This window comes from Streptomyces sp. NBC_00237 (assembly GCF_026342435.1).
Taxonomy (GTDB): Bacteria; Actinomycetota; Actinomycetes; order Streptomycetales; family Streptomycetaceae; genus Streptomyces.
The window spans coordinates 1554092-1611762 of sequence record NZ_JAPEMT010000002.1 but is presented as its reverse complement, the minus strand read 5'-3'; the positions used below and the strand labels follow the sequence as shown (position 1 = coordinate 1611762).

The 57671-nt window shown below is 70.0% G+C and carries 54 protein-coding genes, 1 pseudogene and 1 riboswitch (2 of these 56 running past the window's edge); of the genes and pseudogenes, 37 read left to right on the top strand and 18 right to left on the bottom strand.

Features of this window, described 5'->3' with window-relative positions:
• The 6 genes from frr to OG897_RS20930 all read left to right on the top strand — a co-directional run.
• Positions 1–132, top strand: partial view of a ribosome recycling factor gene (frr, locus tag OG897_RS20955; protein ID WP_266658734.1) — the final stretch only. It extends 426 nt beyond the left edge of the window; only the last 132 of its 558 coding nucleotides appear in the window; the start codon falls outside the window, past its left edge; it ends in the stop codon at positions 130–132.
• Positions 132–1244: a phosphatidate cytidylyltransferase gene (locus OG897_RS20950; RefSeq protein WP_266658733.1), complete on the top strand. Its 1113-nt coding sequence runs from the start codon at positions 132–134 to the stop codon at positions 1242–1244. The genes frr and OG897_RS20950 overlap by 1 nt, the downstream gene beginning before the upstream one ends.
• 114 nt (positions 1245–1358) lie before the next feature.
• Positions 1359–2465 (top strand): 23S rRNA (adenine(2503)-C(2))-methyltransferase RlmN, encoded by a 1107-nt coding sequence (gene rlmN, locus OG897_RS20945; RefSeq protein ID WP_266658732.1) that lies wholly within the window; start codon positions 1359–1361, stop codon positions 2463–2465.
• Between the two features lie 38 nt (positions 2466–2503).
• Positions 2504–2629, top strand: a riboswitch (TPP riboswitch).
• 81 nt (positions 2630–2710) lie between these two features.
• On the top strand, positions 2711–3811 hold the full coding sequence (locus OG897_RS20940; protein ID WP_266658731.1) for a thiamine ABC transporter substrate binding subunit: 1101 nt from the start codon (positions 2711–2713) through the stop codon (positions 3809–3811).
• Between the two features lie 62 nt (positions 3812–3873).
• Complete coding sequence (locus OG897_RS20935; protein ID WP_266660365.1) at positions 3874–5493, top strand: iron ABC transporter permease; 1620 nt, start codon at positions 3874–3876, stop codon at positions 5491–5493.
• 18 nt (positions 5494–5511) lie between these two features.
• On the top strand, positions 5512–6552 hold the full coding sequence (locus tag OG897_RS20930) for an ABC transporter ATP-binding protein (protein ID WP_266658730.1): 1041 nt from the start codon (positions 5512–5514) through the stop codon (positions 6550–6552).
• A gap of 10 nt (positions 6553–6562) precedes the next feature.
• On the opposite strand, the gene OG897_RS20925 is transcribed toward OG897_RS20930, so the two are convergent.
• Positions 6563–7489 carry a hypothetical protein gene (locus tag OG897_RS20925; protein ID WP_266658729.1) on the bottom strand — a complete coding sequence of 309 codons (927 nt, stop codon included), beginning with the start codon at positions 7487–7489 and terminating at the stop codon, positions 6563–6565.
• A gap of 283 nt (positions 7490–7772) precedes the next feature.
• Here OG897_RS20925 and OG897_RS20920 point away from each other — a divergent pair, with 283 nt between their 5' ends.
• From OG897_RS20920 to OG897_RS41040, 4 genes are all read left to right on the top strand, one after another.
• Positions 7773–9527: a recombinase family protein gene (locus OG897_RS20920; RefSeq protein ID WP_266658728.1), complete on the top strand. Its 1755-nt coding sequence runs from the start codon at positions 7773–7775 to the stop codon at positions 9525–9527.
• Between the two features lie 652 nt (positions 9528–10179).
• Positions 10180–10416, top strand: coding sequence for a hypothetical protein (locus tag OG897_RS20915; RefSeq protein ID WP_266658727.1), 237 nt, complete (start codon positions 10180–10182; stop codon positions 10414–10416).
• A gap of 2 nt (positions 10417–10418) precedes the next feature.
• On the top strand, positions 10419–10916 hold the full coding sequence (locus OG897_RS20910; RefSeq protein WP_266658726.1) for a hypothetical protein: 498 nt from the start codon (positions 10419–10421) through the stop codon (positions 10914–10916).
• A gap of 727 nt (positions 10917–11643) precedes the next feature.
• Positions 11644–11799, top strand: a complete 156-nt coding sequence (locus OG897_RS41040; RefSeq protein WP_353963758.1) for an HNH endonuclease signature motif containing protein — start codon at positions 11644–11646, stop codon at positions 11797–11799.
• A 35-nt stretch (positions 11800–11834) separates the two neighbouring features.
• Here OG897_RS41040 and OG897_RS20905 read toward each other — a convergent pair whose 3' ends face one another.
• Entirely contained in the window at positions 11835–12188 is a 354-nt protein-coding gene (locus OG897_RS20905; RefSeq protein ID WP_266658725.1) for an HU family DNA-binding protein, read from the bottom strand.
• A gap of 716 nt (positions 12189–12904) precedes the next feature.
• Here OG897_RS20905 and OG897_RS20900 point away from each other — a divergent pair.
• The 4 genes from OG897_RS20900 to OG897_RS20885 all read left to right on the top strand — a co-directional run bounded on the left by OG897_RS20900 (position 12905) and on the right by OG897_RS20885 (position 14923).
• Positions 12905–13114 (top strand): hypothetical protein, encoded by a 210-nt coding sequence (locus OG897_RS20900; protein WP_266658724.1) that lies wholly within the window; start codon positions 12905–12907, stop codon positions 13112–13114.
• A complete protein-coding gene (locus OG897_RS20895; RefSeq protein WP_266658723.1) occupies positions 13098–13619 on the top strand; it encodes a DUF6879 family protein in 522 nt (173 codons plus the stop codon). The genes OG897_RS20900 and OG897_RS20895 overlap by 17 nt, the downstream gene beginning before the upstream one ends.
• A complete protein-coding gene (locus tag OG897_RS20890; protein WP_266658722.1) occupies positions 13609–14445 on the top strand; it encodes a helix-turn-helix transcriptional regulator in 837 nt (278 codons plus the stop codon). Before OG897_RS20895 ends, OG897_RS20890 begins: the two co-directional genes overlap by 11 nt.
• Positions 14446–14725: 280 nt before the next feature.
• Complete coding sequence (locus OG897_RS20885) at positions 14726–14923, top strand: hypothetical protein (protein ID WP_266658721.1); 198 nt, start codon at positions 14726–14728, stop codon at positions 14921–14923.
• Between the two features lie 120 nt (positions 14924–15043).
• Here the strand turns inward: OG897_RS20885 and OG897_RS20880 are convergent, their stop codons facing one another.
• Complete coding sequence (locus tag OG897_RS20880) at positions 15044–15316, bottom strand: GntR family transcriptional regulator (RefSeq protein ID WP_266658720.1); 273 nt, start codon at positions 15314–15316, stop codon at positions 15044–15046.
• Positions 15317–15500: 184 nt separating this feature from the next.
• On the opposite strand from OG897_RS20880, the gene OG897_RS20875 reads away from it, so the two are divergent.
• The 3 genes from OG897_RS20875 (at position 15501) to OG897_RS20865 (ending at position 16560) form a co-directional block, all read left to right on the top strand.
• Positions 15501–15818: a hypothetical protein gene (locus OG897_RS20875; protein WP_266658719.1), complete on the top strand. Its 318-nt coding sequence runs from the start codon at positions 15501–15503 to the stop codon at positions 15816–15818.
• On the top strand, positions 15815–16216 hold the full coding sequence (locus OG897_RS20870; RefSeq protein WP_266658718.1) for a hypothetical protein: 402 nt from the start codon (positions 15815–15817) through the stop codon (positions 16214–16216). Before OG897_RS20875 ends, OG897_RS20870 begins: the two co-directional genes overlap by 4 nt.
• A gap of 98 nt (positions 16217–16314) precedes the next feature.
• Complete coding sequence (locus tag OG897_RS20865) at positions 16315–16560, top strand: hypothetical protein (protein WP_266658717.1); 246 nt, start codon at positions 16315–16317, stop codon at positions 16558–16560.
• Between the two features lie 101 nt (positions 16561–16661).
• Here OG897_RS20865 and OG897_RS20860 read toward each other — a convergent pair.
• From OG897_RS20860 to OG897_RS20835, 6 genes and pseudogenes are all read right to left on the bottom strand, one after another.
• Positions 16662–16985: pseudogene (locus tag OG897_RS20860) on the bottom strand (VOC family protein); the annotation flags it as partial.
• Between the two features lie 33 nt (positions 16986–17018).
• Complete coding sequence (locus tag OG897_RS20855) at positions 17019–18164, bottom strand: LOG family protein (protein ID WP_266658716.1); 1146 nt, start codon at positions 18162–18164, stop codon at positions 17019–17021.
• Between the two features lie 90 nt (positions 18165–18254).
• Entirely contained in the window at positions 18255–19553 is a 1299-nt protein-coding gene (locus OG897_RS20850) for a hypothetical protein (protein ID WP_266658715.1), read from the bottom strand.
• Positions 19535–20383 carry an ABC transporter ATP-binding protein gene (locus OG897_RS20845; RefSeq protein WP_266658714.1) on the bottom strand — a complete coding sequence of 283 codons (849 nt, stop codon included), beginning with the start codon at positions 20381–20383 and terminating at the stop codon, positions 19535–19537. Before OG897_RS20845 ends, OG897_RS20850 begins: the two co-directional genes overlap by 19 nt.
• A 234-nt stretch (positions 20384–20617) precedes the next feature.
• Positions 20618–22003 (bottom strand): aspartate aminotransferase family protein, encoded by a 1386-nt coding sequence (locus OG897_RS20840; protein WP_266658713.1) that lies wholly within the window; start codon positions 22001–22003, stop codon positions 20618–20620.
• 2 nt (positions 22004–22005) lie between these two features.
• The gene (locus tag OG897_RS20835; RefSeq protein WP_266658712.1) at positions 22006–22497 is read right to left on the bottom strand and encodes an Lrp/AsnC family transcriptional regulator; all 492 of its coding nucleotides are present in this window, start codon (positions 22495–22497) and stop codon (positions 22006–22008) included.
• Positions 22498–22674: 177 nt separating this feature from the next.
• Here OG897_RS20835 and OG897_RS20830 point away from each other — a divergent pair, with 177 nt between their 5' ends.
• The 3 genes from OG897_RS20830 (at position 22675) to OG897_RS20820 (ending at position 26050) form a co-directional block, all read left to right on the top strand.
• Positions 22675–24114: a gamma-aminobutyraldehyde dehydrogenase gene (locus tag OG897_RS20830; protein WP_266658711.1), complete on the top strand. Its 1440-nt coding sequence runs from the start codon at positions 22675–22677 to the stop codon at positions 24112–24114.
• A gap of 105 nt (positions 24115–24219) precedes the next feature.
• Complete coding sequence (locus tag OG897_RS20825) at positions 24220–25425, top strand: spermidine/putrescine ABC transporter substrate-binding protein (protein ID WP_266658710.1); 1206 nt, start codon at positions 24220–24222, stop codon at positions 25423–25425.
• A 91-nt stretch (positions 25426–25516) separates the two neighbouring features.
• Positions 25517–26050, top strand: coding sequence for a hypothetical protein (locus tag OG897_RS20820; protein ID WP_266658709.1), 534 nt, complete (start codon positions 25517–25519; stop codon positions 26048–26050).
• Here OG897_RS20820 and OG897_RS20815 read toward each other — a convergent pair.
• The 6 genes from OG897_RS20815 to OG897_RS20790 form a co-directional block, all read right to left on the bottom strand.
• Complete coding sequence (locus OG897_RS20815; protein WP_266660363.1) at positions 26040–27221, bottom strand: serine hydrolase; 1182 nt, start codon at positions 27219–27221, stop codon at positions 26040–26042. The two genes, OG897_RS20820 and OG897_RS20815, sit on opposite strands and share 11 nt — an antisense overlap.
• Positions 27222–27385: 164 nt before the next feature.
• Positions 27386–28051 (bottom strand): response regulator transcription factor, encoded by a 666-nt coding sequence (locus OG897_RS20810; protein ID WP_266658708.1) that lies wholly within the window; start codon positions 28049–28051, stop codon positions 27386–27388.
• Positions 28048–29253 (bottom strand): sensor histidine kinase, encoded by a 1206-nt coding sequence (locus tag OG897_RS20805; RefSeq protein ID WP_266660361.1) that lies wholly within the window; start codon positions 29251–29253, stop codon positions 28048–28050. Before OG897_RS20805 ends, OG897_RS20810 begins: the two co-directional genes overlap by 4 nt.
• Positions 29254–29312: 59 nt before the next feature.
• A complete protein-coding gene (locus tag OG897_RS20800) occupies positions 29313–30086 on the bottom strand; it encodes an SAM-dependent methyltransferase (RefSeq protein ID WP_266658707.1) in 774 nt (257 codons plus the stop codon).
• Between the two features lie 54 nt (positions 30087–30140).
• On the bottom strand, positions 30141–30881 hold the full coding sequence (locus OG897_RS20795; protein WP_266658706.1) for a glycerophosphodiester phosphodiesterase: 741 nt from the start codon (positions 30879–30881) through the stop codon (positions 30141–30143).
• A gap of 64 nt (positions 30882–30945) precedes the next feature.
• Positions 30946–31971 (bottom strand): adenosine deaminase, encoded by a 1026-nt coding sequence (locus OG897_RS20790; RefSeq protein WP_266658705.1) that lies wholly within the window; start codon positions 31969–31971, stop codon positions 30946–30948.
• Between the two features lie 163 nt (positions 31972–32134).
• On the opposite strand from OG897_RS20790, the gene OG897_RS20785 reads away from it, so the two are divergent.
• Positions 32135–32788, top strand: coding sequence for a DUF4190 domain-containing protein (locus OG897_RS20785; protein WP_266658704.1), 654 nt, complete (start codon positions 32135–32137; stop codon positions 32786–32788).
• Positions 32789–33187: 399 nt separating this feature from the next.
• On the opposite strand, the gene OG897_RS20780 is transcribed toward OG897_RS20785, so the two are convergent.
• Complete coding sequence (locus tag OG897_RS20780; RefSeq protein ID WP_266658703.1) at positions 33188–33733, bottom strand: NADAR family protein; 546 nt, start codon at positions 33731–33733, stop codon at positions 33188–33190.
• 206 nt (positions 33734–33939) lie between these two features.
• Here OG897_RS20780 and OG897_RS20775 point away from each other — a divergent pair, with 206 nt between their 5' ends.
• The 7 genes from OG897_RS20775 to OG897_RS20745 all read left to right on the top strand — a co-directional run bounded on the left by OG897_RS20775 (position 33940) and on the right by OG897_RS20745 (position 41885).
• Positions 33940–35454 carry a gamma-aminobutyraldehyde dehydrogenase gene (locus tag OG897_RS20775; RefSeq protein ID WP_266658702.1) on the top strand — a complete coding sequence of 505 codons (1515 nt, stop codon included), beginning with the start codon at positions 33940–33942 and terminating at the stop codon, positions 35452–35454.
• A 46-nt stretch (positions 35455–35500) separates the two neighbouring features.
• Complete coding sequence (locus OG897_RS20770) at positions 35501–36760, top strand: PotD/PotF family extracellular solute-binding protein (RefSeq protein ID WP_266658701.1); 1260 nt, start codon at positions 35501–35503, stop codon at positions 36758–36760.
• Between the two features lie 109 nt (positions 36761–36869).
• Positions 36870–38021, top strand: coding sequence for an ABC transporter ATP-binding protein (locus tag OG897_RS20765; RefSeq protein WP_266658700.1), 1152 nt, complete (start codon positions 36870–36872; stop codon positions 38019–38021).
• Complete coding sequence (locus OG897_RS20760; protein ID WP_266658699.1) at positions 38018–38938, top strand: ABC transporter permease; 921 nt, start codon at positions 38018–38020, stop codon at positions 38936–38938. Before OG897_RS20765 ends, OG897_RS20760 begins: the two co-directional genes overlap by 4 nt.
• Complete coding sequence (locus OG897_RS20755) at positions 38938–39759, top strand: ABC transporter permease (protein WP_266658698.1); 822 nt, start codon at positions 38938–38940, stop codon at positions 39757–39759. The genes OG897_RS20760 and OG897_RS20755 overlap by 1 nt, the downstream gene beginning before the upstream one ends.
• Before the next feature lie 34 nt (positions 39760–39793).
• Positions 39794–41212 carry an FAD-binding oxidoreductase gene (locus OG897_RS20750; protein ID WP_266658697.1) on the top strand — a complete coding sequence of 473 codons (1419 nt, stop codon included), beginning with the start codon at positions 39794–39796 and terminating at the stop codon, positions 41210–41212.
• Positions 41213–41393: 181 nt separating this feature from the next.
• The gene (locus OG897_RS20745) at positions 41394–41885 is read left to right on the top strand and encodes a hypothetical protein (protein WP_266658696.1); all 492 of its coding nucleotides are present in this window, start codon (positions 41394–41396) and stop codon (positions 41883–41885) included.
• Here the strand turns inward: OG897_RS20745 and OG897_RS20740 are convergent.
• Entirely contained in the window at positions 41863–42435 is a 573-nt protein-coding gene (locus tag OG897_RS20740; RefSeq protein WP_266658695.1) for a phosphatase PAP2 family protein, read from the bottom strand. The genes OG897_RS20745 and OG897_RS20740 overlap by 23 nt on opposite strands.
• A gap of 418 nt (positions 42436–42853) precedes the next feature.
• Positions 42854–44197: a 4-aminobutyrate--2-oxoglutarate transaminase gene (gene gabT / locus OG897_RS20735; RefSeq protein WP_266658694.1), complete on the bottom strand. Its 1344-nt coding sequence runs from the start codon at positions 44195–44197 to the stop codon at positions 42854–42856.
• 229 nt (positions 44198–44426) lie between these two features.
• Here gabT and OG897_RS20730 point away from each other — a divergent pair, with 229 nt between their 5' ends.
• The 9 genes from OG897_RS20730 to OG897_RS20690 form a co-directional block, all read left to right on the top strand.
• Positions 44427–46778, top strand: a complete 2352-nt coding sequence (locus OG897_RS20730) for an ATP/GTP-binding protein (protein ID WP_266658693.1) — start codon at positions 44427–44429, stop codon at positions 46776–46778.
• Positions 46779–46889: 111 nt separating this feature from the next.
• Positions 46890–48488, top strand: coding sequence for a PucR family transcriptional regulator (locus OG897_RS20725; protein ID WP_266658692.1), 1599 nt, complete (start codon positions 46890–46892; stop codon positions 48486–48488).
• Positions 48489–48746: 258 nt separating this feature from the next.
• Positions 48747–50192, top strand: a complete 1446-nt coding sequence (locus OG897_RS20720; protein WP_266658691.1) for an aldehyde dehydrogenase family protein — start codon at positions 48747–48749, stop codon at positions 50190–50192.
• A gap of 126 nt (positions 50193–50318) precedes the next feature.
• Positions 50319–50555, top strand: a complete 237-nt coding sequence (locus OG897_RS20715) for a hypothetical protein (protein ID WP_266658690.1) — start codon at positions 50319–50321, stop codon at positions 50553–50555.
• A 176-nt stretch (positions 50556–50731) separates the two neighbouring features.
• Positions 50732–52705 carry an acyl-CoA dehydrogenase family protein gene (locus OG897_RS20710; protein ID WP_266658689.1) on the top strand — a complete coding sequence of 658 codons (1974 nt, stop codon included), beginning with the start codon at positions 50732–50734 and terminating at the stop codon, positions 52703–52705.
• 58 nt (positions 52706–52763) lie between these two features.
• Positions 52764–53504: a hypothetical protein gene (locus OG897_RS20705; protein ID WP_266658688.1), complete on the top strand. Its 741-nt coding sequence runs from the start codon at positions 52764–52766 to the stop codon at positions 53502–53504.
• Between the two features lie 124 nt (positions 53505–53628).
• Positions 53629–56349, top strand: coding sequence for a preprotein translocase subunit SecA (gene secA / locus OG897_RS20700; protein WP_266658687.1), 2721 nt, complete (start codon positions 53629–53631; stop codon positions 56347–56349).
• A 46-nt stretch (positions 56350–56395) separates the two neighbouring features.
• Entirely contained in the window at positions 56396–57670 is a 1275-nt protein-coding gene (gene dxr / locus OG897_RS20695; RefSeq protein ID WP_266658686.1) for a 1-deoxy-D-xylulose-5-phosphate reductoisomerase, read from the top strand.
• Positions 57667–57671, top strand: the beginning of a protein-coding gene (locus tag OG897_RS20690) for an RIP metalloprotease (RefSeq protein ID WP_266658685.1). Its footprint extends 1297 nt past the window's final position; 5 of the gene's 1302 nt are visible here — the first part of the coding sequence; its start codon is at positions 57667–57669; its stop codon lies off the right edge, out of view. Before dxr ends, OG897_RS20690 begins: the two co-directional genes overlap by 4 nt.

Here is a 57671-nt window from a genome sequence, read left to right as displayed (position 1 = left end):
GTCAAGGACAAGGAGTCCGGCGAGGACGAGGTCCGCCGTGCGGAGAAGGAGCTCGACGACACCACCGCGAAGTACGTGGCGCAGGTGGACGAGCTGCTGAAGCACAAGGAAGCCGAGCTGCTCGAGGTCTGATGAACGACTCTTCCTGGGGGGCCCGGCCGAGGGCGGGCTACGCCGGTGAATGGACCGCCCCCGACCAGGGGCCCCTCCCGGCGGGTCCCGCGTACGATGCGCATGACGCCCAGCACACTCGGCCCATGCCCATCGTGCCCGAGACAGGCAGAGACGCCGACGACCGCGACGACCGGAACCGGGGGGCCGCTCCTGCGAGCGGTCCCCCGTTCCGCGACGAGATGCCGCAGGAGCCCATGTCCACCCCGCCCCCGGCGCCGCCGCAGCAGCCCGCGGCACCGCAGCCTCCCCAGAAGAAGCGGGCCGGCCGCGACCTGCGGTCCGCCATAGGAGTCGGCCTTGGCCTCGGCGCGGTGATCTTCGCGTCGCTGTTCATCCGGAAGGAAGCGTTCGTCGGCGTCATAGCGGTCGCCGTGGTCGTCGGGCTGTGGGAGCTGACCTCGCGGCTGGAGGAGCGCAAGGGCATCAAGGCTCCGCTGGTGCCGCTCGCGGTCGGCGGTGCGGCCATGGTCGTCGCCGGTTTCGTGCGCGGTCCTGAGGGCGCGTGGGTCGCGATGGCGCTCACGGCTCTGGCCGTACTGGTCTGGCGGATGACCGAGCCGCCGGAGGGGTACCTCAAGGACGTCACGGCGGGTGTCTTCGCCGCGTTCTACGTGCCGTTCCTGGCCACCTTCGTCGCTCTGATGCTCAGGGCCGAGGACGGGGCGCCGCGGGTGCTCACCTTCCTGCTGCTCACCGTGGTCAGCGACACCGGTGCGTACGCGGTGGGCTGGCGCTTCGGCAAGCACAAGCTGGCGCCGAAGATCAGCCCGGGGAAGACCCGGGAGGGCCTGCTCGGAGCGATCGCCTTCGCGATGGTGGCGGGCGTGCTCTGCATGACGCTGCTGATCGACGGCGGTACGTGGTGGCAGGGCATGCTGCTCGGCCTCGCGGTCGCGGCCAGTGCGACGCTCGGCGACCTGGGCGAGTCCATGATCAAGAGGGACCTCGGGATCAAGGACATGGGCACGCTGCTGCCGGGGCACGGCGGGATCATGGACCGGCTGGACTCGCTGCTGCCGACGGCTCCGGTGGTCTGGCTGATGCTGGTGATCTTCGTAGGGTCGGCTTGATCTTGGGTCTGTAGGCGCCTGCGAGGCGTCTGACCTGCTGTGTTGTTGGGTGAGGGGCCCGTTGTCCACAGGACGGCGGGCCTCTTGTCGTACATCTGAGACACTGGTATGACCATGCCTGTACCTGGAGAACTCACTTTCATCGCGCCCCGCGGAGCCAAGAAGCCCCCGCGGCACCTCGCCGACCTCACGCCCGCCGAGCGCAAGGAAGCGGTTGCCGAGATCGGCGAGAAGCCGTTCCGTGCCAAGCAGCTGTCCCAGCACTACTTCGCCCGGTATGCCCACGACCCGGCGGAGTGGACCGACATCCCCGCCGGTTCGCGCGACAAGCTGCGGGACGCACTGCTCCCCGAGCTGATGACCGTCGTACGTCATCTCTCGACCGACCAGGAGACCACGCGCAAGACGCTGTGGAAGATGCACGACGGCACGCTGGTCGAGTCGGTGCTCATGCGCTATCCGGACCGGGTGACCATGTGCATCTCCTCGCAGGCGGGCTGCGGCATGAACTGCCCGTTCTGCGCCACCGGGCAGGCCGGTCTCGACCGGAACCTGTCGACGGCGGAGATCGTGCACCAGATCGTGGACGGCATGCGGGCGCTGCGTGACGGCGAGGTTCCGGGCGGTCCGGCGCGGCTCTCGAACATCGTCTTCATGGGCATGGGCGAGCCGCTGGCCAACTACAAGCGCGTCGTCGGCGCGATCCGTCGGCTCACCGACCCCGAGCCGGACGGGCTGGGTCTTTCGCAGCGTGGCATCACCGTCTCCACCGTGGGCCTGGTGCCCGCGATGCTGCGGTTCGCGGACGAGGGCTTCAAGTGCCGTCTCGCCGTGTCGCTGCACGCCCCGGACGACGAGCTGCGCGACACCCTGGTGCCGGTCAACACGCGCTGGAAGGTGCGGGAGGTGCTGGACGCCGCGTGGGAGTACGCGGAGAAGTCCGGTCGCCGGATCTCGATCGAGTACGCGCTGATCCGCGACATCAACGACCAGGCGTGGCGGGGCGACCTGCTGGGACGGCTCCTGAAGAACAAGCGGGTGCACGTCAACCTGATCCCGCTGAACCCGACGCCGGGGTCCAAGTGGACGGCTTCGCGGCCCGAGGACGAGAAGGCGTTCGTCGCCGCCATCGCGGCGCACGGGGTGCCGGTGACCGTACGGGACACCAGGGGCCAGGAGATCGACGGGGCCTGCGGGCAGCTGGCGGCCTCCGAGCGCTAGTCCGAAGGGGCCCATGTAATCTGGGCTGCACATTTACATATTTCCGACAGGGGAGCGCCACAGCGCTGAGAGTGCGGCACCGATCGTCTTCGTACGGACAAGGCCGCAGACCCTCTGAACCTTGCCCAGGTCATTCTGGGTAGGAAGTTCGGTCGTTACTCAAGCTGTTGCGCCCTGCCCGCATCCTTTTCCGGTGCGGGCAGGGCCGCGTCTCTTCCTGGTCATGTCCAGGAGGAAAACCACCAGTGAGCACCATCAAGAGGTACGCCGCCACGGCCATCGCCGCCGCGCTCGGCGTCAGCGCGCTCGCCGCCTGCGGGGGCACCGACTCCGGCGACTCCGCCAAGAAGGGCGACGGGGCCGGGTCGAAGACCGTCACGCTCGTCAGCCACGACTCGTTCGACGTGTCGCCCGCCGTGCTGAAGGCGTTCACGCAGGCGACCGGCTACACGGTCAAGGTGCTCAAGAGCGGGGACGCGGGCGCCGCCCTCAACCAGGAGATCCTCACCAAGGGCTCGCCGCGCGGCGACGTCTTCTTCGGCGTCGACAACACCCTCCTCTCCCGCGCGCTCGACAACGGTCTCTTCCAGTCGTACGAGGCCAAGGGCCTGGATCGAATACCCGCCGACCTCCAGCTCGACAAGGGCGAGCACCGGGTGACGCCCGTCGACACCGGTGACATCTGCGTCAACTACGACAAGAAGTACTTCGCCGACAAGAAGCTCGCACCGCCGAAGACCCTCGACGACCTGGCCGAGCCCGCGTACAAGGACCTCCTCGTCGTCGAGGACGCCGCGACCTCGTCGCCCGGCCTCGGCTTCCTCCTCGCGACCGCCGGACAGTACGGCGACGACGGCTGGCAGGGCTACTGGCAGAAGCTCAAGGACAACGGCGTCAAGGTCGTCGACGGCTGGGAGCAGGCGTACAACGAGGAGTTCTCCGGGTCCGCCGGTGGCAAGAAGGCCAAGGCGGACCGCCCGCTCGTCGTCTCCTACGCCTCCAGCCCGCCCGTCGAGGTGCTGTACGCCGACCCGCGCCCGACCGAGGCGCCGACCGGTGTCGCCACCGGGACCTGCTTCCGTCAGATCGAGTTCGCCGGGCTGCTGGACGGCGCGAAGAACGCGGCGGGCGGCAAGGCGCTCCTCGACTTCCTCATCGGCAAGCAGTTCCAGGAGGACCTGCCGCTGAAGATGTTCGTCAACCCGGCGGTCAAGGACACCAAGCTGCCCGAGGTCTACGCGAAGTTCGGCGAGAAGGCCGACAAGCCGCTGACCGTGGACCCGAAGAAGATCACCGAGAAGCGTGAGCAGTGGGTCAAGTCGTGGTCCTCGCTGGTGAAGAAGTAGCCGAGAGGCGGCCGGGCGCCCGCAGGGGTGCCCGGCGCGGGGGAGCGGTGCGGCTCGCTCTGATGGCCGTGCCGCTCGCGTTCTTCGCGCTGTTCTTCGCCTACCCCGTCGTCGCGATCGTGGGGCGCGGGCTGAAGTCCGGCGGGAGCTGGCAGTTCGGGCGGATCGGGGAGGTGCTCGGCGACCCCGACATCGGCGGGGTCCTGTGGTTCACCACCTGGCAGGCCGTGGCCTCCACCGCGCTCACCCTGCTGCTCGCCCTTCCGGCGGCGTACGTCTTCGCCCGGTTCGACTTCCCCGGCAAGCAGCTGCTGCGGGCCGTGGTGACCGTGCCGTTCGTCCTGCCGACCGTCGTCGTGGGCAGTGCCTTCCTGGCCGTCCTCGGCAGGGGCGGTCTGCTGGACGAACTGTGGGGCGTACGGCTGGACACCAGTGTGTGGGCGATCCTGCTCGCGCACGTCTTCTTCAACTACGCGGTCGTCGTACGGACCGTGGGCGGGCTGTGGTCGCAGCTCGACCCCCGCCAGGAGGAGGCGGCCCGGGTCCTCGGCGCGGGGCGTTTCGCCGCCTGGCGGCGGGTGACACTGCCCGCGCTGGCACCCTCGGTGGCGGCGGCCGCGCTGATGGTGTTCCTCTTCACCTTCACCTCCTTCGGCGTGGTGCAGATCCTGGGCGGGCCCTCCTTCTCCACCCTGGAGGTGGAGATCTACCGGCAGACCGCCCAGTTCCTGGACCTGCCGACCGCGGCCGTGCTCACCCTCGTCCAGTTCGCCGCGGTCGGCGCGATCCTCGCCCTGCACGCCTGGACCGTACGGCGGCGGGAGAGCGCGCTGCGGCTCGTCGACCCGGCCCGTACGGCGCGCCGACCGCGCGGAGCGGGGCAGTGGGCGCTGCTCGGCGGGGTGCTGGCCACGGTCCTCGTACTGATCCTGCTGCCCCTCGCGGTACTGATCGAGCGCTCCTTCGACGGCCCCGACGGCTACGGCTTCCGCTACTACCGGGCTCTCCAGTCGGCCGACGGGGGCGGCGGGACCTTCCTCGTACCGCCGCTGGAAGCTGTCTGGAACTCCCTCCAGTACGCGATCGTGGCGACCCTCATCGCCCTGGCCGTGGGCGGTCTGGCCGCCGCCGCACTGACCCGGCGCGCGGGACGCCTCGTGCGGGGCTTCGACGCGCTGCTGATGCTGCCGCTCGGGGTGTCCGCGGTGACGGTCGGCTTCGGCTTCCTCATCACCCTCAACCAGCCCCCGCTGGACCTGCGGACCTCGTGGATCCTGGTGCCGCTCGCGCAGGCCCTGGTGGGTGTTCCCTTCGTCGTACGGACCATGCTGCCGGTCCTCCGCGCGGTCGACGGGCGGCTGCGGGAGGCCGCAGCCGTGCTCGGGGCGTCGCCGCTGCGGGCCTGGCGGGAGGTGGACCTGCCCATGGTGCGGCGGGCGCTGCTCGTCGCGGCGGGGTTCGCCTTCGCGGTCTCGCTCGGTGAGTTCGGCGCGACCGTCTTCATCGCGAGGCCCGACAACCCGACGCTGCCGGTGGCCGTGGCCCGGCTGCTCGGGCGCGCCGGAGACCTCAACTACGGGCAGGCGATGGCACTCAGCACGATCCTGATGGTCGTGTGCGCGGTGTCGCTGCTGGTGCTGGAACGCATCCGGCCCGACCGATCCGTATCCGGCGAGTTCTGAATGAACAGGGAGTTCTGCATGACCGACGCCGTGAAGCCGCTGCTGGACCTGGAGAAGGTCACCGTGCGCTTCGGCGCGCGGGCGGCGCTCGACGCCGTCGATCTGCGGGTCGCCGCGCACGAGATCGTGTGCGTGCTCGGGCCGAGCGGCAGCGGCAAGTCGACCTTGCTGCGGGTGGTGGCCGGGCTCCAGCCGCTGGACTCCGGGCGGGTGCTCCTGGAGGGGGCCGACCGGACCGGAACCCCGGTGCACAAGCGGGGGGTGGGCCTGATGTTCCAGGACCACCAGCTCTTCCCCCAGCGCGACGTGGGCGGCAACGTCGCCTTCGGCCTGCGGATGCACGGCGCGGGCCGGGCCGAACAGGTGGCCCGCGTCGGGGAACTCCTCGAACTCGTCGGCCTGCCCGGCGCCCAGCGCAGGGCCGTCGCCACCCTCTCCGGCGGCGAACAGCAACGCGTCGCCCTCGCCCGCGCCCTGGCCCCCCGCCCCGCCCTGCTGATGCTCGACGAACCCCTCGGCCAGCTCGACCGCAGCCTGCGCGAACGCCTCGTCGTGGAACTCCGCCAGCTCTTCGGCCGGCTGGGCACCACGGTCCTCGCCGTCACCCACGACCAGGGCGAGGCATTCGCGCTCGCCGACCGGGTCGTCGTCATGCGGGACGGCCGGATCGCCCAGTCCGGCACGCCCCTTGAGGTGTGGCAGCGGCCCGCCTCGGAGTTCGTCGCCCGCTTCCTCGGCTTCGACAACGTGGTGGGGGCGACGGTCGGCGGCGAGGCCGCCGACACCGTCTGGGGCAAGATCCCGGTCCCGCCCGGCACCCCGCAGGGCGAGGCCCGCCTGCTGGTGCGCCCCGCGGGCGTCCGCCTGGTGCCGACCGAGGAGGGCCTGCCCTGCACGGTCCTCGCCCGCACCTTCCGAGGCCACCACGTCGCCGTACGGCTGGGTCCGGCGGACGGCCCGCCGCTGGAGGCCGAGTGCCCGCTGCGGGACGCACCCGAGGTCGGCTCGCAGGTGGGCGCGGCGTTCGCGGTGGACGAGGTCGTGCTGCTGGAGGGGTGACCTCCGGGAACTAGCGCGGCGCGTCCACCAGGGGGCGCGGGGTGTCGGGTGCCGTGCTGGACTCGCCCTCGTGCTTGCCGTACCAGGCGACCGCGACGGCACCCGCCACCGCCAGCAGGAAGCCGACGACGGCGACCCAGCCGAATCCCGGGCGGGACGCGTCGCCCAGCCAGACCACGCCGATCAGACCGGGCAGGACCGTCTCGCCCACGACGAGGGCGGCGGTGGCTCCGTTGACCGAGCCGATCTGGAGGGCCACCGTGTGCAGGTACATGCCGCCGATGCCCGCGACCAGGACGGCGTAGAAGGCCGGGTCGGCGAGGAGGGTCCCGAGGTCGAAGGGGTCCACGCCGTCGAGGATGCGTACGCCGACCCCCAGCGCGCCGAAGCCGAGGCCCGAGAGGAGACCCGCGAGGATCGCGGCGCCCGCACCCATCAGGCGTACGGCCACCGTTCCCAGGACCATCAGGGCGACCGACACGGCGAGCAGCCACCAGTGGGTGGCCCGGTCGGCGTGGTTGCTGCCCTCGTGGCCCGCCGCCGTCGCCAGCAGCACCAGCGAGCCGCAGACGACCGCGATCGAGGTCCACTCCTTGCGGCTGAGCCTGATGCCGAGCATCTTGACGCTCAGCACCGCCGTGATCACCAGGTTGGCGCTGATGACGGTCTGGGAGAGGAACAGCGGCAGCATCCGGGCCGCCAGCGCACCGAGCCCGAAGCCGACGAAGTCGAGGATGGTCCCGACGATGAATTCCCAGGTCATCGCGGCCTTGGCGGTGGATGACAGGTTGGGTCCGCCGTGCTGGGTGACACCGGCGGAGGCGGTGGCCGAGGCCGCCTCGCGGCGGGCGGACTTCCGCGAGCCGACGGCTTGCAGGACGGAGCCCGTGCCGTAGCAGACCGAGGCCGCAATGGCGGTGATGAGGCCGATGAGCACCAAAAGCTCCGTTCACGGAAGTGCGAGTCGTACGCGTCGTCGGGTGAGGACGTTCAGTGTCCTCCGACTACGAGACGTGAGAATCGCCGTGAACGTTGCTTCGGGTCCGGCCGTACGCGCCGGAGTCGGTCAGCCCGTCCGCTCGGCGGCACTGCGTTCGACGCAGAACTCGTTGCCCTCCGGGTCTCCCAGCACACAGAACTAGACGTTCTGGAGTGCAGCCATGTCGGCATCTACGCTGGTCAAGCCCGGTAGCGGGAACCTTTCCGCCCCTACAGGGGGGATGACAGACACACCCCGAAACCCCGTGGCGGGAACGGTGTACGAGACCGAGACCCTTCGGGGCGTGCGGTGCGTACGCCTCTCCGTGCTCACCGACGAGACCACCAGCCCCGAGCGGCAGCGCGAAGCCGACGACATGGCAGCCGCAGCACTCAACATCAACTTTGGCGAGGGCGACCAGCTACGCGAAGCGGTCGACCTTGACGTGTCAGCTTCCAAGTTCGGCCCGTTCGAGCGGGAACAGCTCGGTGCCTGGCTTGCCCGCCCCGATGACTTTGACGCGCTGGTGTGGTGGCGCTTTGACCGTGCCATCCGGTCCATGGCGCACATGCACGAGCTTGCGAAGTGGGCCAAGCAGCACCGAAAGATGCTCGTCTTCGCCGAGGGCATCGGCGCGGGTCGGCTCGTCTTTGACTTCCGCAACCCCATGGACCCCATGAGCGAACTCATGATGATGATGCTCGCTTTCGCCGCTCAGGTGGAGTCGCAGAGCATCAAAGACCGTGTCACCGGGGCCATGGCAGCCATACGCAAGATGCCGTTCCGGTGGCGTGGCTCGCGCCCCCCGTACGGCTACATGCCCGCCCCCATGCCCGCCGAACACGGTGGGTCCGGCTGGACGCTCGTCCCGGACCCGGACGCCGTGCTGATCATTGAACGCATCGTGCGGGAGTTGCTGGAGACCGAGACCGGCAAGACAAAGACCGTGTCCGCCATTGCCACCGGACTCAACGCGGATGGCATCCCGAGCCCGCGCGATCACTGGGCAGTGAAGAACGGGCGCAAGACCGGCGGCAAGACGGGAGGGGCCAAGGGTTCGCACGTCGTGCGGGAGGTATTCAAGTGGGCACCCGCCTCCATCACGCGCATGCTCCGCAGTGAATCGCTCCTCGGGTGGAAGATGCACAAGGGGAAGCCGGTACGTGACGCAGACGGCAACCCCGTCATGGCGAGTGAAACCCCGATCCTCACGCGTACCGAGTTCGACCGCATCGGGGCGTTGCTCGACTCCCGCAGCGTCGACAACACCGAGCGCACCGACACGGACGCACTGCTGTTGCGGGTCATCCACTGCGACTCGTGCGGGGGACGCATGTACCTCAACAAGCAGGAAAGCAAGAAGAACCAAGCACCGGTCTACAAGTGCAATTTCCACGCCCGGGGCGACGACTGCGAAGCCCCCGCGCACGTCCGGGGGGACTGGGTGGACGACTACGTCACCGCCGAGTTCCTGGCACGGGTCGGCTCCGTCCAGACGATGCACATAGTTGAGATTCCCGGGTATGACCCCGAGCCGGAACTACGCGCCACGGTCGCCGAGTTCGCCGAGCACCAGAAGCAGCAGGGCCGGCAGAAGTCGAAGCACGCAGCGGCAGAGTGGCAGTCCCGCGCGGACGCACTCGACAACCGCATAGCCACGCTCGAAGCGGCAGAGAAGACCGAACCGCAGCGCATCGTGACCCCCACGGGCCGTACGTTCGCCGACGAGTGGGCCACAAAGGACACAGCGGGCAAGCGCGCCATGCTCACCGAAGCCGGGGTGCGACTCGACGTGCGACGTGGTGTGCGGGGCGGGTGGCGCAAGCTCGACGTACGGCGCGTGGACTTCACCATGTCGGGTGAGCTGGACCCCGCAGCGGAAGCCGTCGACGGTGTAGCAACCGCGCTGGACTCCGAAGCACGCGGAGACACCCCGACCGAGGGGGCAAGCGTGCGCGTGGTCGCCGAGCCGGTCCGCGAACTGGTGGCCGCGTAGCGCTCACAGCCGCTCTGAGAGCCCCGCGCGTCCGGTGTGGCGTCCGGGGCTCTCGCGTGCTCCCAGACCGCCTATAGGCTTGTGTGACCCCTTGCCGACATGGGTGCACGGGTGAGGCACGGTGCCTTACAGGTTCGTCCTGGAATGCAGTACGGCCGTGCCGACCTAGCCCCGGTAGTCCCCGTGACCGCCGGGGCTTCCCCATGCCCGCCCACGGTGCCCCGGGCTGCCCCGACCAGCGAGGGAGGGCATGACGGTATGACGGTTAGAACCTATTTTTTAGATCACGTATAAAAAAATAGAAAGAAACCCACCACGGCACCTTGAACGTCATCCCGTCATGGTCAGTCGGTGCGGGAATCCGTCCGCCCCTACTACTGGGGCAAGAGGAGAGACCAACGTCCCGCAGGGGGCTCGGGAATTCCTCCGCCCCTACTACTGGGGCAAGAGGAGAGACCAGCGTCCCGCAGGGGATACGGGAATCTCTCCGCCCCTACTACTGGGGCAAGAGAGACCGGATTACCGCGCACCCACCCAACGGGGGAAAACGGCGGACCGAGTGCCTGTCTCTGACTTGCAGCTCTGAACTCTGCCCGCTGTGACAGTGCGGAGCGTCTCTCAATTCCGAGCATGACCTATGGAGTGACCATCTATGAGTGAAATCCTGAACCAAGTCGTCTTCCTGGACGGGAAGCGCGACAAGGGGCAGAACCGGGCCGACATGTGGCGGTGGAACGAATCGATGGAGCACCTTGCAACTCTCCGTGATTCGCACCCGAACATGTTCGAGCGCATGGGGCTGACGGCTCGTATGAGCCTTGGCTACTACGAGAACGACAAGCAGATTGCTGCGCAGTACGGGCGCGACGTGAGCAAGGGCGGTAAGTGACTATGGCTACGGAGATTGAGAAGGCGGCCGAGCGCGTTGCGAAGCTGCGGGCGCAGGCGGAGAAGGTGTCGGCTCCGCTGGCGGATGCCGAAGCGCAGTTGCGGGCGGCGCACGAGGCGGAATTGGTGCGGCGTGCGGAGCGAGCGGCGGTGTACAACCGTCAGGTGGTCGAGACGTGGCGGGAGCGCGCCGACGCTGCGGCCCACTCCGGAGACACGGCCCGCGAAACCTTCCTGGAAGCCCTCGCCGTGGAACCGTGGTTTGCGGCGTACGTCGAATACCGTGCAGCCCGCCACAAGCGCGGACACGTACTCACAGAGGCGCAGCGGGCAGAGACCGCCTTGGGTGAGGTGCCGACCGTTCCCGAACAGCGCTGGTACGACGCGCGCATGTTGGAAGAGATTGTGTCCCACGCCGACAGCAAGGCTGCCGCACTCGGTGTCGAGTTCGACCAGGAACTCAGCGACAAGCGCGAAGCCTACATATCCGGGACGGACTGACCATGGCCGTAGACGCTCTCGACCCCGGGCCGAACGGGGACTACCCGTATTTCCCGCGAGACGCCAACGGGCACCCCGTGTGGTCCGATACGCGCGGAGGGATACGGGAGGGTGAGACCGTGATGCCGCGAGGGACTCAGCAGATGCGAGACCCTGCCGACCATGCCCGACGGGTGCTGGTGGATCTCACACCACGTCTGCCGGACGGAACCCCGGTCGACCCGCCCGTCATTCCCCCGGAGCCACCACACGCAGCGTGAGGTCCTACCGCCCCTTCCGCGCTGGAACCGCCCTAGACGGCTCGTCCTGGTGCGGAAGGGTGTAGCGACGCCGAGCACGGGCCGGACGAGCTTGCCGAGATTGCCGACACCGTGACGGTGGTGCTTCGCCGGCGGAAGGGTGCGGGGACGTCCTCGCCGGTGTGGACGACGAGCACGGCTACAGACTTCGGGGTGCCTGACCCCCCGGCTTAGAACCGCATCGGGTCGGCTTTGACCGGTCGTCCCGGGTGCGTAGGGGTGCCATGGTGCACGCGGCGGCGAGTAGGGCGGGCTAGTCACCTGTTCCGAAACCGGCTGCAACGGGGTTCGACTCCCCCCACCCCGCGATGTAACGCATGTCGATGTAGGGCAGCGTTACGGTCCCTGCCTGCCCCGCTGCGGGTGCGCCGATCTTCAAAACTCCGCCCTAGACCAGCCCTAACCTGGCTCGTCCTGGTGCGAAAGGGGTGCGGTGTAGGTGTGCACTCTGCCGCGTGGACCACGTGCAGCCGCTCACGTTGGGTGGGTCGGACACGGACGGAAACGTTCAACCGTTCTGCCGTCCGTGCCACCGACTCAAGGCGTGCAAGGAATTCGCGGGCGGAAGCACTCATTTCAAGTGAGTGAGTTGGAACCCACTTGCACGCTCGCCCTTACCCTACTTCACTGCGTCCTTGAGGGACTTGCCTGGCGCGAAGTGCGGCACCCGACCTTCCGGGACATTGATTTCCTTCCCGTTCTGGTCTGTACCCGTGCGCGCACTCCGAGTTTTGACTGCGAAAGTGCCGAACCCAACGAGGCTCAGACTGTCGTCAGCTGCCAAGACATCGGTGACGGCATGCATGAAGGCATCTAGGGCACTGTTCGCCTGCTCAGTCGTCAGTTCTGCCCGCTTGGCAATTACTTCAATCAGCTCGGTCTTTTTCATATTACCTACCCGGATGCGGTCTTTGGCCGACTGTTGTCGGTGGCAGCCATCATCCTCGCGAACGTAGAACGCTACAAGATCCATTCTGGTCAATTGTCGAAAGTCCGCAGCTGCCCCTCACCCTTCGGGAGGTGATCCCCCATGCCCCGTAAGCCCCGCCCCCCGTGCTCTGTCCCGGGGTGCCCTGAACTGACCACGGGCGGGCGGTGCCCCGCTCATGAGAAGGAAGCGAACGCACAGCGGGTGACACCGGGGACGAGTGCGTACGGCCGGCGTTGGCCGCTGATCCGTAAGCGGTACCTGTACGCGCATCCGTGGTGCGTGCTCTGCTCGCGCACTGCGACGGTTGCCGACCACTTCCCTTTGAGTCGACGTCAGTTGCTCACGCGGCGTGTCGTGAATCCGGATGCGTTCGAGCGTCTGCGTCCGCTGTGCACGTCGTGCCACAACCGCGAGACCGCGAAGCACCAGCCGGGCGGATGGGCTGCCGAGAGGGTCTAGCCCCGCCGGCAGTGACCCCACCCCCAGGCAGGGACCCCCCGCTCACGCCCTAGAAGCACGGCAGGGAGGCAAAAGACTCGCGCCGCAGGTAGGGGTGTTTGCGCGGGGGCTCCGCGCTGCCCACAGAGCCCCCGTGCTCGTCACCCTCACGGGCGGCGGGTACGGGGGCTTCCTGCTGTCCACTCACTACAGATATGCGACAACGCGAATATCCGCGCTGCCGCATAGACGCTGACCGACGCCCCCTCGTACGGTCATGCCAGGCAGCCCAACGAGGCTGACTGACAAGGGGGTTCACCATGGCACGTGAGGAACTGATTCGACTTACCGGGAACGTTGATGACCCCGAGTGCAACAAGAACGACTGCCCAAACGTCTACCGCACCGCTCACGGATCGATCGTGGTGCAGGGAGACTTGTCCTACGCGTTCACCCCGCCCGCTGGGGAAGGACTCGTAGAGATCCCCGAATCGGTACTGAAGGAGGCTTTCCGTGCTCTTGGATGGTGAGGCATGGGCCAATCGCTTTGAGAGCTTCCAGCGGGAAGCTTGGCGGCTGGAGACCCTGCCGGAGTACCGCGTACCACAGGAAGAGCAAGAGATCCGGTCCTTCCTCGCGGGTGAACGCATCGACCCTCACGCATACTCGAATGAGTACACCGATGATCTGAAGCGGGTACGTCGTGAAGGTAAGTCCAAAGGGCGCGTCCACGTCGTCACCCGACCTCTCTCGGACTATCTCCGATACGAGTTCATGTACTACCTCCCGCACGCGTGGGCAGGGGAAGAAATCCGCATTCTCGACGTGACGGGCCGCCCGAACCCTCTTGAAGGGGTTCAAGATTTCTGGATGTTCGACCGGGCCGAAGTAGTACTCATGCACTATCAGCCGGACGGAACACAGATCAGCCGAGAAGTGTACGAGGGGGACCCAGCACCGTTCATCGAGCATCAGCGAATCGCGGTAGCTGAGTCGGTGCCCTTTGAGGAGTACGTGAAGGGCCTTGACGCTTGACCCCGTAGAGCTGGGCCAGTCCCGAGCTGACCTAGCAGAGACGCTAAAGGCGCTACGCAAGCGAGCCGGGAACACTCAGACCTGGCTCGCTAAGCGCTGCAATATGTCACAGACAAAGATCAGTAATATCGAGAGCGGAAGGGTTACCCCTACCCTAATCGATGTTGAGTTGATCCTTAAGGCACTTGATGCGCCCTCTAAGCTCAATGCCGAGATAACTGCCCTCACCCGGATCGCTAATACTGAGTGGCAAGACAACTGGTCTCTGCGTCGCAGAGGACTGGAGAAGCGTCAGAATGACTTGGCCGGGTTTGAGAAGTCATCAGTAGAGTTTCGGTACTTCTTGCCATCCATGGTCACGGGCCTACTGGCCACACCTGAATATGTGCGGGCAAGCCTCGCCGACGTTCCGGAGCAACAGAGCAGGAAGACAGTAGCGCGGAAGCTGGAGCGGCAACAGGTTCTCTACGACCGGTCCAAGTCGTTCACATTCATTCTCACTGAACAAGCGGTCAGATGGCCGGTCGTCCCTCCTGACGCATTGGCTATGCAGATTGACCGACTGGCATCCCTTACTCATTTGCCGAACGTGCGCCTCGGCGTGATCCCTATAAGCACAGCGGTCATGCCTGGTGCGCTGAGTACATTCACGGTCTACGACGAACGCGTAGCAACAGTGGAAATTCCTACAGGAGTGCTTATCTTCCGGGATCACCGGGACGTCTCCGCGTACATTGATGAGTTCAACTACTACGACGCGCAGGCAATTTTCGGGGAAGACGCCAGGGAGAGGCTCGCCGGCTGGTCGGTTCAATGCCGCTCATGATCCTTACCCGACAAGAGCAATAAACGTTAAGGTGTGTCGCTCGCAGGACGACACTGTTCCCACGCACAGTAGAGCGAGGGGAAGCCATGACGACGCCACGCGGAACCCAAGAGTCACCTATCGAACTCGAAATTGACCCGTGGCTGTACGGCTGCAATCCAGTTGATGGTTGCGGTGTGTGCACAGCGTTGGCGAATCAACTTGCCAATGCCGAGACGCACGAAGAGAGATTCGATGCTGCAAGGGAGATCCGCAACCACCCTCACGAGAGGGGGCGGAAGTGATCGACCAGAAGGACATTGGCAAACGCGTCACAGACCGTGCCGGGAATATCGGCATCCTGCGCGCAGTGATCATGGACTACGCAGATCCCGCCTCACTGGCATGGCAGCGCAAGGAAGTCCCCACGGCGTTCGTGTGGGACGAGCAGACCGCCCGTGAGTGGCTGGCCCCTCCGGGCAAGCTCGAACGCATGTGATCCCCGGTCCTCTGGTGCACGTCGACCCTGCACGGCGGACCGGCCCAACGCCCCACCGGTACGGGAGGCACGTAGACACAGCGTGTCGGGCCCGTACCGGTGGGGCTTTCCACGTTCTGACTACTCGCTGTCCGCCGCTTCCCCCTGGTCGGCTACGTACGTCCCGCGCTGTGGCACCGTGAAGACGAGCCCATCGGTGACGAGGGCGGCAATGGCGCGGCGGACGGTGGGCCGCGAGAGTCCGAATTCGGCGCACAGTCGCGACTCGGAAGCGATTGGCCGCCGGGGCTTCCAGTCTCCTCGCGCGATGCGTGCCCGCAGGATGCTCGCGAGCTGCTGAAACGGGGGCTCGGGGGCGTCGCGCTCGATTTCGTCGTCTGGGCCGTAGTCCATGTTCCGAACGGTATCGGGGCTCATTCGACAGGTCACTTCCAGCCACGTCACTTGACATGCCTTTACAAGTGCTTACGTGTCTTGACGTCAAGGGCTACTCTCGACAACGAAAACGCCCCGACAGACCGCTTAGGACCGGTCCGCCGGGGCTCCGCCGCAACAGCTATCAGAGAGCTGAAACGACATGCGCGACTCTATCGCCCGACTCATCACATGGGTGCTGTCCGTCCTCGCCCCGAGTACCCGCACACCCGGCAAGCACAGTGCCGCCTACCTCACCGACCGACCGGCAGCCGAGCCCGAGACCGTAAGCCCGTGGGCGCGACCGTGGACCGGACCAAGCGCCGAAACGGTGCGCGGCATCTTCCACGCCGAAGAGACGGACGGACTCAACCCGGACCAGCGCGAGCGGTGGCGGGCAGTCGCATTCAGCGAACTCGGACTTGACTACGACTTCCCCACCGTCAACATCCACGCCGTTCGCCGGACGGTGGCGGCATGAGCACGGCAGCCACGGCAGACCAGTGCGGAGCCCGTCGTCCCGGATGGGAACACGGACCGGCCATCGGCATAAACCGCATCCCGTGCGTGCTCCCGAAGCACGACCAGGGCGACCACGCCAACGCCTACGCACAGACGTGGACCAACACCAGCACGGACACCGGGCAGACCGACACCGACGGGGACGAGCACATGACGCGCGAGTGGCTGAACGGCACGCTTCCCGAGCCCACCCCGGCACTCTGCATCGGCTGTAAATGCCTCACCACGGCCCCCGTGGTCGTCCGCTGCATAGAGAGTGCGAGCGGCCCCGGAACGACGCTCTACGCCTGCCCCACGTGCGCACCGAAGCTCACCCCGGGCCCGACACCGGACCACACGGTGATGCGTCGCCGGTAAGCCCGCAGAAGATCCAGAGAGCCCCGTTCGGACACTCGTCCGGGCGGGGTTCCTGCGTTTCCGGGCTGCCCGCCTACCGTCCCCGCTACCGTCCCCCTATGACCGCCACGGACTATGAAGCCCTCGCCGTAGACCTACTCCACCGCACCGAAAGGGCGGTTGAAACGGTCGCCTCTCTCGCTGTGGATACCGGGATCACGTTCAAGGTTGACGACATCGTGCAACGGGTCGAGGACGAGCTACCCGCCAACTACCCCGATGCCACCACGGGCGACCGCACCCGGCGGGACGTGATCGCCGAAATGGCACGGGACATCCTCTCTGGCGAGGCGTACGACGACTGACCAACCCAGACAGCAAATCGCCCCGTGCGGCCCAAGTGCCGTGCGGGGCTTCCGTGTTCTCTGACCTGTACGTATCCTTAGAACTGGTAGTCAGGTGTGTTGGGGTCGGCGAGCGTTGCCCAGCCGGTGCCGTCGGGCTTGCGGTGGTCGTCCACCAGCGTGGCGCCGAGCGCGAGGATCCGCTCGACTTCCTCGTCGCGGGTGCGGTCCTGGGGCTGGATGTCGAGGTGGACGCGGTTCTTGACCGTCTTCGCGTCGGGGACCTGGACGAAGAGGACCCCGACGCCCGGCGTCTGGAGCAGGGCCTCGGGGTCACCGGGGAAGTCGTCGTCGGCGAGCGGAGATTCGAGCACCGCCGCCCAGAAGGTTCCCAGCTTGTGGGCGTCGGCGCAGTCGATGGTCACGTGTCGTACGAGGGATGCCATGCGCGCCACTATGACCGCGTGTTCGTGCGGGGGCTAATGGTTTTGCGGGGCGGTCTCCGGCGAGGGAGGCACGGCGGCCCGGAGGCGTTCCAGGGCGGCGGGGGCTTCGTCGACGCTGTCGACCAGGGCGATGCGGTGGTCCATCGGGCGGTCCTTGGCGAGGGACTGGAGGAGGGGCCAGGCGGGAAGGCGTTCGGTCCAGTGGGCGCGGTCCACCAGGACCATGGGGGTGGGTTCGCCGCGCGACTCGTAGTAGTTCGGGGTCGCGTTGTCGAAGATCTCCTGGACCGTGCCGGCCGCTCCCGGGAGGAAGACGACACCGGCGGTGCAGCGGGCGAGCAGGCCGTCCTCGCGGGTGGCGTTGGCGAAGTACTTGGCGATGTGGGAGGCGAAGGCGTTCGGCGGCTCGTGGCCGTAGAACCAGGTGGGGATGCCGACCGAATCTCCGCCCTCCGGCCAGCGGGAGCGTACGGCGAAGGCCGCCGCCGCCCAGTCGGTGACGGACGGGGTGAAGGACGGGGTCTTGCCGAGGAGGGCGCAGGCGTCGTCCAGCATCCTGTCCGGGTGCGGGGCGGCGTAGGCGCCGAGGTTCGCCGCCTCCATCGCGCCCGGTCCGCCGCCGGTCGCGACGGTCAGTCCCGCGCGGGCGAGGCTGCGGCCGAGGCGGGCGGCTCCGGCGTAGGCGTCGGTGCCTCGGGCCATGGCGTGACCGCCCATGACGCCCACCACCGGGGAGTCCAGGACGTACTCGTCGAGGGCGTCGGAGATCGCGTCGTCGTGGATCGAGCGCAGCATCGAGGCGTATATATCGCCGTCGGCCTTGGTCCGCTGGAACCAGGCGTAGGCGAGGGCGTCGGGGGTCGTTTCGTACCCGCCACCGGAGAGGCCGTCGAAGAGCGCCTCGGGGGAGTAGAGGAGCCCCCGGTACGGGTCGAAGGGGAGGTTCGGGACGGGCGGGAAGACGAGCGCCCCGTCGCTGCGGACCTTGGCACTCGCCTCGTCGGCCATCGGGCAGCCCAGGAAGACCGCCTCCGCCGCGTCGGTGCCCAGCAGGGCTTTCGTACGGTCCGTCAGATCGACGGACTGGACGCGGTAGCCGGTGAGGGGTCCGCGGGCGACGACCTGGTCGAACTCGGCCAGGGTCTCGATCTCGTTGTCGTGATCCGGGTGTGGGCGCACGGGGTCATCGTAGGCGGAGGCAATCAGTGTCCGGGACGGGGGCCGGGGGAGCGGACGGGGGTGGGCGGGGGAGCGTACGGGGGTGCGGCGTCAGGGGGCGAGGGGAGCGGCCGCCAAGGTGGCCAGGACCCAGGTGAGCGGGGCGAACAGGGCGAGCAGGGCGAACATCCGGGTGAGGGCTGCCGCCCGCAGCGTCTGGGCGGCGGCTCCCTGGCGCAGGAGGGCCCGGGTGGTGGAGGCACGTGCCTGCTTGGTCTCCAGGGCCACCAGGAGAAGGGTCGCCGCCGTGCAGGCCAGGACCAGGGTGGCGCCGAGCCCGGTGAGCGGGCCGAAGGCAGGCACGGAGGAGGGGCCGGTGGCCCGGGAGTACAGGGTGGCGGCCGCGATCAGGCCCGAGGCGGTCGCGCAGACGACCCCGAGGGGGCGGCCGATGCGCCGGGCCTCGCCCTGGAGCACCCGCCCGGCCAGGAGGCGTACCGCGCCGGGACGTACGGCCTGGAGCAGGAAGCCGCACAGGTGGACCAGCCCGGGACCCGCCAGCGCGAGGCCCAGCGCGGTCAGGGACCAGCCCGCCAGGACGCCCGCCGGGGCGATGTCCGCGTGACCGGGCAGCGGCAGCACGCGGCCCGGCCCGCCGCCCCGGCTGGTGTACGTCTCGACGGCGAGCCCGGCGGCGGTCAGCGCGATGCCCCACGGGAGGCCCGCGGGAGGGGCCGTGGTGACGGACGCGTCGGAGGGCGGGGCGGGGGCGGGCGGGAGCAGGAGAGCGGTGGTGCCCGCACCGGCAGAACCCGTGCCGGGCGAGTGGGCGTGGGCGGTGGGGGAGCCCGGGAGATGCGTGACCCGGGTGCGGGTGCCTCCCGGGTGCGGGGCGCGGAGGCCGCGGGGGCGCAGGGTCCAGGCGCTCGCCGCGGAGGCCGTGAGGGGGACCAGGGCGAGGAGGATGACGACCGCGGCCAGGGGCAGCGAGCGGTCGGCGGCGAGGAGTTCGGTGGCCGCGCCGTCGAAGGGCAGGCCCGTCAGGTCGCCGCGCAGGTGCAGGAAGACCAGGAGGGCGACCATGCTGCCGAGCGTGCAGGACAGGGCCGTGGAGGCGGCTGCCGTGGCTGCGAGGCGGGCCGGGCCCAGGCCCACGGCGGAGAGCCCGGGGCGGGGCCGGGTGCTCGGGTCCGTACGGGCGACGGCCACCGCGAACTGCACCGTCGCGGCGAGCGGGGCGAGGCACCACAGGAGGCGCAGGAGGGAGGGGGTGGTGTGGGAGGGGTGGGAAAGGGCGTAGCCCAGCGTGCACAGCAGGAGGAAGCCGACGCCCGCCGAGGCCGCCGCGACCAGGAGGCGGCGCAGCAGGACGAGGGGGTGGGCGCCCCGGGCTAGGCGGAGAGCGAGCACGCGGCCCGGCCTTCCGCCCCGGGGACCGCCGCGGTGGCCGCCCGGCGGCCGTCGAGCAGGGGCACCGCGCGGTCCGCGAGGGCGGCGACCTCGGGGTCGTGCGTGGCCAGGACGACGGTGAGGGAGTGCGAGCGGGCCGCCGTGGTGAGGGTGCGCAGCACCTGGGCGGCGTCCGGGCGGTGCAGCGGGGCCGTGGGTTCGTCGGCGAAGAGGACGGAGGGGCTGGTGGCCAGGGCGCGGGCGATGGCGACGCGCTGGCGCTGGGCCTGGAGGAGAGCGGCCGGGCGCTTGCGGGCGACGGGGCCGATGTCGAGGCGTTCCAGCCACTCCAGGGCGGTGGCCTTGGCGGCCTTGTGGCCCTCGCCGCGCAGGAGGAGGGGGAGGGCGGTGTTCTCCCAGGCGGTGAGTTCCGGGACGAGGTCCGGTGCGGAGGAGATCCACGCGAAGCGGTCCCGGCGCAGGCGTTCACGGGTGAGCGCGCCCATGGTGTGCACGGGGACGCCGGTGAACCAGACCTCGCCGTCGTCGGGGACGAGGTGCCCGGAGAGGCAGTTGAGGAGGGTGGTCTTGCCGCTGCCGCGCGGGCCGGTGACGGCCAGGATCTCGCCCTCGCGGACGGTCAGTGACACGTCGACGAGGGCGGGGGACCCGCCGTGGGCGTGGTGCAGCGAGAGGGCCCGCAGGATGTCGTCGTCCGGCGGGGTCCTGCCCGGGACGGTCTTCTCCGGGACGGTCCTGCCCGGCGCGGTCCTGTCCGGCGCGGTCTTGTCCGGCGGGGTCTTGTCCGGCGGGGTGTGGACCGGCGGGGCGTTGTCCGGCGGGGTCACCATGGCGTACACCTCGAATCAGGTTCAGATCGGATTTCCCGTCCCCCCTGCGGGGGAACGAACGACGGAGCCGATCGGTCACTGGGCACCGTAAGGATTCGCGGTGCGGAGGTGGGCGTGGCGCGGCAGACGTACGGCCCGGACGCTCCCCGTTCTCACTGGAACGGGTGCATCCGGGCCGTACGGACAGATCAACGGAGGCCGACGCGGATCACGGCAGATCGACGCACCTGCTGGTTAGAGCTTGGTCCATGCCTCCGTGAGGACCGCCCGCAGGATGGACTCGATCTCGTCGAAGGTCTCCTGGGTGGAGATCAGCGGCGGCGCGAGCTGCACGACCGGGTCGCCCCGGTCGTCGGCCCGGCAGTACAGGCCGTTCTCGTACAGCGCCTTGGAGAGGAAGCCGTACAGGACGCGCTCGGTCTCCTCGTCGGTGAAGGTCTCCTTGGTGACCTTGTCCTTCACCAGCTCGATGCCGTAGAAGAAACCGTTGCCCCGGACGTCGCCGACGATCGGCAGGTCGTGGAGCTTGCGGAGCGTCTGGAAGAACGCGTCCTCGTTGTCCAGGACGTGCTGGTTGAGGCCCTCGCGCTCGAAGATGTCGAGGTTGGCGAGGCCGACCGCCGCGGAGACCGGGTGGCCGCCGAAGGTGTAGCCGTGCAGGAAGGTGTTGTCGCCCTCGTAGAACGGCTCGGCGAGCTTGTCCGAGATGATGCAGGCGCCGATCGGGGAGTAGCCCGAGGTCATGCCCTTGGCGCAGGTGATCATGTCGGGGACGTAGTCGAACTTGTCGCAGGCGAACATCGTGCCGAGGCGGCCGAAGGCGCAGATGACCTCGTCCGAGACCAGCAGCACGTCGTACTTGTCGCAGATCTCGCGGACCCGCTGGAAGTAGCCGGGCGGCGGCGGGAAGCAGCCGCCCGCGTTCTGCACCGGCTCCAGGAAGACCGCGGCGACGGTCTCCGGGCCCTCGAAGAGGATCTCCTGCTCGATCTGGTCGGCGGCCCAGCGGCCGAACGCCTCCGGGTCGTCGCCGTGGATCGGGGCGCGGTAGATGTTGGTGTTCGGCACCTTGTGCGCACCCGGTACGAGCGGCTCGAAGGGGGCCTTCAGGGCCGGCAGGCCGGTGATGGACAGGGCGCCCTGCGGGGTGCCGTGGTAGGCGACCGCACGCGAGATGACCTTGTACTTGGTGTGGTGGCCGCGCAGCTTCCAGTACTGCTTGGCCAGCTTCCACGCGGTCTCGACGGCCTCGCCGCCGCCGGTGGTGAAGAAGACCTTGTTCAGGTCGCCCGGCGCGTAGTGCGCGAGCCGCTCGGCGAGCTCGACGGCCTTCGGGTGGGCGTAGGACCACACCGGGAAGAAGGCCAGCTCCTGGGCCTGCTTGTACGCGGCCTCGGCGAGCTCGTGGCGGCCGTGACCGGCGTTCACCACGAACAGGCCGGAGAGGCCGTCGAGGTAGCGCTTGCCCTTGTCGTCGAAGATGTACGTTCCCTCGCCGCGCACGATGGTCGGCACGGGGGCGTTCTCGTACGACGACATGCGGGTGAAGTGCATCCACAGGTGGTCGTACGCGGTCTTCGAGAGGTCCTTGCCCGCGGCAGGGTTGCTGGTGGCAGTCACGACTATCGGGTTCCCCACATGTAGGTCTGCTTCTTGAGCTTGAGGTAGACGAAGCTCTCGGTGGAGCGCACTCCGGGGAGGGTCCGGATGCGTTTGTTGATCATCTCCAGGAGGTGGTCGTCGTCCTCGCACACGATCTCGGCGAGGAGGTCGAAGGAGCCCGCCGTCACGACGACGTACTCGACCTCCGCCATGCCGGTGAGCGCGTCCGCGACCGGATCGAGGTCGCCCTCCACGTTGATGCCGACCATCGCCTGCCGACGGAAGCCCACGGTGAGCGGGTCTGTGACGGCGACGATCTGCATGACGCCCTGGTCGAGCAGCTTCTGTACGCGCTGGCGCACGGCGGCCTCGGAGAGACCGACCGCCTTGCCTATGGCGGCGTACGGACGACGGCCGTCCTCCTGGAGCTGCTCGATGATCGCCAGAGAGACGGCGTCGATCGCCGGGGAGCTTCCGCTGCCGGGCCTGGGTTCTGCGCTACGACTGACCACAGGGCCACTCTGCACGAGGTCTCGCCCGTCTCGCAAGAGCAAACCGATGAAATTCGTTGTTCGAGGACGTGGTTTTGACTGAATCCGAAGTTGTTGACGGGGAGGTATGTCGAAAGCGATACCCCACTGACTAATGTGGGTGTCTCACCCACCGGACATCTGAGAGGGAGAGTGGCCGTGACCACCGAGCTGCGCCGTCTGCGCAACTACATCGCCGGGGAGTTCCAGGACGCCGCCGACGGCCGGACCACCGACGTGATCAACCCGGTGACGGGCGAGGCGTACGCGACCGCGCCGCTCTCCGGTCAGGCGGACGTCGACGCCGCGATGGCCGCCGCCGCCGAGGCGTTCCCCGCCTGGCGCGACCAGACGCCCGCCGAGCGCCAGAAGGCCCTGCTGAAGATCGCGGACGCCTTCGAGGAGCGCGCGGAGGAGCTGATCGCCGCCGAGTCGGAGAACTGCGGCAAGCCGGTCGGCATCACCCGCACCGAGGAAATCCCGCCGATGGTGGACCAGATCCGCTTCTTCGCGGGCGCGGCACGCCTCCTTGAGGGCCGCAGCGCGGGCGAGTACATGGAGGGCATGACCTCCATCGTGCGCCGCGAGCCGGTCGGCGTCTGCGCGCAGGTCGCGCCGTGGAACTACCCGATGATGATGGCCGTGTGGAAGTTCGCCCCGGCGCTCGCCGCGGGCAACACGGTCGTCCTGAAGCCGTCGGACACGACGCCCGCCTCGACCGTGCTGATGGCCGAGATCATCGGCTCGATCGTCCCCAAGGGCGTCTTCAACGTGGTCTGCGGCGACCGTGACACGGGCCGCGCCATGGTCGAGCACAAGACGCCCGCGATGGCCTCCATCACCGGTTCGGTACGGGCGGGCATGCAGGTCGCCGAGTCCGCGGCCAAGGACCTCAAGCGGGTCCACCTGGAGCTGGGCGGCAAGGCGCCGGTCGTCGTGTTCGAGGACACCGACATCGCCAAGGCCGTCGAGGACATCTCCGTGGCGGGCTTCTTCAACGCCGGTCAGGACTGTACGGCCGCCACGCGCGTCCTCGTGCAGGAGTCGATCCACGACGAGTTCGTGACCGCGCTCGCGAAGGCGGCGGCGGACACGAAGACCGGCCTGCCGGACGACGAGGACGTGCTCTACGGGCCGCTCAACAACGCCAACCAGCTGAAGCAGGTCACCGGCTTCGTCGAGCGGCTGCCCGCGCACGCCAAGGTCGAGGCGGGCGGCCACCGGGTCGGCGAGCAGGGCTACTTCTACGCCCCGACCGTCGTCTCGGGCCTGAAGCAGGACGACGAGATCATCCAGAACGAGGTGTTCGGACCGGTCATCACCGTCCAGTCCTTCACCGACGAGGCGCAGGCCCTGGAGTGGGCGAACGGCGTCGAGTACGCCCTCGCCTCCTCCGTCTGGACCAAGGACCACGCGCGCGCCATGCGCATGTCCAAGAACCTCGACTTCGGCTGCGTCTGGATCAACACGCACATCCCGCTCGTCGCGGAGATGCCGCACGGCGGCTACAAGAAGTCCGGCTACGGCAAGGACCTCTCGGCGTACGGCTTCGAGGACTACACCCGCATCAAGCACGTCATGACGTCGCTCGACGGCTGAGCCGGACGGTCCCCCGACCGCGGACACGGGGTGACGGATTGAGGGGCGGGCAGTAGGCACTGTGTCTATTGCCCGCCCCTCGCACCTCGGGAAAGGGTGAGCACCATGGGTGATCTTGGTCGCGTTTCGCGTCGTCTCTCGCGCCGTACGGTGCTCCGCGGTTTCGGATACGGAATCGGTACGGCGGGCGCGCTCGCCGCGCTCACCGGGTGCGGTGTCCCCGCCGCCTACGTGAAGCCGGGCGACCGGGCGGGCACGGACACCTCGGACCGGGACAAGAACCTCCAGTTCGCGAACTGGCCCCTCTACATCGACACCGATGAGGAGGACAAGTCGAAGCGGCCGACGCTCGACGAGTTCACCAGGCGGACCGGGATCTCGGTGCGGTACACCGAGGAGATCAACGACAACGACGAGTTCTTCGGCAAGGTCAGCCCGGCGCTGATGAACCACCAGGCGACCGGCCGCGACCTCATCGTCATCAGCGACTGGATGGCCGCCCGTTTCGTACGGCTCGGCTGGGTCCAGGAGATGGACCGAACCAAGCAGCCGAACGTGGCGAAGTATCTGGACCCGCAACTGCTCAACCCGGCCTTCGACACGGGCCGCCGGCACGCCGTGCCGTGGCAGTCGGGCATCACCGGCATCGCGTACAACCGAAAGAAGCTCGGGCGCGAGATCAAGCACACCTCCGACCTGTGGCGGCCCGAGCTCAAGGGCAAGGTCACGCTCTTCTCCGGCCTCGACGAGAGCTTCTCGCTGTTGATGCAGGGGCTCGGGGCCGACGTCACGAAGTGGGTCGCGGACGACTTTCACCGGATGTGCGAGCAGGTCGAGAAGCTGGTCAAGACCCAGCACATCCGCCGCTTCACCGGCAACGACTACGTCAAGGACCTGGCGAGCGGCGACGTGCTGGCCTGCCAGGCGTACTCGGGCGACGTCATCCAACTCCAGGCGGACAACCCGGACATCGAGTTCGTGGTGCCGGAGGAGGGCGCGGAGCTGTGGGCCGAGTCCCTGATGATCCCGAACCTCGCGCAGCACAAGCGCAACGCCGAGCGGCTGATCGACTACTACTACGACCCGGAGGTGGCGGCCGAGCTGGCCACCTGGGTGAACTACGTGTGTCCTGTGCCCGCCGCGCGGGACATCATCGCCTCGTCGAAGGACGAGGAGACGGCGGCACTGGCCGAGGACCCGCTGATCTTCCCCGACGGCGCGGTGCGCAAGCGGCTCGCCATCGCGCGGGACATCACCGCCGAGGAGCGGCTGGAGTTCGCGAAGCGGTGGAACGGGATCGTGGGGCTGTAGCGGCCCAAACCACCAGTGTCTCCTGCGTGCCCCAGGCGGGAGATGCGGGGGACCCGTAAAGCTCGCGTAAAGGTCCTCGTACGCTGCGGAGATGAACGAGCCCGCCGCCCTTCTGAGGCGCATCCGCGTGTGGTTGATCTTCTTCATCGTGTGCCTCGTGCTGAGCGGGCTGACGGCCTTCCCGCTCGTCACCGAACTCGACTGGCTCACCGACGTGCTGCGGTCGTCCCCGCTGCCCGACGCGATGCCCGGGTTCATGGAGTGGATCGAGCGCTGCCGCGACGGCCTCGTCGCCACCGAGGCGGCGTACCCGTTCATCCTGTACGGAACGGACTGGCTCGCCTTCGCCCACCTGGTGATCGCGGTCGCGTTCTACGGGCCGTACCGCGATCCGGTCCGGAACGTCTGGGTGATCGAGTTCGGGATGATCGCCTGCGCCGGGATCATCCCGCTCGCCCTGATCTGCGGACCGATCCGGGGAATTCCCTTCGGGTGGTCACTGATCGACATGGCCTTCGGGGTGTTCGGGGTGATCCCGCTGGCGATCGTACGGAGGAAGATCAAGCGGCTGGAGGCGCTGACGGCGCCGATCGGGGTGGCGGCGCGGGCCGCCCTCAGCGGCTGAAGGCGGCACGGACCACGCGTTCGGCGGTCGGGTTCATGCCCTCGCCCTTGGCGTCGGTGGAGTTGACCGAGTAGACCAGGGTGCGGGAGAGGTCGCGCGGGGCCGCGATGATGGCGTTGTAGCCCCAGCGCCCGCCGGTCTTCAGCCAGACGATCAGGCCGTTGCCCGCCTCACGCTTCTGGAGACCGGCACTCATCGTCGCGCCCTCGATGTCGGGCACGGTGAACATCTCCTCAAGGAGCGGGCCGCGCACGACCTCCCCGCCGAACAGCGCCTTCATGAAGCGTTCCAGGTCGGCGGTGGTCGAGACGAGGTCGCCCGCCGCCCAGGTGTCGGTGACGGTCCACGCGCTCACGTCACGGAGCTCGGTGCTGCCGTCGGGCCGGGGGAAGACCTGGTAGCCGTGGTTGTACGGGCCCCGGATGCGCGGGCTCCGGCCGGGGGAGTACGTGTCCCGCAGGCCCAGCGGACGCAGGACGCGGCGGGCGACGGCCTCTTCGTACGACGTACCGGCCACGCGCTCGATCAGGAGGCCCGCGATGGTGTAGCCGGTGTTCGAGTACTCCTGGACGGTGCCCGGGGTCTTCCGGTCCTTCTCCTTGGCCTTCGAGGTCGAGTCGGCGACCATGGCGCGCGGGTCGCGGAGGTCGAAGCGGTGTGCGTACAGCTCTTCGATGCCGCCCGGGGTGGAGTCCGGGGAGGGGATGCCGTGGGTGTGGTTGAGCAGCTGGCGGACGGTGACCTCGCCGTACGCGGCCGGGATCAGGTCCGGGAGGTAGGCGCGGACCGGCCGGTCGAGGCTGACGCGGCCCTCTTCGGCGAGGCGCAGCACGGTGGCGGCGGTGAAGACCTTGGTGACGGAACCGATCCGGAAGCGGCCGTTCGGGTTGGCGGGGCGGTTCGAGCGGAGGTCGTGCACACCGGAACTGCCCTGCCAGGCGCGGCCCTTGCCGCCGACGCGGACGAGTGCGGCGGTGGTGCTGGCGTTCGGGAGGCCGGCGAGGGCCGCCTGGAGGGCGGTGGTGTTGGGACCGGTCTCCTCCTGGGCGGCGGCGGTGGCCTGGGCGGTGACCGGAGTCCCGGCGAAGGCGGGTCCCGCGGCGGCGACGGGCCCCGCGGCGATGCCGAGTACCAGGGCGGCGGCGAGGGCGGTGCGGGTGCGGGCGCTCAGGCGGTTCATGGTGGGGCCTCTCGGGTGCCGGAGCCGGTGGATTTCCGTAACTCCTCGATGGCTCCATCCTGTTGCCTGCGGGGCCTGGGCGGATCGCCGGTGAGAGGGGTTCCGGCGGGGCGGTTTCCTCCCCCGTGCGGGGGAGGCGGGGCCCGGCCGGGTGGCTATCCCTCCCCCGTCGGGGCGACGAGCCCCGTCTCGTACGCGCAGATCACCGCCTGGATCCGGTCCCGCAGCCCCAACTTGGCCAGCACGTTGCCCACATGGGTCTTCACCGTGTGGTCGCTGACGGTCAGGGCCGCCGCGATCTCCGCGTTCGACAGACCGCGCGCCAGATGGAGGAGGGTTTCGCGCTCGCGGGCGGTCAGCACGTCGAGCCTGTCGGACGGGGTGCGGGGGGCCGTCGCGGGGCGCGAGGTGAACTCCGAGATCAGACGGCGGGCCACCGACGGCGCGACCAGGGACTCCCCGGCCGCCACCACCCGCACCGCGTGCACGAGGTCGTCCCTGCGCACGTCCTTGAGCAGGAAGCCGCTGGCCCCCGCGCGCAGCGCGTCGTAGACGTACGCGTCGGAGTCGAAGGTCGTCAGCATCACGGTGCGGGTGGGGCCGCCGGAGGTGATGGCGCGGCATGCCTCGATGCCGTCCATCAGCGGCATCCGGATGTCGAGCAGCGCGACCTCCGGCCGCAGCCGCCGTACCGCGTCGACGGCCTCCGCGCCGTCGCCCGCCTCCGCGACCACCTCGATGTCCGGCTGCGCGCCCAGGATCATCGCGAACCCGCTGCGGACCAGCTCCTGGTCGTCCGCCACCACCACGCGAATGCTCAACTCGCCACCCCCGAAGCCTCGGCAGGGGTGATGAGGAGGACGGCGCGCACGCTGAATCCGGTGCCGTCCGGTCCTGGCCCCGCCGTCACCGACCCGCCGTGGGCCGCCGCGCGCTCCTGGATGCCGATGAGGCCGTGGCCCGCCGTGCGGGCGGCCGGACCGGGGCGGCCACGCCCGTCGTCGGTGATGGTGAGGGTCAATTCCTGCTCCTGGTAGTGGAGTCGCACCCGCGCGTGCCGGGCGTGGGCGTGCTTGACGATGTTGGTCAGTGCTTCCTGCACGATGCGGTACGCCGTCGCTTCGAGCACGGGGGGCAGGGAGTGCGGCCGACCGGTGGTCTCGTACGCCACGGAGAGGCCACTGCGCCCCACCCGCTCCACGAGCCTCGGCAGTTCGCCGATGGTGGGCTGGGGACCACGGGACACATCCGGGTCCGACGGCGCGTCCCGCAGCAGCCCCAGCATCTGCCGGAGCTGCGTCATCGCCTCCCGCCCGGTCTCCGAGATCGCGTCGAACGCCGCCTCCGCCCGCTCGGGCGCGACGCGCACCGCGACCGGTCCGGCCTCCGCCTGGACGACCATGATGCTGACCGCGTGCGACAGGATGTCGTGCATCTCCCGTGCGATGCGGGCCCGTTCGCGGGCCGCCGCCTGCTCGGCCTCGATGCGGTTCGCGCGCTCCAGCTCGGCCGACCGCTCCTCGACCGCCCGCGCCCGCTCCTCCACCGCCCGCGTGTACGCCTGCCGGGTGTGGGTCAGGCGGCCGAAGGCGTACGACGCGGCGAAGACGACGAGCGTGAGCATCAGCTCGCGCAGCCAGTCGTCCCGCCCCCGCCCCACCACCGACACGGCGGCCACCGCGAGCGTCAGCCCGCCCGTGACCTGCCGCAGCGGGGAGGGTGTGCAAGCGGCGAGCGAGTACAGCGCCACCATGCTCGTGTACGGGAGGGTCTGGCCGGGCCCGTCGGCGGCGACCCCGTACAGCACCTGCGCGCACAGCACCGCCGCCAGGACCGTCACCGGCGCCCGCCGCCGCCAGACGAGCGGCAGTACGGTCAGCGCCGTCAGCCCGTACGCCAGGAGGGTGGCGGGCGAAGAGCCCGCCGGGCGCGGAATCAACCACGGCACGCTGACCACGAGTTGGACGAGCAGGGCCACGCCGATGTCGGCCGCCCACGGGTGCGCGCGCAGGGTGGTGCCGATGTCCGCCGCGCGGGAGCGGACGCGGGCCCGGGGCCGGACGCGCGCTCGGAGCGGAGGCGTCACGCGCGCTTGACCGCCACCGCGCCGAACTGGGCCACCGAAGGGTCCTCGCCGCGCCACCGCGCGCACGACACGACGCCCGGTTCGAGGAGGTCGAGGCCGTCCAGGAACGAGGCGAACTCCGCGCCCGTACGGGTCCGGATGGGCGGGGTCGCGTTCTCGTTCCAGAACGCCATCGCCGCCTCGTTGCCCTCGCCGCCCAGTTCCAGGGTCGGGTGGGTCAGGGCGAGGTGGCTGCCCGGCGGGAGGGCGTCGAGGAGGGTGCGTACGACGGACCGGGCCTGGCCGGTGTCCGGTACGAAGTTGAGGATGCCCAGCAGCATGACGGCGACCGGGCGGTCCAGGTCCAGGGTCCGCGCGGCGGCTTCGAGGATCTTCTCCGGGTCGCGGGCGTCCGCGTCCACGTAGTCGGTGCGGCCCTCGGGGGTGCCCTTCAGCAGGGCGCGGGCGTGGGCCAGGACGACAGGGTCGTGGTCGACGTACACGATCCGCGAGTCCGGGGCGATGCGCTGGGCGACCTCGTGGGTGTTGTCGGCGGTGGGCAGACCGGTGCCGATGTCGAGGAACTGCCGGATGCCCGCGTCGCCCGCCAGGTACGACACCGCGCGGCCGAGGAACTTCCGGTCGGCGCGGGCGACTTCGCCGATGCTCGGGTAGAGGGAGGTGACCCGGTCGCCCACGGCGGCGTCCACGGGGTAGTGGTCCTTGCCGCCCAGCCAGTAGTTCCAGACGCGGGCGTTGTGGGCGATGTCGGTACGTATCTCTTCGGGCATCGGGCGTTCTCTCCTCCGGTGTGGGGGTGACGGAACGTCATGATGCCGGACGGGTCAATGGTGCTGGGCGGCGCGGTACTTGGTGATGGTGCGGGAGAGCAGGCCGAGGCGGTTGGTGGTGATCGCGTCGACGCCCGCGACGAGCAGACCGTGCATGCTGCGGGCCGTGTCAGGAGTCCAGGCGGACACCAGGAGACCGCTGCGATGGAAGTGGTCGACGAGCGGGCGGTCGACGATGCCGAAGCGGCAGTTCAGCCAGCGCGGGGTGAGCGCGGCGAGCAGTTCGGGGCGGGGCGGGGCGACGGTCGTCCAGGTCAGGGCAGTCTCCGCGTGCGGGTCGGCGGCGCGGACGCGGAGCATCGCCGAGGGGCCTCCGCAGTAGTACGTGCGCTCGCTCGCGCCCGCCTCGTGGACGGTGCCCACGACCTTGCGTACGACCTCGTCGTGCGCGCCGGGGAGGTCGAGCATCAGACGGTGCGGGCCCACCGCGAGGATCGCCTCGCGCAGAGTCGGCACGCCGTGCCCCGTCAGGTCGTCGACCTCGGCTTTCGTGAGATCGACGAGCCAGCGGTCGTGGCCCCAGAGCCGCTCCAGCTTCTCGTCGTGCAGGAGGACGGGCACGCCGTCGCGGGTCAGCCGTACGTCCACCTCGACCGCGCCCGCGCCCCGGTCCAGCGCGGAACGGATCGAGGCGAGCGTGTTCTCGCGGAAGCGGTACGGGTCGCCTCGGTGGCCCACCGCGAGGACGGAGTCGCGGAGGGCCGAGGCGAGGACGGTGTGACGGTCGGCGCTCATGGGGTCATTCTTAGGCGATGCGGCGAGAGGCCGCCCGCTGAGACCGGCGGACCTCCCGCCGGTTTCAGCGGGCGAGCCAGGCGGTCGTGTACGCGTCGATCTCGGCGGCCAGCTTCGCCTTGCCGGACTCGTCCAGGAAGGAGGCGCGGACCGCGTTCTTCGCCAGCTCGGCCACGCCCCGCTCGTCCAGGTCCAGGAGGCGGGCGGCGACCACGTACTCGTTGTTCAGGTCGGTGCCGAACATCGGCGGGTCGTCGCTGTTGATCGTGACCAGGCAGCCCGCCGCGACCATCTCCTTGATCGGGTGCTCGTCGAGGGTGGCGACGGCGCGGGTGGCGATGTTGGAGGTCGGGCAGACCTCCAGCGGAATCTGCCTCTCCGCGAGGTGCGCGAGCAGCTTCGGGTCCTGGACGGCGCTCGTGCCGTGCCCGATCCGCTCGGCGCGCAGGTCGCCCAGGGCGTCCCAGACGGTCTCGGGGCCCGTCGTCTCGCCCGCGTGCGGGACGGAGTGCAGACCGGCCTCGATCGCCCTGTCGAAGTACGGCTTGAACTGGGGGCGCGGCACACCGATCTCCGGCCCGCCGAGCCCGAAGGAGACCAGCCCCTCGGGGCGGTGCTCCAGGGCGAGCCGTACCGTCTCCTCGGCCGACTCCAGGCCCGCCTCGCCGGGGATGTCGAAGCACCAGCGCAGGACGACCCCGAGTTCGGACTCGGCGGCCTTGCGGGCGTCCTCGATGGCCTCCATGAACGCCGCTTCCGGGATGCCCCGGCGGGTCGAGCTGTACGGGGTCACGGTCAGCTCGGCGTACCGGATGTTCTGGCGGGCCATGTCGCGGGCCACCTCGTAGGTGAGGAGGCGGACGTCGTCGGGGGTGCGGATCACGTCGACCACGGACAGGTACACGTCGATGAAGTGCGCGAAGTCGGTGAAGGTGAAGAACTCCTTCAGCGCCTCCGGGTCGGTGGGCACCGTGGAGTCCGGGTGCCGGGCGGCCAGCTCGGCGACGATCCGGGGAGAGGCGGAACCGACGTGGTGGACGTGGAGCTCTGCCTTGGGCAGGCCCGCGACGAAGGGGCGCAGGTCTGACATCGGGTCCTCCTGGTGCGGTACGGGTCCTGCGGCGGGCGCGTACCAGGGGTGTACGGATCGGGATACGGGCGCGTCGTGGACGGTTCGGGATCATCGTAGGCGGGGCACTGGGCCATGTGGGGTACGTCGTAGCATGACCGGGAATCGCCTATGGGGGAGAGCCATGTCAGACAGCACGCCGCAGCCGAACGGACCGGAATCCACGGGACCTGCGGGGGCTCCGGACCCGTGGGCGCCGCCGGAGGACTCGGTGAACCGGGTGCCGATGGTCAAGCCGGGGGCGGGTGCGCCGGGTTCTGTGGGCGCTCCCTCCGCGCATCCCGTGCACGACCAGCCGACGATGACGTCGATGCCGGGGGCGGGGACGGACGGGCTGCCCGCCGCTCCCGCCGCTCCCGCGGCCTACGGGTATCCGTCGGGGGCTCCGGCAGGGGAGTACGGGTATCCGCCCGCGTACCCGACGACGCCGGGAGCACCGGGCGGGGCCGCGCCGTACCCCGGATATCCGGGCTACCCGGGGTACCCCGGGGGCACCGGGTGGACCGGGCAGGGGCAGCCGCAGAACGGGTTCGGCGTGGCGGGGATGGTGCTGGGCATCCTCTCCATCTGCCTCTTCTGCATGTACGGCGTGCTCAGCGTGATCCTGGGTGTGCTGGGCCTGATCTTCGGGATCATGGGGCGGAAGAAGGCGGCGCGGGGTGAGGCGACGAATGGCGGGATGGCTCTGGCGGGGATCATCACGGGGTCGATCGGGATCGCGATCGGTGTGATGATCATCGGCTTCATCGTGTGGGCGGTGGTGACGCACCAGGGGTGAGGCATTCAGGGGCGCCCCTTTAGGGGCGCGGGGAACTGCGCGACCAGCCCCAACGCACCCGCACGTGTCCGGGACAGCCGCGCGGCGAGCGCTTTAGGTGAAGGGGTGGGTCTGGGGCGGCTCGCCGCAGGCGCACCGGGGTGCGGCGCACCCGTGGGGCGAGGTAACGGCGGGCGGCACCGGGGTGGGCCCGGAGCGAGGGGGGCCGCCCCCTTGCCCGCCCGTTCCGCCCCCGGGGGGCGGCCCCGCCGCCCAAGGGGACGAGGCGGAAGCGGAGGGGACAGGCCCCGCCGTCCGAGGGGGCTGGGCGGAAGCGGAGGGGATAAGCCCCGCCGTCCGAGGGGGCTGGGGGGTACCCCCGTGGTCGGGGGCCGGAGGGCTCCGCGAGGGGACGCGTACTCAGCGAGCCAGTGCAGCCCTGGTGTCCATCAGGGCGAAGCCCAGGAGGTTCTGGCCGGGCCAGGCGGAGGGAACGTCCGCCCGGGGATCGTCGGCGGCGAGCCCCGTGCCCCAGATGCGGTCGAGGGGGCTCGCCTCGACCAGGACGCGGGAGCCCGTGCCGAGCAGGTACGCGCCCAGGTCCGGGTGCTGGGTGAACTTGTGGATGTTGCCGGAGACGACGATGTCGTAGCGCGCGGCTACCCAGGCCCCATCGTCGAAGCCGCGGACCAGTCGGCCCGCCTTCTTCGCGGCGGCGGGCGAGGAGGCCGCGAGCACCGCCCGCTCCGCCTCCGCGTCGCCGAAGAGCACCGCCTTGCGGGCCATCATCCAGTGCTCGGCGGTGGCGTACGCGACCCCGTCGACGGTGAACGGCGACGGCCACCACTGGCTGAAAACGCTCGGCCCGAGCGCCCCGTCCGGTCGCGGACGGTGACCCCAGAAGTGCAGGAACTTCACCCGCTCGCCCCTGCTGACCTGCGCCGCCAGCTCTTCGATCTTCCCCATGCATGCGAGTCTGACATCCGCCACTGACACTCCGTACGGAATTTCCTCGCCGACTCGACACACGGTCGACCGAATCCGTCGCGTAACCAAAAGGCAACAACGGAATCACTTGTTGGTGGCGAACTGCTCTGTCAGGATCGGCAATCAAATCAAGCTGGAGCTACGCCGACCCCCGTATGACGGGGTGAGCGGCGGAGGAGAGCGTCATGGGCAACCGCTTCCAGGTGCAGGACCGCTTCGCAGGCGGCGCACAGTACATCGGCGGGCAGTTGCGTCCCGGTACCTCGGGTCGTACTCACACGGTCGTGAACCCCGCCACGGGCGAGGGGATCTACACGTACGAGTTGGCCGGAAGAGACGAGGTCGACGCCGCCGTGGCGGCGGCCAAGGCGGCCTTCCCCGGCTGGTCCGGCGCCACCCCGGGCGAGCGCTCCGACGCGATGCACAGGTTCGCCGCCGTACTCGCCGAGCAGGCCGAGGACTTCGCGTACGCCGAGTCGCTCCAGTGCGGCAAGCCCATCAAGCTGTCGCGGGAGTTCGACGTACCGGGCACGGTCGACAACGTCGCCTTCTTCGCCGGGGCAGCCCGCCACCTGGAGGGCAAGTCCGCCGGGGAGTACGACGGCGACCACACCTCGTACGTCCGCCGTGAGGCGATCGGCGTCGTCGGGTCCATCGCGCCCTGGAACTACCCGCTCCAGATGGCCGCCTGGAAGATCCTCCCGGCCATCGCCGCGGGCAACACCATCGTGCTGAAGCCCGCCGAGATGACCCCGCTCACCTCGCTCATGTTCGCGCAGGCGGCCAAGGAGGCCGGGCTTCCCGACGGAGTCGTCAACATCGTCACGGGCGCGGGCAAGGACGCGGGCGAGCACCTCGTCGGCCACCCGGACGTCGCCATGACGTCCTTCACCGGCTCCACCCCGGTCGGCAAGCGCGTCGCCGAGATCGCCACCTCGACGGTCAAGCGGCTGCACCTGGAGCTGGGCGGCAAGGCCCCGTTCGTCGTGTTCGACGACGCCGACCTCGAAGCGGCGGTCAACGGCGCGGTCGCCGGAGCCCTCATCAACACCGGCCAGGACTGCACCGCCGCCACCCGCGCCTACGTCCAGCGTCCGCTGTACGACGCGTTCGTGACGGGCGTCGCGGAGCTCATGGAGTCCGTGCGTCTCGGCGACCCCTTCGCGGAGACCACCGACCTCGGCCCGCTCATCAGCTTCGCCCAGCGCGACAGGGTCGCGGCCATCGTCGACAGGGCACGCGGTTACGCCCGCGTCGTCACCGGTGGCGAGGCCCCGCAGGGCGACCTCAAGGACGGCGCGTACTACCGGCCGACCCTGATCGCCGACGCCGCCCAGGACAGCGAGGTCGTCCAGGACGAGATCTTCGGCCCCGTCCTGGTGGTCCTGCCCTTCGACACCGACGACGAGGGCATCGAGCTCGCCAACGACACTCCGTACGGTCTGGCCTCCTCGGCCTGGACCCGCGACGTGTTCCGCGCGAACCGCGCCACCCGCGAGATCAAGGCGGGCTGTGTGTGGGTCAACGACCACATCCCGATCCTCAGCGAGATGCCGCACGGCGGGTACAAGGCCAGCGGCTTCGGCAAGGACATGTCGGCGTACTCCTTCGAGGAGTACACGCAGGTCAAGCACGTCATGTTCGACAACACCGCGGTGGCCCGCAAGGACTGGCACCGCACGATCTTCGGGGACCGATAAAGAGTCCGCCTCACCAGCGGCAACCCACCCGAAAGGGCAATCGCGCATGGAGCAGTTCCAGCACGGGTCAGCCACCGCCACGAGCGCGGTGGAGAGAGCCACGCGGCGCAGCATCACCAGCGGCCGGGGCGCACTCACCCGCCGTTCGCTGATGCGCGCCGCGGGCGGCGGCGCCCTCGCCCTCGGCGGCATCGGCGCGCTGAGCGCCTGCGGCATTCCGGCCGCGGGCGGCAAGGACAAGGCGGCGGCAGGAGTCTCGGACGACTTCTCGGCCGAGGAGAAGCAGGTCGTCTTCTCCAACTGGACCGAGTACATGGACGTCGGCGAGAACGACAAGGGCTATCCGAGCCTCGAAGCCTTCACGAAGCGCACCGGGATATCCGTCAAATACACGGCGGACATCAACGACAACAACGAGTTCTTCGGCAAGATCCAGCAGCAGCTGAACAACGGCCAGGCCATCGGCCGTGACCTCATCTGCGTCACCGACTGGATGGCCGCCCGGCTGATCCGGCTCGGCTGGGTCCAGAAGCTCGACCCCACGCACCTGCCCCACGCGTACGCCAACCTCAGCGCCCAGTTCCGCAGCCCCGCCTGGGACCCGGGCCGCGCCTACTCGTACCCCTGGACGGGCATCTCCACGGTCATCGCGTACAACGAGAAGGCGACCGGCGGGCGCAAGGTCGACTCGATCTCGCAGCTCCTCGACGACCCCGCGCTCAAGGGCAAGGTCGGCTTCCTGTCGGAGATGCGCGACAGCATCGGGATGACGCTGCTCGACCTGGGCAAGGACCCCGCGCAGTTCACCGGCGACGACTACGACGCGGCCGTCGCCCGGCTTCAGAAGGGCGTCGACAGCAAGCAGATCCGCCGCTTCACCGGCAACGACTACACGTCCGACCTGGAGAAGGGCGACCTGGCCGCCTGCGTGGCCTGGGCCGGTGACGTCGTACAGCTCCAGGCGGACAACCCGTCGGTGAAGTTCGCGATCCCGAAGGCCGGGTACATCTCCTCCTCGGACAACCTGCTGGTCCCGGCGAAGGCCCGGCACAAGACCAACGCCGAGAAGCTGATCGACTACTACTACGAGCCAGGACCCGCCGCACAGCTCGCCGCGTACATCAACTACGTCTGCCCCGTCGAGGGCGTCGCCAAGGAACTCGCCAAGCTGGACAAGGCGCTGGCCGACTCCACGCTGATCCTCCCCGACAAGGAGATGGCGGCCAAGGCGCATCCCTTCCGCACGCTCAGCGAGGCGGAGGAGAAGACGTACGAGGAGAAGTTCGCCAAGCTCATCGGCGCCTAGCCGCCCTCCACGAGGGCCGGCGCCACCCGGTGCCCGCACGTGTCACCGCGTGCGGGCGGCCCCCCACGCATTCCTGCCGTACCCCGACTCCCCCCTGGGACCGCAACCCATGACTCAGAAGACCGAAGGCGGCGACGTCCGCCTCGCCGGGATCAGCAAGACCTACGGCTCCTTCACCGCCGTGCACCCGCTCGACCTGACCGTCCCGCAGGGCTCCTTCTTCGCCCTGCTCGGCGCGTCCGGCTGCGGCAAGACGACGACGCTGCGGATGATCGCCGGACTGGAGGACCCCTCCACCGGCACCGTCTCCCTCGGCGACCGGGACGTCACGCACCTGCCGCCGTACAAGCGCCCGGTGAACACCGTCTTCCAGAGCTACGCGCTCTTCCCGCACCTGGACATCAGCGAGAACGTCGCCTTCGGGCTGCGCCGCCGAGGCATCAAGTCCGTGAAGAAGCAGGTCGACGACATGCTCGACCTCGTCCAGCTCGGGCAGTTCGCGAAGCGCAAGCCGCACCAGCTCTCCGGCGGCCAGCAGCAGCGCGTCGCCGTCGCCCGCGCCCTCATCAACCACCCGCAGGTGCTGCTCCTCGACGAGCCGCTGGGTGCCCTGGACCTCAAGCTGCGCCGTCAGATGCAGTTGGAGCTCAAGCGCATCCAGACCGAGGTCGGCATCACCTTCGTGCACGTCACCCACGACCAGGAGGAGGCCATGACGATGGCCGACCAGGTCGCGGTCATGAACGGCGGCCGGGTCGAGCAGCTCGGCGCCCCCGCCGACCTGTACGAGAACCCGCAGACCACCTTCGTCGCCAACTTCCTCGGCACCTCCAACCTCATCGAGGCCGAGGTCGCTGCCACCACCTCCGACGTCATCACCGTGACCTGCGGCGACGCCAAGATCAAGGTGCCCGGCAAGCGATGTCAGGCCCAGACCTCCACCGGCGACAAGCTCCTCGTGGGCGTCCGCCCCGAGAAGGTGTCGATCACGCCCACCGACGACGCGGGCAAGATCCCCGACGGGCGCAACCGCATGACCGGCCGCATCACCGCCTCCAGCTTCATCGGCGTCTCCACCCAGTTCATCGTGGACAGCCCCGCCTGCGCCGACTTCGAGGTGTACGTCCAGAACGTCGAGCGCGACTCCCGCCTCGCCCCCGGCGCCGAGGTCGTCCTGCACTGGAACCCGGAGCACACCTTCGGCCTCGACGCCGACCAGGCCATCGACGCGGGCGTGCAGTCGGTGGAGGACGCCTCGTGACCGTCACCGACGCCCCTCCCGTCACGACAGACCCCCCGGTCCACAAGGCGTCGACGCGCAAGCGCCTCATCCCGTACTGGCTGCTGCTCCCCGGCATCCTGTGGCTGCTGGTCTTCTTCGCACTGCCGCTGGTCTACCAGGCGTCGACCTCCGTCCAGGAGGGCTCCCTGGAGGCCGGGTTCAAGGTCACCTGGCACTTCCAGACGTACTGGAACGCACTCGCCGAGTACTGGCCGCAGTTCGTCCGCTCGCTGCTCTACGCGGGCACGGCGACGATCCTGTGCCTGCTGCTCGGCTACCCGCTCGCGTACCTCATCGCCTTCAAGGCGGGGCGCTGGCGGAACCTGGTGCTGGTGCTGGTCATCGCGCCGTTCTTCACCAGCTTCCTGATCCGCACCCTCGCCTGGAAGACGATCCTCGCGGACGGCGGGCCGGTCGTCGACGTCCTCAACACCCTGCACGTCCTGGACGTGACGAGCTGGCTGGGCTGGACCGAGGGAGGCCGTCTGCTGGCCACGCCGCTCGCGGTGGTCTGCGGTCTGACGTACAACTTCCTGCCCTTCATGATCCTGCCGCTCTACACCTCGCTGGAGCGGATCGACGGCAGGCTGCACGAGGCGGCGGGCGACCTGTACGCGACCCCGGCGACGACCTTCCGGAAGGTGACGTTCCCGCTGTCCATGCCGGGTGTCGTCTCCGGCACGCTGCTGACCTTCATCCCGGCGGCCGGTGACTACGTCAACGCCGAACTGCTCGGCTCGACCGACACCAAGATGGTCGGCTCGGTCATCCAGTCGCAGTTCCTGCGGGTGCTCGACTATCCGACGGCCGCCGCGCTGTCCTTCATCCTCATGGCGATCGTGCTGATCATGGTCACCGTCTACATGCGCAAGTCCGGGACGGAGGACCTCGTCTGATGGCCGCATCTCTGAAAACACCGATCAAGTGGCTTCGCCGCAATTTTGTCGTCATCGCGGGTCTTTTGACGCTCGCGTACATGATCCTGCCGAACGTCGTCGTGATGGTCTTCTCGTTCAACAAGCCGAACGGGCGCTTCAACTACGCGTGGCAGAAGTTCTCCACGGACGCCTGGCAGGACCCGTGCGGCGTCGCCGACCTGTGCGGATCGCTGGCGCTCTCGCTCCAGCTCGCCGCCTGGGCGACGCTCGGCGCGACCGTACTCGGCACGATGATCGCCTTCGCGCTGGTCCGCTACCGCTTCCGGGCGCGCGGTGCGATCAACTCGCTGATCTTCCTGCCGATGGCCATGCCCGAGGTCGTCATGGCGGCCTCCCTGCTCACGCTCTTCCTCAACATGGGCGCGCCGCTCGGCTTCTGGACCGTGCTCATCGCCCACATCATGTTCTGCCTCAGCTTCGTCGTGACGGCCGTCAAGGCGCGCGTCATGTCGATGGACCCGAGGCTGGAGGAAGCGGCCCGCGACCTCTACGCGGGTCCGGTTCAGACTTTCGTACGAGTGACCCTGCCGATCGCCGCACCCGGCATCGCGGCGGGCGCGCTGCTGGCCTTCTCGCTGTCGTTCGACGACTTCATCATCACGAACTTCAACGCGGGCTCGACCGTCACCTTCCCCATGTTCGTGTGGGGCTCGGCGCAGCGCGGCACACCCGTACAAATCAACGTCATTGGTACAGCTATGTTCGTCATCGCCGTACTGGTGGTCCTCGGCGGCCAGTTCATCGCCGGCCGCCGGAAGAACAGCGCATCACCCAAGTAGTTCCTCTTCGAGGAGCTTGAAGGAGTTGGAAACCATGGCCCCGGTCGCCATGCGTACTGCCGCACAATCCCTTTCCGGCGCGAAGCCGCTGTCGTTCTGGCTGGACGACCCGGACCGCCCCGCCCCCGAGCCGTCGCTCACCGGCGACGAGCGCTGCGACCTGCTGGTCATCGGCGGCGGCTACAGCGGACTGTGGACCGCGCTGATCGCCAAGGAGCGCGACCCGCAGCGCGACGTCGTCCTCATCGAGGCGAACGAGGTGGGCTGGGCCGCCTCCGGGCGCAACGGCGGATTCTGCGCCGCGTCCCTCACCCACGGGCTCGGCAACGGCATCGCCCGCTGGCCGGACGAGATCGAGAAGCTCGAAGCGCTCGGCGAGGCCAACCTCGACGCCATCGAGGAGGCCGTCGCGACGTACGGCATCGACTGCGCCTTCGAGCGCACCGGCGAGATCGACGTCGCCACCGAGCCGCACCAGCTCGCAGAGCTGAAGGAGATGTACGAGGAGGCCGAGAAGCTCGGTCTCGCCGCGCACATGGAGCTCCTCGACGCGGACGCCGTCCGTGCCGAGGTGGACTCGCCGACCTTCCTGGGCGGCCTCTGGGACAAACGCGGCGTCGCCATGCTCAACCCGGCCCGGCTCGCCTGGGGCCTCAAGCGGGCCTGCCTCGACCTCGGTGTCCGTATCTACGAGAACACCAAGGGCACCCAGCTCGCCTCGGACGCGGGCGGCACCGCCGTGCGCACCTCGTACGGCCGGATCTTCGCCCGCAGGGTGGCGCTGGGCACCAACGTCTTTCCGTCGCTCGTGAAGCGGCTGCGGCCCTTCACGGTCCCGGTCTACGACTACGCGCTGATGACCGAGCCCCTCAGCGAGGAGCAGCTCGCCTCGATCGGCTGGAAGAACCGCGCGGGCCTGGGAGACAGCGCCAACCAGTTCCACTACTTCCGCATCTCCGAGGACAACCGCATCCTGTGGGGCGGCTACGACGCCGTCTACCACTACGGCGGCAAGCTCAGCGGCGAACTGGACTCCCGCCCGGAGACCTTCCTCAAGCTCGCCGAGCACTTCTTCACCTGCTTCCCGCAGCTCGCGGGCCTGCGCTTCACGCACGCGTGGGGCGGTGCGATCGACACCTGCACCCGCTTCTCCGCGTTCTTCGGCACGGCGCACGCGGGCAAGGTCGCGTACGCGGCCGGGTACACCGGCCTCGGCGTCGGCGCGACCCGCTTCGGCGCGGAGGTCATGCTCGACCTCCTCGACGGCAGGAAGACCGAGCGCACCGAGCTGGAGATGGTCCGCAGCAAGCCGCTCCCGTTCCCGCCCGAGCCGATCGCCTGGGCGGGCATCGAGATCACCAAGCGCTCGATGGCGCGCTCCGACGACAACGGCGGCAAGCGCAACCTGTGGCTGAAGGCCATGGACAAGGTGGGCCTGGGCTTCGACAGCTGAGCCCCTGCTCCACAGGTGTGTGCGCCCCCGGTTTCCCCGGGGGCGCACAACTGTTACCTGCGGTGACCCCACCTCACTACCAACAAGTAGCGAAACCCGCGTCATAGTCCGGCCCGACCCCCTTCTCTCCTGTGTACGCACTGATCCGTGCACAGCGAAGGAAGAAGGAGGCCCGCCCGCGATGGTTGGCTCGGAAGCGAAGACCGCAGTGGAATGGCTGGTCTCGGTGGCCCCGGACCCCGACGCCTGCCGATGGGAGTGGGAGCGCAACCCCCTGGGCGTCGCGCTCCTGCCCGCCGGAAGGTACTGGGACGTCCTGATCCTGCCGGGCGAACTCGGCTACCCCACCCTCGACGTACTGACCCGCCTGGTCGACCGCCCGGGCCCCGTGCTCGCCGACTTCGGGGACTCCCGCATGGGGTTCTTCGTCCCCGCGGGCACCGCAGCCCGCTGGCTCGGTACCGGGGTGCGGGGCGCGGGGCGGGGCACCTGGATCGTCGTCCCGTACCCGGGCCGCGCCACCACCGGAGGCGTCCGCTGGCTGGTCGCCCCGGACGGCCGGGGCACCCTCACGGACCCCACGATCCTGGAACTGGCGATGCACGAGGCGGCGAGCCGGATGGTGCGGGCGCAGCGCGCGGAGCGGGACCTCAGGCCCGAGGGCGACGGCTGAGCGGCCCACGGCCGAGGGGCCGGGGGCTGAGCGGCGGACGGCTGAGCGGCCGTCGTCCGAGCCACCGCAGCGGCCCCAGCAGCAGCACGCCCAGGCACCCGCTGCCCACCACGTCCAGCGGCCAGTGGTAGCCGTGCAGGACGAGACCGGTGCCGGTCGCGAGCGACAGGGCCGTCGCGACGGGCATCGGCCATCGGGCGTGCCCGCAGGCGTGCAGCAGCAGAGCGGCCCCGCCGTACGCGACGGCCGCCGTCGCCGTGTGCCCCGACGGGTAGTACCCCGACAGCGCGGCGTCCAGCGGTGCGGGCCGGTCGATCCCGGCCTTCAGCGGTACGACGAGGAGCGGCACCGCCCCCATGGCGAGCACGGCCGCGAGCGGCGCCGCCCGCAGGCCCCGCCACAGCGCGTGTGCGACGGCCGCCGCGAGGACTGGGAGCGCGACGCGCATGCTGCCGAGGTCGGCGAGGAACCCGGTGAGCCACCGGGGCCCCGAGCCGACGACCGCCCGGTCGAGGCGCACATCGGCGTGCCACAGCGGCCCGTGCGCCACGACCTGCCAGGTGACCAGGGCGAAGAGCAGCGCGGCCGCTACGAGCGTGAGCAGGAACGCGCGCGGGAAGGTGCGCGGACATGCCGACTGCCCCGGAGCAGGGGGGGAAGCTCCGGGGCAGTCGGGCGGACCGGAGTGGCGGACGCCCCGGGGGGTGTGGGGCGTACCGTCGTCCGATCGGTGAAGAGATCCGGAGCCAGAGGCTCCGGGGGTGTTGTGCGCGAAGGCACGACCAGGGAAGTGCTGCGGAAGCCCCGCCCCGGAATCGCCCGCAGTCCCCTGCGGGCGGGGTGTTTCTCTCATCTGTCAGGAACCGTACGGCAGGAGCGGGGGGACCGACAGCGGGACCCCGATCCCGCCATTGGCCCCCCACACGTTCTTCACAGGCGGACTCTCGGCGCTTCCCGCCCGGTACGGATCAGATGCCCGCGAAGGCGTTCTCGATGATGTCCAGGCCCTCGTTCAGCAGGTCCTCGCCGATGACGAGCGGCGGCAGGAAACGCAGCACGTTGCCGTAGGTTCCGCAGGTCAGGACCAGCAGACCCTCCTGGTGGCACGCCTTGGCGAGCGCGGCGGCAGCGGCGGCGTTCGGGGTCTTGTCCCCGTCCTTGGTGCCGGACACGACCAGCTCGATCGCGATCATCGCGCCACGGCCGCGGATGTCACCGATGACGTCGTGCTTCTCCGCCATCGCGGCGAGGCGGCCCTTCATGACCTCCTCGATGCGCTTCGCCTTCCCGTTGAGGTCCAGCTCCTTCATCGTCTCGATCGCGCCGAGCGCGGCGGCGCACGCCACCGGGTTGCCGCCGTACGTGCCGCCCAGGCCGCCCGCGTGCGGGGCGTCCATGATCTCGGCGCGGCCCGTCACGGCGGCGAGCGGCAGACCGCCCGCGATGCCCTTGGCGGTCGTGATCAGGTCCGGGACGACACCCTCGTCCTCGCACGCGAACCACTGGCCGGTGCGGCAGAAGCCGGACTGGATCTCGTCCGCGACGAACACGATGCCGTTGTCGGTGGCGAACTTCGAGATCGCGGGCAGGAAGCCCTTCGCGGGCTCGATGAAGCCGCCCTCGCCGAGCACCGGCTCGATGATGATCGCGGCGACGTTCTCCGCGCCGATCTGCTTGGTGATCATGTCGATGGCCTGGGCGGACGCCTCGGCACCCGCGTTCTCGGCACCCGTCGGCCAGCGGTAGCCGTACGCGACCGGGACGCGGTAGATCTCCGGGGCGAACGGACCGAAGCCGTGCTTGTACGGCATGTTCTTGGCGGTCATGCCCATGGTGAGGTTCGTACGGCCGTGGTAGCCGTGGTCGAAGACGACGACGGCCGTGCGCTTGGTGTACGCGCGGGCGATCTTCACCGCGTTCTCGACGGCCTCGGCGCCGGAGTTGAACAGGGCCGACTTCTTGGCGTGGTCGCCCGGCGTCAGCTCGGCGAGCTGCTCGCAGACCTCGACGTAGCCCTCGTACGGCGTGACCATGAAACAGGTGTGCGTGAAGTCCTGGAGCTGCGCGGTCGCGCGGCGCACCACGGCCTCGGCGGACGCGCCGACCGAGGTCACGGCGATGCCGGAGCCGAAGTCGATCAGGCGGTTGCCGTCGACGTCCTCCACGATGCCGCCACCGGCGCGCGTCGTGAACACGGGAAGTACAGAACCCACCCCACCGGCGACCGCCGCCGTGCGGCGGGCCTGAAGCTCCTGCGACTTCGGGCCGGGGATGGCGGTGACGACGCGGCGCTCCTGCGGGACTGCGCTCATGAGGGGCTCCTGGTGGGGATGGGGTGAATCGGACGCTTCGGTTACTCCGCAGGCTAGGGGCGGCGCGGCGCGGGGGGCATGTTCCGCCGCGGAGAAGTACGGGGGGCGTGTTGTCCGGTACGGACATAGCGGGCCCTCGGTGTGCGGGGACGCCGCTCGGGCCGTGCAGGCCCTAGATTGGCCGTCTGGGCAGGACGTACAGCTGGTTCGTGGGGACGAGGGGCAGCACATGAACACCGGTGACAGGCACGAGGCTCGTGACACCCGCACGGGTTCGGTGCCCCGCCCGGCCGGACCGCCGCCCGCCCACCTGCCGCCGGTGCCCGCCGCCGCGCCGCCGTTGTCCCGTACCGAGGACTGGCTGACGAAGGCGCGGCCGGCGGCCGGGGCGGGGATCTGGCGGTACGGGCACGTGCCGAGGGCCGACCGGCCGGACGAGGAAGAGGTCGGCGACCGGTCGCTGCTCGTCGGCGCGGTCATCTCGCTGCTGTCCGGGCTGCTGCTCTGGTCGCTGTGGCGCAACGCCTACATTCCGTACCAGCTCGTGCCGCTCAAGCTCTTCACCCCCGGGGAGTGGTGGAACTTCGGGATGTTCGGCGGCGCCAGAACCGCCGAGGCCGCCGAGGCGGTGGTGATCTACAACGGGCTCGTGGGCGCGGCGCTCGTGTACTGGTTCGGCAGGCTCGGCAACTGGTCCGAGGTCTTCCGCCGCTTCGTCAGCAGTCGCCCGCAGCCCGGCCGGGCGCTGACCGCCCTCGGGCTCGCCGCCATCGTCCAGGTGCTCACCTGGTCGCGCACCCTCCTCGTCGTCGACCCCGTCTTCCTGCTGCTTCCCGAGGAGTGGCTCCAGCCGGACGCGGCGGGCGACGTCACCCGGGCCATGACCGTCTCGTACTTCCTGTACGCCGTGATCACCCTCGCCCTGCTCTGGCCCTTCGCCCGCATGGGCGGCTGGCTCGGCCTCCTGCGCCGTACGAAGACGCCCGACCCGGTCGCCCCCGCCCACCCCACCGCCGACCCCGCCCGCTGGCCCGAGCTGCGGGCGGCGGGCGAGCGCGAGGCCGCCGAGCGGCTCACCGCCGAGGTGCGCGGCGGGCGGATGAGCGACCTCGACGTCGTACGGGTCCGGGCGGTCTGGGACACGGTGGGCGACGACCCGGCACGGCGCGAGAGGTTCGCCGCCACCGTCCTGCGCGACGGCGCCGCCGCCTTCGCCCACCCCTCCGGCGACCGCGACCTGCCGCGCCGCACCGCCCGCCACGATCTCCTCGCCGGGCAGGTGCGGATCGGCAGGTACGTCGACGCGGAGCCCAATCCGTACCGGTGGAGGGGCGTCGGAGTCGCCCTGGAACCCGCCGTGCTCGGCACCTCCCTGCTGGCCGTCGGCCCGCCCGGCACGGGCAAGACGCGGCGGCTCACCGCCCCCGTCGTCGAGTCCCTCGCCCTCCAGGCGCTCGCCGGGACGTGCGCCGTCCTCGCGGTCTGCGCCGCCGGGACGCCGCTCGGCGAGGACGCCGCGTACGACGTCGTGGTCCGGATCGGCGACCCCGCCTCCGTCCACGACCTCGACCTCTACGGCGGCACCACCGACGTCGAAGCAGCGTCGGCCGTCCTCGCCGAGGCCCTCGTCGGCGACCTCGACGCCGTCGACACCGGGCGGGCGGCGACCGCGCTGGCCCAGCTGATCGGCCCCCACCACGTGGTGCACGGCCGCTTCCCCGCCGTCCCCGAGCTGTACGAACTCCTGCGCGCCGACCCGGCCGCCCTCCAGCGCTTGGCGGGCGACCTCGACGCGGCGGGGGAGGCCGCGATGCTGCGCGACCTCTCGTCGCGGGTGCGCCAGATGGGCACCGCCGCCGACCCGTGCCCGGCCCTCGCCGACCGGCTGGCACTCCTCGACCGGCCCGCCTTCTCGGACTTCTTCGCGACCGACCCGGCGGCCCGCCCGTTCTCGCTGCGCGCCCTCCAGCACCACCCGATGCGGGTCCGCGTGGAGCTGCCCGAGCAGGGGCACGCGGAGGCGTCGAGGCTGCTGGCCCGGCTGGTCCTGGCCCAGTTCCTGACCGCCGTCACCGCGCGCGCCGACCGTTCGCTCTTCGCCTGCCTGGTCCTGGACGACGCCACGGCCACCCTCACCGCCGACACCGTGCGCGGCATCGGGCGGCTCCGCTCGGCGAACGCGGGGGTCGTGCTCAACCTCCGTACGGTCGACGACGTGCCGGAGGCGCTGCACATTCCGTTGCTGGGGGCGGTCGGCTGCCACATGGCGTTCTCCGGGGTGACCACCTGGGACGGGCGGCGCTTCACCGAGGCGTGGGGGACGGAGTGGGTGGAGACCACCGAGGTCGCCCAGCACACCGTCTTCGCGAACCAGCCCTTCACGCGGGCCGTGCACGCGTTGCGCAAGCTCGTGACGGGGAAGGCCGTCGTGACCAGGGCGGTCACCGTCAAGAAGGTGGAGCGCGAACGCTGGTCCGCATCCGAGCTGGCGCGCGGGGTACCCGCAGGGCACGCGGTGCTGTCGCTGACGACGGTGGGCGGGGAGCACGCCCCGCCGCTGCTGGTGGATCTGCGGGAGTGAGACCGGTGGTCCTCGGGGCTCGGCGACACGCGCTTTAGGTACGCCCTGGCAGAATTGGCAGTGCCGTTCATACGGGACGGCACATTTCCCCCGAGAAGGTTCCGCCCTCCGATGCCGCCCACGCTCGCCTCCCTCGTCCACCACTCCGCGCTCAAACTCGTCGTGCGCGCCGGGGAGGACCGGCTGGAGACCCCGGTGCGCTGGGCGCACGTCAGCGAACTCGCCGACCCCGTCCCGTACATGGAGGGCGGCGAGCTGCTCCTCATCACCGCGATGAAGCTCGACGCCGAGAACCCGGAGGCGATGCGCCGGTACGTGCGCCGCCTCGTCGGCGCGGGGGTGGTCGGGCTGGGCTTCGCGGTCGGCGTCTCGTACGACGACATCCCGCAGGCCCTGCTCGCGGCGGCGAAGGAGGAGGGGCTTCCGCTTCTCGAAGTGCCGCGCCGCACCCCCTTCCTCGCCATCTCCAAGGCGGTCTCGGCGGCCATCGCGGCCGACCAGTACCGGGCGGTCACCGCCGGTTTCGAGGCGCAGCGCGAGCTGACCAGGGCGGCGCTGACCGGGCCCGGCGACCTGGTGGCGAGGCTCGCCGCGCACGTCGACGGCTGGGCCGCCGTGTACGACGCGTCGGGCGCGCTCGTCGCCGCCGCCCCGGAGTGGGCGGCCAGGCGGGCCGCCCGGATCGTTCCGGACGTGGAGAGGCTGCGGGACCGGCCCGCCCCGGCCAGCGCGGTCGTGGCCGGGGTCGCGGGGGCGGCCGACGAGGGGCCCGGCGAGGACCGCGTCGAACTCCAGTCGCTGGGGGCCGGACGCCGGGCACGCGGCACCCTCGCCGTCGGCACCGCGGCCCCGCTCGGCACGGCGGAGCGGTACGCCGTCCACTCCGCAGTGGCGCTGCTGACGCTGACCACGGAACGGACCCGGGCCCTCCAGGCCGCCGAGACACGGCTCGGCGCGGCGGTGCTGCGGATGCTGCTCGCGGGGGAGCCCGACCACGCCCGCGCGGTCGCCGGGGATCTGTACGGAGGGCTGCTCGACGCGCCCTTCCGGTTGGTGATCGCCGAGGCGGCGGTGGAGGGCGCGGACGTGGACGAACCGCTCCAGGCCCTGGTCGACGCGCTGGAGTCGGCGGCGGCACGGGCGGGCGAGGTCATCCTCGTCGTGCCCGACGGGGGCCGGGTGGTGATCCTGGCGGCGGACGGCGGCGAATCGGTCGCGGCGTGCGCGGCACACATGGCGGAGCGGCGGGGGGAGGCGGCGCGGCCGATGGAACCGGCGGAGGACGGCGACGTGGTCGTCGGCCTCTCCGCCCCGGCCGGGCCGATCGCGGCGGCCACCGCCTTCAAACAGGCCGAACAGGCCCTTTCGGTGGCCCGGCGGCGCGGGCGGGCGCTCGTCGAGCACGAGGAGCTGGCGACGGGCTCGGTCCTTCCCCTCCTCGCGGACGACGCGGTACGGGCCTTCGCCGACGGCATGCTGCGGGCGCTGCGCGAGCACGACGCGACCGGGCGGGGGGATCTGGTCGCCTCCCTCCGGGCCTGGCTCTCCCGGCACGGCCAGTGGGACGCGGCGGCGGCCCAGCTCGGTGTGCACCGGCACACGCTGCGGTACCGGATGCGGCGGGTCGAGGAGATCCTGGGCCGCTCCCTGGACGACCCGGACGTCCGCATGGAGCTGTGGCTCGCCCTGAAGGCGACGTCGGGGTCCTGATCCCGTGCGCGTGCGCGGCCACCCTGTTCGGCCTGCGGGGCTCGTGGGGTCGCTGTTCCCACCGGGGGCTGCGCCCCTCGCCCCCTGCACGGCTTCGCCGCGCGTCCCCAAACGCCGGACGGGCTTGGAATTGCCCCCCGCCAATCCGGCACCCACCCCATCCCCAACACTCCACCCCGGACAAGCGACGCGGTCCGTCCCCACCCCTACCGTGGACCCGTAATCCAACCCCACCCCTCGGAAGGGCCGGACCCCGACATGACTTCCACCCACGCCTTCTGGCTCGCCGGCCGCCAGGCCACCGGCGACGACACCTTCGACGTCACCTCCCCCTGGGACGGCCGCACCGTCGGCACCGTCAGCATCCCGACCGACGCCCAGGTCGAAGAGGCCGTAGCCGCCGCGTACGCAGTGCGCGAGAGCTTCTCCGCCACCCCGGCCCACACCCGTGCCGCCGCCCTCGTCCACGTCGCCGACCGCCTCCTTGAGCGCACCGAGGAGATCGCCCAGCTGATCTCCGCCGAGAACGGCAAGCCCATCAAGTGGGCCCGTGGCGAAGTCGGCCGTGCCGTGTCCGTCTTCCGCTTCGCGGCCGAAGAGGCGCGCCGCTTCAACGGCGGCGAGGCCCAGCGCCTCGACACCGACGCGGGCGGCGTCGGCCGCCTCGCGCTCACCCGCCGCTTCAACCGGGGCGTCGTCCTCGGCATCGCGCCGTTCAACTTCCCGCTGAACCTCTGCGCGCACAAGGTCGCCCCGGCCATCGCCGTCGGCGCGCCGATCATCCTCAAGCCCGCCCCGGCCACCCCCCTCTCCGGGCTGATCCTCGGCGAGCTGCTGGCCGAGACCGACCTGCCCACCGGCTCCTGGTCGGTCCTGCCCGTCGCGAACGACAAGATGCCCGCCCTGGTGCAGGACGAGCGGCTGCCCGTCGTGTCCTTCACCGGCTCGGAGACGGTCGGGTACGCGATCCTCGACTCCGTCCCGCGCAAGCACTGCACCCTGGAGCTGGGCGGCAACGGCGCGGCCGTCGTCCTCGGCGACTTCTCCGACGAGAAGGACCTCGACTGGGCCGCGACCCGCATCGCGACCTTCTCGAACTACCAGGGCGGCCAGTCCTGCATCTCCGTGCAGCGCGTCATCGCGGACGCCTCCGTCTACGACCGGCTGGTGCCGAAGATCGTCGCCGCCGTCGAGGCCCAGGTCACCGGCGATCCGTCCGACGCCTCCACCGACGTCGGCCCGCTCGTCAGCGAGGACGCCGCCAAGCGCGTCGAGTCCTGGGTCGACGAGGCGGTCAAGGCCGGTGCCGAGCTGCTGACCGGCGGCAAGCGCGACGGCGCCTCCTACGCGCCGACCGTCCTCGCCGCCCTCCCGGCCGACACGACCCTCTCCTGCGAGGAGGTCTTCGGCCCGGTCCTCTCCGTCCAGAAGGTCGACGGGGAGCAGGAGGCGTTCGAGGCCGTCAACTCCTCCAAGTACGGCCTCCAGGCCGGTCTGTTCACCCACGACATCCAGGCGGCCTTCCGGGGCCACCGCGCCCTGGAGGTCGGCGGCGTGATCGTCGGCGACGTCCCCTCCTACCGTGCCGACCAGATGCCGTACGGCGGCGTCAAGCAGTCCGGCATCGGCCGCGAGGGCGTCCGCTACGCCATGGACGACTACACGTACGAGCGGGTCATGGTCCTCACGGGCATCGACCTGTAGGCGAAGGCGCGCGAGGGGAGGCCGGTGGTCTCGTCACCACCGTGACGAGCAGCTCACCGGCCTCCCCTCCGTCAATTCCCGCCCTTCCCTCTACCTCCCCACCAGGGGAAATGCAACGATGGGCCCATGATGATCATTGTGCTGCTCGGAGTTGTGGTGCTCGCCGTCGGAGGGTGTGTGTGCGTGGTGTGGGCGGACCGAGGCGGACCCCGTTGGGCCCGCGTCGTCGCCTCCGTGACGATCGGCGTGAGCGACCTGTTGCGCAGCTCCGCCAAGCGCAACAGGAAGCGCCGCATGCTGGGCGGCCCGAGCAGCGGTTCGACCGGCAGCATGGGCGGCGACTCGGGCGGCGGTGACTCCTGAGCCACCCGGCGGGGCGTGCGCCGCACACCGATCCGCCTCCGCCCCAGCCCTGGTGGCCATGAGCGCGATGAGGTAGATACGAGTGGGTAGAACCGGTCGGTAGCCGTACGCGGCTCCTTGCGGCGGTACGGCACCCTCCGGGCCCCTTGATCCCGACGCGCGGCGAGGTGAGCCTCATGTCCGCACCACACACCCACGACCCGTCCGGCCAGCAGCCCAAGGTCACCGGCCCCAAAGTCTCAGAACGTGAGGCCCGGCAGGTCGCCGAGGCCGCCCGCGAGCAGGACTGGCGCAAACCCAGCTTCGCCAAGGAGCTCTTCCTCGGCCGTTTCCGCCTGGACCTCATCCACCCGCACCCGATGCCCCGGGCCGAGGACGCCCAGCGCGGCGAGGCGTTCCTCGCCAAGCTGAAGGCGTTCTGCGCGACCGAGATCGACAGCGCCCGCATCGAGCGTGAGGCCCGCATCCCCGACGAGACGATCCGCGGGCTCAAGGAGCTCGGCGCGCTCGGCATGAAGATCGACGTGAAGTACGGGGGCCTCGGCCTCACCCAGGTGTACTACAACAAGGCGCTCGCCCTCGTCGGCTCCGCCAATCCGGCGCTCGGCGCGCTCCTCTCCGCCCACCAGTCCATCGGCGTACCGCAGCCGCTGAAACTGTTCGGCACCCAGGAGCAGAAGGACGCGTTCCTGCCGCGCCTGGCCCGCACCGACATCTCCGCCTTCCTGCTCACCGAGCCGGACGTCGGTTCCGACCCCGCCCGGCTCGCCACCACCGCCGTGCCCGACGGCGACGACGCGTACGTCCTCGACGGCGTGAAGCTGTGGACGACGAACGGCGTCGTCGCCGACCTCCTCGTCGTCATGGCACGCGTGCCCAGGACGGAGAAGGGCAAGGGAGGCATCACCGCCTTCGTCGTCGAGGCCGACTCGCCCGGCGTCACCGTCGAGCACCGCAACGCCTTCATGGGCCTGCGCGGCCTGGAGAACGGCGTCACCCGCTTCCACCAGGTGCGCGTCCCCGCCGCGAACCGCATCGGGCCCGAGGGGGCGGGGCTGAAGATCGCGCTCACCACCCTCAACACCGGGCGGCTCTCGCTGCCCGCCATGTGCGTCGGCGCGGGCAAGTGGTGCCTGAAGATCGCCCGCGAGTGGTCCTCGGTGCGCGAGCAGTGGGGTAAGCCGGTCGCCCACCACGAGGCCGTGGGAGCCAAGATCTCCTTCATCGCGGCCACCACCTTCGCCCTCGAAGCCGTACTCGACCTGTCCTCGCAGATGGCCGACGAGGACCGCAACGACATCCGCATCGAGGCGGCCCTCGCCAAGCTGTACGGATCCGAGATGGCCTGGCTGATGGCCGACGAACTGGTCCAGATCCGGGGCGGACGCGGCTTCGAGACCGCCGAGTCGCTCGCCGCACGCGGCGAACGCGCCGTCCCCGCCGAACAGGTCCTGCGCGACCTGCGCATCAACCGCATCTTCGAGGGCTCGACGGAGATCATGCACCTCCTGATCGCCCGCGAGGCCGTGGACGCCCACCTGAAGGTGGCGGGGGACCTGATCGACCCCGACAAGACGCTCTCCGACAAGGCGCGGGCGGGCGCCCAGGCCACCGGCTTCTACGCCCGCTGGCTGCCCAAGCTCGTCGCGGGGCCCGGTCAACTCCCGCGCAGCTTCAGCGAGTTCCACCCGGACGGCCACGCCGACCTCTCCGGCCACCTGCGGTACGTCGAACGCACCTCCCGCAAGCTCGCCCGCTCCACCTTCTACGCGATGTCCCGCTGGCAGGGCCGCATGGAGACCAAGCAGGGCTTCCTCGGCAGGATCGTCGACATCGGCGCGGAACTCTTCGCCATGAGCGCCGCCTGCGTGCGCGCCGAACTCCTGCGCACCACCGAGGACCACGGCCGCGAGGCGTACCAGCTCGCCGACGTGTTCTGCCGCCAGTCCCGCATCCGTACCGAAGAACTCGTCAACCGCCTCTGGACCAACACCGACGACCTCGACCACAAGGTCGTCCAGGGAGTCCTGTCCGGCACGTACACCTGGCTGGAGGAGGGCATCGTCGACCCGAGCGGCGACGGCCCCTGGATAGCCGACGCCACCCCGGGACCCGCGAAGGCGGACAACGTCCACCGCCCCCTCCGCTGAACCCGGCCACCCGGCGGAACGGGTGACACCGCTGCTTCCCGTGCCCCACGATGTCCCTATGAACCAGGGGTACGGGAAGCACCGGCACGGCAGGCTCGCATCGACACGGACGATCCTGGCGGTGCTCTCCTGCGCCGCCGCGCTCACGGCCTGCGCGGGTTCCGCCGACCCCGCCGCCCGCGCCGACGCCAAGCCCTCCGCCGCCCCGAAGCCCCTGACGCAGGCCGCGCTCGCCGCCCGCGCGCTCGCCCCCGGCGCGGAGGTCGGCCCGTACCGCACGGGCGAATACACCGTCTCCGGCGGCCCGTTGAGCGACGCCTACACCGCGCGGCCGGCCGTCTGCCAGCCGCTCGTCTCGCTGCGGGCGACCCGGGGCGGGCCCGCCGCCCAGGTGCACCGCAGACTCACCGACCCCGCGCACCCCCAGGGCGCCGACGTCGCCGTGCAGTCGCGTACGTACGCGCACGGGTCCGCGGCCAAGGTGATGGACGACCTGCGCGCCGCCGGGAAGCGGTGCGCGGGCGGGCTCACCGAGGTGCGGGGGAGCGCGACGGGCACGTACACCGCCGTCGAGGGGACGTCCGCCCCGGCCGGGACCGGCGACGAGGCGCAAGCGTTCCGGCTGGCGCTGCGCGACGGGAAGGGCGGGACGGCCTCGTACGAGTACCTCACCGCGGTGCGGTACGGGCCGACCGTGATCACCTTCCGGGCCCAGTCCCTCGACGACAAGGACCTTGGAGGCGTTCCCAAGGAGATCGTGGACGCGCAGACCGAGAAATTCAGCAGCCTCGGTCAGTGAACTCAGCAGCCCCGGTGAGTGAATTCCGCCGCGCTGGTTGAATTCCGCCCCACCCGTCAGAACTCTCCTTGCGGCAACCGTGCTTGCCCCCGACACTGGGCGGTCGGGGACAAGGGGAGTTCCGATGCCGAAACTCGGTCTGACGCACCTCACGAACCGCATCATGCGCGCCGGAGAAGGCCGTATGCTGCGCAAGCTGGAGAAAATCGTCGCAGAGGTCAATCTCTTCGACACGGAGTTCCGGAAACTCCCCGACAGTGAACTCCAGTCCCTCACCGGGGAATTCAAGGAGCGGTACGCCGAAGGGGAATCCCTCGACGAACTCCTCCCGGAAGCCTTCGCCGCCATGCGCGAAGCCGCCGCCCGCACCCTCGGAATGCGCCACTTCGACGTGCAGATCATGGGCGGGGCCGCGCTCCACCTCCAGTGCGTCGCCGAAATGCGCACCGGCGAGGGCAAGACCCTCGTCGCCACCCTCCCGCTCTACCTCAACGCCCTCACCGGCGAGGGCGCCCACCTGGTCACCGTCAACGACTACCTCGCCGAGCGCGACGCGACCTGGATGGGCGCCGCGTACCGCTTCCTGGGGTTGACCGTCGGCGTCATCAAGGCCGACATGAGCCCCGCCGACCGTCGCGCCGCGTACGCCTGCGACATCACGTACGGCACCAACACCGAGTTCGGCTTCGACTACCTGCGCGACAACATGGCCTGGACGCTGGGCGAACTCGTCCAGCGCGGGCACCACTTCGCCGTCGTCGACGAGGCCGACTCGATCCTCGTCGACGAGGCCCGCACCCCGCTGATCATCTCCGGGCCCGCCGACCAGCCCACCCAGTGGTACGACGCGTTCGTGAAGTTCGCCGCCGCCATGAACGGCGTACTGGTCCAGGAGGAACGCTTCACCAGCCCCCTCCAGAAGGACGAGCTCGCCGAGATCCGCTCCCGCCACCACTACGAGTACGACCCCAAGAAGCGCACCGTCGCCATCCTCGAAAGCGGCGTCGCCTTCCTGGAGGACCAGCTCGGCATCGACAACTTCTACGACTCCGTGCACACCCCCCTCATCGGTCACCTCAACAACGCGCTCAAGGCGAAGGAACTCTTCAAGAAGGACAAGGACTACGTCGTCATGGGCGGCGAGGTACTGATCGTCGACGAACACACCGGCCGCCTCCTGACCGGCCGCCGCTACAACGACGGCCTGCACCAGGCCATCGAGGCGAAAGAGGGGGTGGAAATAAAGAACGAGAACCAGACCCTCGCCACCGTCACCCTCCAGAACTTCTTCCGTCTGTACGGAAAAGGACTGTCCGGAATGACCGGCACCGCCATGACGGAGGCCGCCGAATTCCACCAGATCTACCAACTCCAGGTCGTCCCCATTCCGACCAACCGCCCCATGGTCCGGCGCGACGAACCCGACCTCGTGTACCGCACCGAGGACGCCAAGTACCAGGCCGTCGTCACCGACATCGCCGAGCGGTACGCGACCGGGCAGCCGGTCCTCGTCGGCACGGTCTCCGTCGAGAAGTCCGAACACCTCTCCGGCCTGCTGCGCCGCAGGGGCATCCCGCACGAGGTCCTCAACGCCCGCAACCACCGCCGCGAGGCCGAGATCGTCGCCCGCGCCGGACGCCGGGGCGCGGTCACCGTCGCCACCAACATGGCGGGCCGGGGCACCGACATCATGCTCGGCGGCGGCGAACTCCCTCAGCCGGCCGAGGAGGCCCCCGGACAGGCTCCCGCCGAGGCCCCGCCCGCCGGGGCCCCGCCCGTCGAGGACCCGCACGCCGCGGACATGGCGTACGACCGCGAGGCCGAAGCCGAAGAGGTCAAGAGCCTCGGCGGCCTCTACGTCCTGGGCACCGAACGCCACGAGTCCCGCCGCATCGACAACCAGCTCCGCGGCCGCGCCGGACGCCAGGGCGACCCCGGCGCCTCCCGTTTCTACCTCTCCCTCGAAGACAGCCTGATGCTGCTCTTCCGCGCCCAGGCCGTCGACCGCGTCATGACCATGGCGAACCTCCCCGACGACGTACCCATCGAGAACAAGCTGGTCACCCGTGCCGTCGCCGCCGCCCAGTCGCAGCTGGAGCGGCAGAACTTCGAGGCCCGCAAGGACCTCCTCAAGTACGACGAGGTCATGGACCGCCAGCGCAAGCTGATCTACGCCGAACGCCGCCGGGTGCTCGAAGGCGAGGACCTGCGGAGCCAGGTCGGCCACTTCATGGACGACACCACCGACGCGTACGTCGCCGCCGCGACCGCCGAGGGGTACGCCGAGGAGTGGGACCTCGAACGGCTCTGGACCGCCCTGCGCGAGCTGTACCCGATCACCCTCGACTACGACGAGCTCCTCGCCGACCCCGAAGGTCTCACCGCCGAAGCCCTCGCGGCAGCCGTCCGCGCCGACATCCACGAGAGGTACGCCGCCCGCGAGAGTGAGCTCGGCGGCGAGGTCCTGCGCGAACTGGAACGCCGGGTCCTGCTCGCCGTACTCGACCGCAAGTGGCGCGAGCACCTCTACGAGATGGACTACCTGCGCGAGGGCATCGGTCTGCGCAGCATGCTGGGCCGCGAGCCCGTCTTCGAGTACCAGCGCGACGGCTTCGAGATGTTCACGGCGATGATGGACGCCATCAAGGAGGAGACGGTCGGATTCCTCTTCCACCTCAGGGTCGACGTCGCGGAGGAACCCGCCGACCTGGCCCCGCCGCCCGAGGAGGGCCTGCGTTTCAGCGCCCCCACGATGGACACCGAGGACGGCGTCGTCACCCGGGGCACGGACGACCGCCGTGGTGGCGCAAAGGACACCCGCCGGGACGCCCGTCGCGACGGATGAGGGGCGCGCTGTCCACGGCCCCCCGCGCGCGGGCCACAATGGGGGGATGACCGACAGTCCAGCCCCTCTCGCCGACCCGCACCTCCGCTACGGAGCCGTGACCGAAGGGCCGCGCGACGTCGTGGTCCTCGGTTCCACCGGGTCGATCGGCACGCAGGCCATCGACCTGGTGCAGCGCAACCCCGACCGTTTCCGCATCACCGCGCTCTCCGCGGCGGGCTCCCAGGTCGGCCTGCTCGCCGACCAGGCCCGGCAGCTGGGGGTCCGTATGGTCGCGGTCGCCCGCGAGGAGGCGGTCCCCGCCCTGCGCGAGGCGCTGCGCGCCCGGTACGGGAAGGACCCGCTCCCCGAGATCCTCGCCGGACCCGACGCCGCCACCGACCTCGCGGCCTCCGACTGCCACACCGTCCTCAACGGCATCACGGGTTCCATCGGTCTCGCGCCCACGCTCGCCGCCCTGAAGGCGGGCCGCACCCTGGCGCTGGCCAACAAGGAATCCCTCATCGTCGGCGGCCCCCTGGTCAAGGCCCTGGCGAAGCCCGGCCAGATCATCCCGGTCGACTCCGAGCACGCCGCGCTCTTCCAGGCACTCGCCGGAGGCACCCGCGCCGACGTCCGCAAGCTCGTCGTCACCGCATCGGGCGGCCCCTTCCGTGGGCGTACGAAGGCGGAGCTGGCGGGCGTCACCCGCGAGGACGCGCTCGCCCACCCCACCTGGGCGATGGGCCCGGTCATCACCGTCAACTCCGCGACGCTCGTCAACAAGGGCCTGGAAGTCATCGAGGCGCACCTCCTCTACGACATCCCCTTCGACCGCATCGAGGTCGTCGTGCACCCTCAGTCGTACGTGCACTCCATGGTCGAGTTCACCGACGGCTCGACCCTCGCCCAGGCCACCCCGCCGGACATGCGCGGCCCCATCGCGATCGGTATCGGCTGGCCCGAACGGGTGCCGGACGCGGCCCCCGCCTTCGACTGGTCCAAGGCTTCCACCTGGGAGTTCTTCCCCCTCGACACGGAAGCCTTCCCCTCGGTGGGACTCGCCCGTCAGGTCGGAACGCTCGCGGGCACGGCCCCGGCGGTGTTCAATGCCGCGAACGAGGAATGCGTCGACGCGTTCCTCGCGGGACGGCTGCCGTTCACAGGAATCGTGGATACGGTCGCCGAGGTGGTGGCCGAACACGGAACTCCCGCGTCGGGAACTTCCCTCACGCTCGCGGACGTCCTGGAAGCAGAGAACTGGGCACGGGCCCGCGCCCGTGAACTGGCACACGCCCGTGAAAAGGCACAGAAGAAGGCAACGGCGGAGGCTCGCGCATGAC

Bases quoted from the DNA above. Each gene is read 5' to 3' on its own strand.
- OG897_RS20950 (WP_266658733.1), top strand. From the start codon at position 132: ATGAACGACTCTTCCTGGGGGGCCCGGCCGAGGGCGGGCTACGCCGGT.
- rlmN (WP_266658732.1), top strand. From the start codon at position 1,359: ATGCCTGTACCTGGAGAACTCACTTTCATCGCGCCCCGCGGAGCCAAG.
- OG897_RS20935 (WP_266660365.1), top strand. From the start codon at position 3,874: ATGGCCGTGCCGCTCGCGTTCTTCGCGCTGTTCTTCGCCTACCCCGTC.
- OG897_RS20930 (WP_266658730.1), top strand. From the start codon at position 5,512: ATGACCGACGCCGTGAAGCCGCTGCTGGACCTGGAGAAGGTCACCGTG.
- OG897_RS20920 (WP_266658728.1), top strand. From the start codon at position 7,773: ATGACAGACACACCCCGAAACCCCGTGGCGGGAACGGTGTACGAGACC.
- OG897_RS20915 (WP_266658727.1), top strand. From the start codon at position 10,180: ATGAGTGAAATCCTGAACCAAGTCGTCTTCCTGGACGGGAAGCGCGAC.
- OG897_RS20910 (WP_266658726.1), top strand. From the start codon at position 10,419: ATGGCTACGGAGATTGAGAAGGCGGCCGAGCGCGTTGCGAAGCTGCGG.
- OG897_RS20905 (WP_266658725.1), bottom strand. From the start codon at position 12,188: ATGGATCTTGTAGCGTTCTACGTTCGCGAGGATGATGGCTGCCACCGA.
- OG897_RS20900 (WP_266658724.1), top strand. From the start codon at position 12,905: ATGGCACGTGAGGAACTGATTCGACTTACCGGGAACGTTGATGACCCC.
- OG897_RS20880 (WP_266658720.1), bottom strand. From the start codon at position 15,316: ATGGACTACGGCCCAGACGACGAAATCGAGCGCGACGCCCCCGAGCCC.
- OG897_RS20875 (WP_266658719.1), top strand. From the start codon at position 15,501: ATGCGCGACTCTATCGCCCGACTCATCACATGGGTGCTGTCCGTCCTC.
- OG897_RS20870 (WP_266658718.1), top strand. From the start codon at position 15,815: ATGAGCACGGCAGCCACGGCAGACCAGTGCGGAGCCCGTCGTCCCGGA.
- OG897_RS20865 (WP_266658717.1), top strand. From the start codon at position 16,315: ATGACCGCCACGGACTATGAAGCCCTCGCCGTAGACCTACTCCACCGC.
- OG897_RS20845 (WP_266658714.1), bottom strand. From the start codon at position 20,383: ATGGTGACCCCGCCGGACAACGCCCCGCCGGTCCACACCCCGCCGGAC.
- OG897_RS20825 (WP_266658710.1), top strand. From the start codon at position 24,220: ATGGGTGATCTTGGTCGCGTTTCGCGTCGTCTCTCGCGCCGTACGGTG.
- OG897_RS20820 (WP_266658709.1), top strand. From the start codon at position 25,517: ATGAACGAGCCCGCCGCCCTTCTGAGGCGCATCCGCGTGTGGTTGATC.
- OG897_RS20800 (WP_266658707.1), bottom strand. From the start codon at position 30,086: ATGCCCGAAGAGATACGTACCGACATCGCCCACAACGCCCGCGTCTGG.
- OG897_RS20795 (WP_266658706.1), bottom strand. From the start codon at position 30,881: ATGAGCGCCGACCGTCACACCGTCCTCGCCTCGGCCCTCCGCGACTCC.
- OG897_RS20790 (WP_266658705.1), bottom strand. From the start codon at position 31,971: ATGTCAGACCTGCGCCCCTTCGTCGCGGGCCTGCCCAAGGCAGAGCTC.
- OG897_RS20785 (WP_266658704.1), top strand. From the start codon at position 32,135: ATGTCAGACAGCACGCCGCAGCCGAACGGACCGGAATCCACGGGACCT.
- OG897_RS20780 (WP_266658703.1), bottom strand. From the start codon at position 33,733: ATGGGGAAGATCGAAGAGCTGGCGGCGCAGGTCAGCAGGGGCGAGCGG.
- OG897_RS20775 (WP_266658702.1), top strand. From the start codon at position 33,940: ATGGGCAACCGCTTCCAGGTGCAGGACCGCTTCGCAGGCGGCGCACAG.
- OG897_RS20770 (WP_266658701.1), top strand. From the start codon at position 35,501: ATGGAGCAGTTCCAGCACGGGTCAGCCACCGCCACGAGCGCGGTGGAG.
- OG897_RS20765 (WP_266658700.1), top strand. From the start codon at position 36,870: ATGACTCAGAAGACCGAAGGCGGCGACGTCCGCCTCGCCGGGATCAGC.
- OG897_RS20755 (WP_266658698.1), top strand. From the start codon at position 38,938: ATGGCCGCATCTCTGAAAACACCGATCAAGTGGCTTCGCCGCAATTTT.
- OG897_RS20750 (WP_266658697.1), top strand. From the start codon at position 39,794: ATGGCCCCGGTCGCCATGCGTACTGCCGCACAATCCCTTTCCGGCGCG.
- OG897_RS20745 (WP_266658696.1), top strand. From the start codon at position 41,394: ATGGTTGGCTCGGAAGCGAAGACCGCAGTGGAATGGCTGGTCTCGGTG.
- gabT (WP_266658694.1), bottom strand. From the start codon at position 44,197: ATGAGCGCAGTCCCGCAGGAGCGCCGCGTCGTCACCGCCATCCCCGGC.
- OG897_RS20730 (WP_266658693.1), top strand. From the start codon at position 44,427: ATGAACACCGGTGACAGGCACGAGGCTCGTGACACCCGCACGGGTTCG.
- OG897_RS20725 (WP_266658692.1), top strand. From the start codon at position 46,890: ATGCCGCCCACGCTCGCCTCCCTCGTCCACCACTCCGCGCTCAAACTC.
- OG897_RS20720 (WP_266658691.1), top strand. From the start codon at position 48,747: ATGACTTCCACCCACGCCTTCTGGCTCGCCGGCCGCCAGGCCACCGGC.
- OG897_RS20715 (WP_266658690.1), top strand. From the start codon at position 50,319: ATGATGATCATTGTGCTGCTCGGAGTTGTGGTGCTCGCCGTCGGAGGG.
- OG897_RS20710 (WP_266658689.1), top strand. From the start codon at position 50,732: ATGTCCGCACCACACACCCACGACCCGTCCGGCCAGCAGCCCAAGGTC.
- OG897_RS20705 (WP_266658688.1), top strand. From the start codon at position 52,764: ATGAACCAGGGGTACGGGAAGCACCGGCACGGCAGGCTCGCATCGACA.
- secA (WP_266658687.1), top strand. From the start codon at position 53,629: ATGCCGAAACTCGGTCTGACGCACCTCACGAACCGCATCATGCGCGCC.
- dxr (WP_266658686.1), top strand. From the start codon at position 56,396: ATGACCGACAGTCCAGCCCCTCTCGCCGACCCGCACCTCCGCTACGGA.